Here is a 46342-nt window from a genome sequence, read left to right as displayed (position 1 = left end):
CGCGGGGCACGCCCCGATAGCGGCAACAACCGCGAAAGCAGCCGCAAACAAATATTTCCTCATCATCCTCACCCCCCGCAATCTGTTATCTCGTCAGCCAAACTTCTTTTCGCCCGCCACCCACGTCTCGCTGACCTTGATGGCGGAGATCTTGGAGGGATCGACCGTCAGCGGGTTGTCCTCGAGAATCGTGAAGTCGGCGTCTTTGCCACTTTCTAGCGAACCGAGGCGATCTGCAAGCCCAAGTTGTCGCGCCGCGTCGATGGTGATCGCCTCGAGCGCGCGTTGCGCGGTGACCGTCTGGTCGGCGCCGATCACCGAATTGTCGATCTCGCAGATGCGCGTCACCGCCGTCTGCATGAGGCGCAGCGAGCCCACGGGCGAGCAGGGCGAGTCGGAATGCAGCGTGAAGCGCAGGTCCGCCTTGGCGCAGGCCCCTGCCGGGTCCATGAAATTCGCACGCTCGGGTCCGAACAGCTGGTCGCGGTAGGCCGCGCCATAGAGGGTCACGTGGTTCATCAGGAAGCTCGGCTCCACGTTGAGCTTCTTCATGCGCTCGATCTGGTTCTGCCGCAGCATCGTCGCGTGCTCGATGCGGTTGATGCCGAATTCGCTCGAGCTGCCATAGCCCGCCTCGATCGCGTCGAGGGCAATGTCGATGGTGCGGTCACCGTTGCAGTGGATGAGAACCGGAAGGCCCGCGGCCTTCACGTCGGCCACCATCTCCTTCATCTGCGCGGCATCGAAGTTCGTAGTGCCGGAGAAGGTTTCGTTGAGATAGGGCTGGGTCTGGGCACCGGTGCGCGTCTGGTTCGAGCCGTCGCCCACGATCTTCACGCCATAGAGCATGAATAGCGTGTCGGGCAGCTGAGCCGCGCGCGCGCCCAGCCCCAGCTTGCGATAGGGCTCGAAGCCCTTGATGTCCTCATACATCAGGCTGGCGCTGGTGCGCACCGGCGCCTGCGCCGCGATCTTTGTGAAGGGCTCGATCCATTCGGACTTCAGTGTTCCGGGCTCATGCACCAGCGTGTTGCCGCTCGCCGCCACCGACTGCAGGAAGGTGTTGATGGCCTTGGTGGCAAGCTGCGGCGTGATCTTCGGCATGCCCGCCGAGATCACCTTGAGCATGCCGCTCTCCTCATAGACGAGGCCGTTCAGCTTGCCGTCCGGCCCGCGGCCGAAATGGCTGCCGCCCGGCAACTCGCCGATGTCTTCCGGGATCTTGGCCAGCTGCAGTGCCAGGCTGTTCACGCAGGCATCATGGCCATTGGTGTACCACACGAAGATGGCATGCTTCGTCGAGATGCTGTCCAGCACCTCGCGGGAGAGGTCGCCGCCCTGCAGCAGGTTGTCGAAGTTGGACACCAGCACCCACTGGCCTTCCGGCGCGTTGGCGACGAGCTGGCGCAGGTTGTTGAGCACGTCCTCGCGGGTCTTGTTCTTCAGGTAACCGATGTCGGTCAGGAGTTCGAGGTAGAGTGCCGAGAGCACCGTGTGGTTATGCGGGTCGATGAGGCCAGGAAGCAGGCTGCGACCCTGCAGGTCGATGATCTTGGTATTGGCGGTGGCCAGCGCCATGATGTCGGAGGCCGCACCCAGCTTGACGATCTTGCCGCCGCTCACGGCGATGGCCTCCGCCGCGGGGGCCCCGGCCACGGGGACGATGGTGCCACCCTTGAAGATCGTGTCCACCGTGCCGTCGCTCGCGGCACGGGCGCGTGTCGCGCCGATCAGCGGCAGGCTCGCCCCCAGCAGCCCGGCGGTCGACAGCGCCATGAAGCCCCGGCGTGTCGGTGCGATGGGCTGCAGGCCGGCAAAACCCAGCGGCTGGTCGAAGAGCGAGGGATGGGCGATGAGCGGACTGACGCAGGCGCGGCACATGGGCAGGCTCCCTTGAAAGACGATGCAATGACACTGCGCCAGTTACTTGGAGGGTGCATGCCGAGTCAATTGACAACAAGTTCAATATAATGAGGTGCGCACAACTGTAGCCTGTCCAAAACGACAGGAGTATTAAGTCGGACGTGAAGCAGCGGCGACCGCCTCAATTCATGGGCGCGCCGCCCTCGGCCTTGCGCCGGGCGATGAAGCGGTCGATTTCTTCCAGCACTCCCGGGTCGATCGGCGGCTGCTCATAGTCGCGCAGCAGCTGCTTCCAGATGCCGTTGGCCCGCGTGCGCGTATCGACTGAACCGCGCTGCAGCCAGGCGGGATGGTTATCCCAGTTGGAGAGCAGCGGCGAATAGAACGCCGTCTGGTAGCGCTCCATGGTGTGCGGCGTGCCGAAGAAGTGCCCGCCCGGCCCCACGTCGCGGATCGCCTCCAGCGCCAGGCTCTCGGTATCGACGACCACCGGGTCGCAATAGGCGGCCATCATCTGCAGGAGCTCGGCATCGAGGATCAGCTTCTCGAAGCTCGCCGTCAGGCCGCCATGCATCCAGCCCGCCGCATGCTCGATCAGGTGCGCGCCCCCCATCACCGAGCCCCACAGCGACATCTGGCTTTCATAGGCCGCCTGCGCATCGACCTCGTTTGCCGCACTCACGTTGGAGGAGCGGAACGGAACCCCGATGTGGCGCGCCAGCTGGCCCGAGGCCTGCGCCGCCTTGGCATATTCGGGCGTGCCGAAGGCGGGTGCGCCTGAGCGCATGTCGACGTTCGAGGTGAAGCCGCCATACATCACGGGAACGCCTGGCCGCACGATCTGCGTCAGAACGATTCCGAGCATCGCCTCTGCATGCTGCTGAACGAGCGCGCCCGCCAGCGTCACCGGGCTCATGGCACCGGCCAGCGTGAAGGGCGTGATGACGTTCACCTGCCCGTGCTCTGCCATAGTGATCAGCCCTTCGCCCATGGGAATGTCCAGTTGCAGCGGCGAATTGGTGTTGATGATGCCGAGCAGGGCGGGCGTGTCCCGGAGTTCGTCCATCGACAGGCCCAGCGACAGCGCCCCGAGGATCAGCCCGTCCATGGTGCGCGCCCGGCCCAGCGTCTGCGTCTGCCAGCTCTTGTCCAGAACGGTGATCTGCGCGCGGTAGAGGTCGAGGTGGCGGGTGTTGGCGGGAAGGTCCATCGGTTCGAAAGGTCCGCCGCCCTCCTGGTGCAGGATGTCGAGCGACTGGATCACCTTCAGGTAGTCGCACATCTCGGCATGGGTGCCGTCGCGCCGCCCGCGGTCATTGTCCATCACATAGGCCGGGCCGCCCACCGAGGCGAAGACCACGTCGTCCCCGCCGATGTGCAGCGAGCGCGCGCGGTTGCGCGCCACAAGCGTGAAGCTCTGCGGCACGGTCCGGAGGTGCTCGGCCACCATGGCGGGGTCGAGGCGCACATTGTCGCCGTCGATCACCGCACCCGCCCTGCGGAAGCGGTCGCGCGCATCATCTTCCAGCACGCGCATGCCAATGTCGCGAAGCACCTTCAGGGCCGTCTCGTGGAGAGCTGCTACGTTGTCAGCGCTCAGCACCTCAATGGGCTTGTAGGGCCGGATCACCCGCCCGAAGGGCCGCTGGTGCAGCTCGCCGCTGATGCGCGCGTTGCGCGCGGGCCTGCGGCGCTGGCGGGCATCGGTGGTTTCGGTGTTGCTCATGCGAAATCCTTCACAGGCGGGCGTTCACGGCGCGGCACGGCAACGGCCTCTTCCCCGAATTCACGGGCGAAGCGGTGGGCGGAATAGATCGCATCGGCGATCGAAGAGGGCTGCATGCAATCACCCACGCGGTGCAGCGTGAAGGCGCGCGGCACGGCAGCAAGCTCATGGTGGAGGCGATCATCCGGCACCCGCCCCGTCGCAACGATCAGCGTGTCACAGGCCAGCTCGCTCTCCTTGCCTGACGCGGTGCAGGCAAGCCTCACCCGCCCCTTGCCGTGCTCCAGCAGCAGGCGGCCCGTCTGCATGCCAAGCCCCAGCTCATGCAGCCGCGCATGCAGGAAGCCGATCTCGTCGGTCATCGCCGTCCAGCTCGATACGGATGCATTGGGCGTCACCAGCGTCACGTTGTGTCCCGCGCGGGCCAGCTTCTCCGCCAGGGCACCACCCATGAAGTAGTGCTCGTCGTCATAGATCACGACGGCGCCCGAAATCGCGGCCCCGGCAAACACGTCATCGGGCGTCAGCGCCCTGGCAAGGTCCAGCACGTCCATGCCGTTCACGCCGATGCAATCGCGCCGCCACTTTGCACCCGTGGCCAGCACCACGTGCTCGGCGCCGAAACCTGCGATGTCATCTGCCGTCATCTCGCTGCCGGGAAACACCGCGACATTGTTGAGCTTCGCGATCATGTGCTGCCGCCAGTCGCGCACGCGAATCCATGTCGAAAGGCCGGGCAGGGTGCTCTCGTTCAGGATCCGCCCGCCCAGCTTCCCGTTGCGGTCGGCCAGCGTCACGTCGAGGCCGCGCCGGCCGAGGCTCAGCGCTGCCTCCAGCCCTGCCGGGCCGGCTCCGACAACCAGCACCTTATCGCGCTTGGGATAGGTGGCGATCTTCTCCGGATGCCAGCCGCGCCGCCATTCCTCGGCGATGGTCGGGTTCTGTGTGCAGCGCAGGTGAACGCCTTCATTGTTCGCCGCGCGGCAGATGTTGCAGCCGATGCACTCGCGGATTTCGTCCTCGCGCCCTTCGCGGATCTTGGTGGGCAGGAAGGGGTCGGCGATCGAGGGACGCGCCGCGCCGATGAAATCCTGGATGCCGCGCCTGATCTGGCTCACCATCACGTCAGGCGAGGTGAAGCGCCCGACCGAGACGACGGGCTTGGTCGTCAGCGTCTTCACGAAGGCCACCTGCGGTTCCTGGTAGCCTTCAGCACTGAAGCGCGCCGACTTCGAGTCATTGCCCAGCGAGCCCGCCACGTTCACGTCCCACAGGTCGGGGAGTTCGGCGAGCATCGCCACGATCTCGCGGCCCTCGCCTTCCGAGGTGATGCCGGCGGGCCCGTGCAGTTCATCCACCGCAAGCCGCACCGCCACGGCGCAGCTGTCACCCACCGCATCCTTCGTGTCCTCGATCATCTCGCGTAGCAGCCGCACGCGGTTCTCGAGGCTGCCGCCATACTGGTCGGCGCGACGGTTGTGGCGTGGCGACAGGAACTGGAAGGGCAGGTAGTCGTGGCCGGCATAGACATAGACGATGTCGAAGCCTGCACGCTTTGCCCTGATTGCAGCATCACGCTGCCAGCCGCGGAAGGCGCGAATGTCAGTGAGGTCCATGCCGCGCGCCGTGGTCGGCAGGTGATACATGGCGGGAATGACGGAGGGCGCGATTCCCGGCACGCGCGACCAGCGGTTCGAGGCATGCGAGCCGCCATGCCAGAGTTCGATGCCTGCGAGGCTGCCATGGGCGTGGATGGCGTCCGCCGTCTGGGCGAGTGCAGCCACGTCGTCCTCGTCCCACAGCGTCAGGAAGCCATAGGGAGAATCATCAGACGTCGGATGAATGGAGCAGTATTCGGTGCAGACCACACCCCATCCGCCCTCGGCCTTCACGCCGCGAAGTGCTGCGCCAGCCTGCGGTCGCTGCCAGCCGAGCCCGATGGCATGCGGCGTCTGGTAGAAGCGGTTCGGCGCGGTGACGGGGCCGATCTTCACGGGCTCGAAAAGGATGTCGTAGCGTGGGTCGCGTGCCATGGAGCCTCACTGTTGAACGATTGTATAGTAAAACGAGCTCTCCAGCCGGGTCAAGACCAGGGGCCTCGCGCCATGAGGGCAGAGGCCGCCGGTTCCTCACCGCGGGCACCAATTTCGATACTTTTCTGGAGAATACGCCTTTCTAGCACATCGAGCGCGCGCTGTCAAGGAGTTTTTTCCTTTTAGAGGATTTTCATTGCGAACATAGCTGTTGACCGCCCGGAAGCAGCTTTTATACATACGTACAACAACAGAGGTCTGCATGGTGGCTGAGCGCACCGAGTTTCCCTTTGCCGTGAGGGTGGTGGAGAACTTCTTCATCCCGCTTCCCGATGGCACAAGGCTTGCCGCCCGCGGCTGGTTCCCCGAAGGCGCCGGGCCGGTGCCCGCCATTCTCGAATATCTGCCCTATCGCAAGCGTGACGGCACCCGCCCGCGCGATCAGGCCATGCACCATTACCTTGCCGGCCACGGCTATGCCTCGATCCGCCTCGACATTCGCGGCACGGGCGACAGCGAAGGCCTGATCGACGACGAGTATAGCGTTCGCGAGCAGCTGGACGGCTGCGACGCCATCGCCTGGATCGCCGCGCAGGAGTGGTGCGATGGCCAGGTCGCCATGATCGGCATCTCATGGGGTGGCTTCAACGGTCTGCAGATTGCGGCGCGCCAGCCACCCGCCCTCAAGACCATCATCACGGTCGGCTCCACCGATGATCGCTACGCCACGGACATCCACTGGGTCGGCGGCTGCCTGTCGAAGGATAATTTCGACTGGTCTGCCACCATGTTCGCCCACAATGACCTGCCGCCTGACCCGGAGATCGTGGGCGAGGCCTGGCGCGACATGTGGCGCCAGCGCATGGCCCACAACGAGCCGTGGATCCTCAACTGGCTCAACCACCAGCGCCGCGACGATTACTGGAAACAGGGCTCGGTCTGCGAGGATTTTTCGAAGATCAAGGTTCCGGTCTATGCCGTCTCCGGCTGGGCCGACAATTATTCCGAGGCCGTGCCGCGCCTGCTCGCGGGCCTGAGCGTACCGCGCCTCGGCCTCATCGGCCCCTGGGCTCATTCCTATCCGCATGACGTGGCGGTCGAGCCCGCCATCGGCTGGCTGCAGGAGGTGCTGCGCTGGTGCGATCATTGGATGAAGGGCCGTGACACCGGCATCATGAACGAGCCGATGCTGCGCGCCTGGGTGCAGGAAAGCGTGCCGCCCCAGACCTGCTATGACGAACGCCCCGGCCGCTGGGTGGGCGAGGCGCAGTGGCCGAGCCCGCGCATCCATACCGAGGCTTTGTTCCTTAACCAAGGTGGCAGTCTCGCAAAATCATCTGTCCAAGGATCATCGTCCGTCTGCTCGCCGCTGTGGGTCGGCGTCGCAGCGGGCGAGGTGGGCCGCTATGGTGGCGATGCCGAATGGCCGCCCGACCAGCGCGAGGATGACGGCGGCTCACTCGTCTTCATCTCGGAGCCGCTCACCGAGCGTGTGGAAATCCTCGGCGCGCCCACCATCACGCTGTCCTTCTCATCCGACAAGCCGCAGGCCCTGGTCTGTGCCCGCCTCAACGACGTCGCCCCCGATGGCCGCTCGACGCGCGTCACCTATGGGCTGCTGAACCTCACCCACCGCGACAGCCATGAGCACCCGGAACCGCTGGTGCCGGGCCAGCGCGCCCAGGCGGTGGTCGAGATGGACGATATTGCGCATGCCTTCCCGCCGGGCCACCGCATCGCGGTGTCGATCTCCACCACCTACTGGCCGGTGGCCTGGCCTTCGCCGGAACTCGCCACCGTCAACGTGTTCTGCGGCGAGACCGCACTCAACCTGCCCGTCCGCCCCCCGAGCCCCGATGATGCGAAGCTCCGCGTCTTCGATCCGCCGGAAATGGCCCCGCTGCCGCCCGTCACCCGCCATGAGGTGGAGCAGACGCACCCGCGCCGCGTGGTGCGCGACCTCCTGTCAGGCCGCATGGTGGTGGACTTCCCGCGCTGGACCTATTCCAAGGAAATGCACGACATCGGCCAGGTGCAGCGGTCAAACGCGTTTGCACGCTACGAGATCATCGACGGTGACCCGCTGTCGGCAACGCTCATCACCGAATATGACGTGGAAATGGTCCGGCCCGATGCCACCATCACCCACCGCAGCAAGGGCAGGCTCACCTGCGATGCCACCCACTTCATCATCCAGATGGAACTCACCATCGGCGAGAATGGCGAAACGGTCTTTGAACGGCACTGGCATGAGAAACGCATCGCGCGCGACATGGTCTGAACAAGGCCGAAGTCCGAAGCAGGGAGGCTGAGGGGAAGCCGTGCTGAGCTATGCCATCAAGCGCATCGGCCTTGCTGTCCTGATCATCTTCGTGGTCATGCTGGCGATGTATGCGATGGTCTTCCTGGTGCCGGGCGACCCGGCCTCGCTGGCCTTAGGCCCCCGCGCCACACCGGAACTGAAGCACGAACTCATGGTGCGCATGGGCCTCGACCAGCCGATCTACGTGCAGGTCTGGAACTTCTTCAGGAACGCGCTGACGGGCGATCTCGGTTATGACGTGTGGTCCAAGCGCCCGGTGACCGACATGATCGCCGAGGTCTTCCCCAACACCTTGTTCCTCGGTGCGGTGGCCATGTCGATCGCACTCATCGCGGGCATTGGCTTGGGCTGCCTCGCCGTCGTCTGGCAGGGCCGCACCATTGATCGGGTGCTCGCGGTGCTCTCAGTCAGCATGATCTCGATCCCGTCCTTCGTGGTGGCGATTTACCTGCTCCTTGTCTTTGCGGTGTGGCTTGGCTGGTTCCCGGCCATCGGCGCTGGCGAGGCGGGTGACTGGGGCAGCCAATTTCGCGCCGTGGTGCTGCCCGCCGCCGCCATCGCCATCACCTGGGTGGGCTATCTCGCGCGGCTCGTGCGCGCCTCGATGCTGGAGGTGATGGCGGCCAACCACGTACGCACGGCGCGCGCCTTCGGCCTCACGCAAGCGAAGATCGTGCTGCGCTATGCGCTCCGCGTTGCCATCGTGCCGGTCGTCGCCATCGTGGCGGTGGGCTTCGGGTCCATCCTGTCGAGTGCGGTCTTCGTCGAAACGGTGTTCTCGCGGCCGGGCATCGGCACGCTCATCACCTCCGCCGTGCAGAAGCGCGATTTCCCCGTGGTTATGGGCTGTGTGCTGTTCATGACGGCCTTCTACCTCACCGTGGTGACGCTCGCTGACTTGCTGATGGCCAAGCTCGATCCGCGCGTCCGGGACACGCTCCGTGGCTAGCGGCAAGCGCAATGTCTGGCGCGCGCTCCTGGCCGAGCCTTTGGGCGTCATGGGTGGCGCCATCGTGCTCACATTCGTCATCATGGCGCTCTTCGCGCCATGGCTCGCGCCCTACGATCCGCTCAAGATCGACGTGATGCATAAGTTCTCGAACCCAAGCCTCGCCCATTGGGCAGGCACGGACCAGCTCGGACGCGATCTCCTGTCACGCATCATCTATGGTGCGCGCACCGCGCTGGGCGTCGCCATCACCGCCACTGGCATCGCGGGGCTCGCCGGAATCCTGCTGGGCCTCGTTGCCGGCTATGGCCCGCGCTGGCTCGACTCGCTCCTCATCCTCTGTTTTGACTCGATGACATCGCTGCCGATGATCATGTTCGCACTTGCCGTGATCACGGTGCTGGGGCCTTCCACCGCGACGCTGATCCTCGTCATCATCCTCGTTTCCATTCCCGGCTATGCGCGCTTCATCCGCGCCCAGACGCTCAGCCTCACGCGCAGCGACTTCATCATGGCCGAGCAGGCGATGAACGCCTCCAACGCCCGCATCATCCTGCGCCACCTGCTGCCCAATGTGGTCGGGCAATTGCTGGTCGTGCTCTCGATGGATATTCCGGTCGTCATCATGCTGGAGGCCGGGCTCAGCTACCTCAGTCTCGGCGTCAAGCCGCCCACCCCCTCCTGGGGCAACATCCTCTATGATGGCTATGTCTCGCTCCGCCAGTCGCCGGGCATGGTGATCGTGGCGGGCATTCCGCTGATCCTGGCGACGCTCGGCTTCACCTTCCTCGGCGAGGCGCTGCGCGATGCGCTGGATCCGCGCCTGCAATTGCGGACGCTCACATGAGTGCCCCACTGATCAAGGTCGATGATCTCTCCATCGCCTATGCCAGCGAGGAAGGCCCGTTGCAGGCGCTGCGCCATGCTACACTCGAGGCGCGGGCGGGCGAGGCGATCGGCATCGTCGGCGAGTCCGGCTGCGGCAAGTCCACCCTCGCCTCCGCGCTCATCAATCTGCTGGCCCGCAATGCGAAGGTGACGTCGGGTGGGGTGATGTTCGACGGCAGGGATATCCTGTCGGTGAGCGATGAGGAAAAGCGCCGCCTGCGCGGCCGGCACATCGCCATGATCTTCCAGGACCCCATGACCTCGTTCAATCCGGTGCTGACCATCGGCGAGCAGCTGGTCGATTTCCAGGACCAGCGCGAGGGACTTTCCAAATCCGAGAAGCGCCAGCAGGCGGCCGCCATGCTGAAGCGGGTGGGGATTTCCGATCCCGTCCGCTGCCTCGACCGCTATGTGCATGAGCTGTCCGGCGGCATGCGCCAGCGTGCCGCCATTGCAGCGGCGCTGCTGATGGCGCCGCAGGTGCTGGTGGCGGACGAGCCGACGACGGCACTTGACGTCACCATGGAAGCCCAGATCATCCATCTGCTGCGCGAACTCCGGCGGGACTACAATGGCGCCATCGTGATCGTCACCCACCATCTGGGCGTGGTCGGTGAACTCTGCGACCGCGTCTATGTGATGTATGCGGGCGAGGTGGTGGAGGAAGGCTCGACGGATGACGTCTATCACCAGCCGCGCCACCCCTATACCCAGGCGCTGATTGCCTGCGATCCGGCCAACCTGCATGAGCAGACACCGGTTCTGCCCACCATTCCCGGCCGCCTGCCCGATCTCGTGAACCCGCCCATGGGCTGCAGCTTCGCCGCCCGCTGCGCGCGCGCCCACGAGCGCTGCCGCAACGAGGCACCGGACTATGTCGAAGTAGGCCCGCGCCACTGGGCACGCTGCCATGAGGCGCTGTCATGAGCGCACTCTATGACGTGAACAATGTGTCGCTTGACCTCGTCGGTCCCGCCTCAGGCCTACAACGCCTGTTGCCAGGGTCAGCCCCGCGCATGACAATCCTGAGCTCCCTGTCGCTCAGCATCGGCCACGGCGAGATGCTGGGCCTCGTGGGCGAGTCGGGGTCCGGCAAGAGTACGCTGGCTCGTGCCATGATGGGCCTTGTCGATATCACCGATGGCAGCCTCAGCTTCGAAGGCCGGCCAGTGAAGAGCCGCACCGACTTCATGAAGGTGCGGCAGCAAACGGCCCTGATGTTCCAGGATGCGGTGGCCTCGCTCAGCCCGCGCCGCAAGGTCGCGGCACAGCTCATCGAGCCATTCGAGATCAATGGTGTGCCGCGGCCTGATGGCGACAGGACGGCCGAGATCATGCTGGAGCGCGTTGGTCTCGCCCCGTCGATCGCCCAGCGCTATCCGCATGAATTGTCGGGAGGCCAGGCACGACGCGTTTCGGTCGCGCGCGCGCTGGCCTTGAAGCCGAAGCTGGTGATCGCCGACGAGCCAACGGCTGGGCTTGATGTTTCAGTGCAGGCCGAGATCCTCAACCTGATGACGGGCCTTCGCCGCGACATGGGGCTGAGCTTTCTCATCATCACCCACAACCTTGCCGTGGTCCGCCACGTGACGGATCGCGTGGCGGTGCTCTATCTCGGCCGCATGGCGGAGTGGGGCCCGACGCGCGAGGTTTTCGCGATGCCCTATCACCCCTATACCCGCAGTCTCATCGCAGCGGAGCCGCAGGCTGATCCGCGGAAGCGCCGCGCCGACCTTGCGCTGAAGGGCGAAATCCCGAGCGTTCTCGCAAGGCCCTCGGGCTGCGAATTCCATGCCCGTTGCCCGCTCGCCCGCCCGCGCTGCGCGGTGGAGGAGCCCCAGCCCAACATGATCACACCGGACCGCATGGTGCGATGCCATTTTGCCGAAGAAACCAGAACATAAACTCAAGGAGGAAACCATGGGACTTCACTGGAGCACTGACCGCCGCAAATTCCTGACGATGGGCGGCGCCCTGTTCGCGGGCATCGCCGCGAGGCCGCACTTCGCCTGGGCTGCCGACGGCGACACGCTGCGGCTGCGCGCCACCGCGGACCTGCAGGTGCTGGACCCCAAGGGCATCATTGGCGAGCTTGACGACATCATCCCGCGCTGCACGCAGGTGACACTGGTCCGCCTGGGCGACATGCGCGACGGCAACAAGATCACGCCCTATGCCGCCAAGACCTTCGAGTGGAAGGACCCGAAGACCATCGCCTTCACGCTCCATGATTATCTGACGTGGAACAACGGCTTCGGCCCGGTGACGGCGGAGGACGTGAAATTCTCCTTCGAGCGCATCAAGGGGTCCGACTCGGCATGGGCCTACCAGTTCGAGAAGCTCGACAATGTCGAAGTGCTCGACCAGCACTCCGGCCTCATCCACCTGAAGGAGCCGTTCAAGCCCTTCGTCTACATCTCGCTGCCCTATTATGGCGGCCACATCGTGTGCAAGGCGGCCGTCGAGAAGGCGGGCGGCAGCTACACCACCGAGATCCCAGCGCAGTGCGGCCCTTACCTGCTCGACAAGTGGGAGCAGAACCAGAAGGTGACGCTGGTCGCCAACCCGGACTGGAAGGGCGAGAAGCCGGCCTTCAGCAAGGTCGAGTACTTCATCGTCACCGATGACCAGACAGCGCTGCTGGCCTACGAGGCGGATTCCTTCGACTATACGCGCGTGGCACTGAGTGCGGCCAAGGCGCTCAAGGCCAACATGCCCAAGGATTCGAAGCTGATCGAGGCGCAGTCGACGCGCTATGTCTGGCTCACCATCAACATGAATGCCGAAAAGCTGAAGGACCCGCGCGTCCGCCAGGCGATCCAATATGCCTATGATGGCAATGCGGTGCTGCAGGGCTCCTATGATGGTCTTACGGGTCGTTCGGCCGGTGTCGTGCAGCCCGGCACGCAATTCGCCCGCGAGAAGAACAAGATTGCCACGCGCGATATCGAGAAGGCCAAGGCGTTGCTGGCGGAGGCGGGTGTTTCGACCCTCGAACTCAACCTTTACTGCCTCACCGACTCGGTCTCGCAGTCCACCGCGCAGATCATCCAGTCGAGCCTTGGCGAGGCAGGAATCACCGTCAACATCCAGCCGACGGAAGATGCCGCCTATTGGGCGCTTGGCGACAAGACGCAGGGCGACGGCTACAAGAACATCGAAATGGTACTGATGAACTTCGCCGGCGGCATTGACCCCACCGAGAACCTGGTGTGGTTCCGCCCGGACCAGATCGGCGTCTACAACTGGTCGTTCTTCGACTCGAAGGAGTTTGAGGACCTCTACCAGAAGGGCCTCGTCGAGCAGGACGATGCCAAGCGCAAGGAAATCTTCAACCACATGGAGGACCTGATGGAAGACTCAGGCGGCTTCATCTTCGTCTGCTTCGAACCCTTCCTCGCGATCTACCGCTCGAACATCAATCCTGTGATCCTGGCAGACGGTCACCCGGACCCGACGCAGTTCACGAAGGCCTGAGGCAACATGGGGGCGTGAGTTTTCTCACGCCCCTGTTCCCCGGATAGCAATGGCCAAGAAAGCAACGACACCGAAATTCGAACGCATCGCCCCGGACGAACGCCGGGCGCGGCTCATTGAGGCGTCCATCGCCTGCCTCGCCAAGGGCGGCATCCAGGGCTTCACGGTGGACAATATCTGCCATGAAGCAGGCACGTCACGCGGGTTGATCACGCATCACTTCGGCTCGAAGAACGCGCTGCTCGCCGCCCTCTATGCGTCGATCTACGTCAAGGTGCTGGAGAACCTCGACCGCGCGGAAGCCACGCCGCAGAGCATCGACGAGCTGGTCGACATGATGTTCGCCGACACCTTCCTCAGCCGCGATTATCTCAATGTCTGGCTCGCGTTGTGGGGCGAGATCGCGGTGAACCCGACCCTGCAGGTCGAGCACCGCAAGAACTATGCGCTCTACCGTGAGCGCATCGCCCGCGCGATCTCCGCCTTCGCGCGTGGAAAGGGTGTCAAGGTCGATAGCTATGACATCGCCACCATCCTCATCTCGCTCGTCGACGGGCTGTGGCTCGAGCAATGCATCGACCAGAGCCTGCTGTCACTCGAGCGCGCCAAGGACCTGTGCCGTCGTACCCTCGCAGCCGTGCTCACGGCGACAAATTAAGTGGAGACACGCATGACGCATTCGGTTCAGGGCCGTTCGGTGGTGATCACCGGTGGTTCCAAGGGCATCGGCAAGGGAATCGCGCGGGTGTTTGCGCAGGCTGGGGCGAAGGTTGCCATTTTTTCCCGCCATGGCGAAGAGGCGGAACTGGCCGCGAAGGAAGTCGGGCATGGCGCCTTCGGGCTGCCGGCAGATGTCACTTCACCAGGTGCGCTCGAGCGGGCCATGGAGGAAGTGGCGCGGCGCCATGGCGGCATTGATGTTCTGTGCGCCAACGCCGGTATCTTTCCGGCTGCCAAGCTTGAGCAGATGAGCTCCGCCGATTGGGACTACGTCATGGATACCAACCTCAAGGGCACGTTCAACACAGTGAAGGCTGCGCTGCCATATCTGAAGACATCAAACCAGGGTCGCATCGTGCTGACGTCGTCGATTACCGGACCGGTTACCGGTTATCCGGGCTGGGCGCATTACGGCGCGTCGAAGGCGGGCCAACTCGGCTTCATGCGCACAGCGGCCATCGAACTCGCAAGCCATGGCATCACCGTGAATGCGGTGATGCCGGGCAACATCGTGACGGAGGGCCTGGCAGAGGCCGGGCCGGACTACGAGCGCAACATGACAGCGTCCGTTACGCTGCGCCGTCTCGGTTCTGTCGAGGATATCGGCCATGCGGTGCTCTACTTCGCCTCGAAGGAGGCAGGTTACGTCACAGGCCAGACACTGATTGTCGACGGCGGGCAGGTTCTTCCCGAAAGCCTCATGGCGCTGTCTTAGGAGAATCGCCGCAGATAGTCCTCGCACAGGGCGAGGCTGCCGTCGGTGTAGCCCGCTCCGAGCGACTTCGGGAATTCAGCCTCGATGTGTGAGGCGACCCAGGCGACGAGCAGGATGCGGCGGAGCATGACGAAGGTTGGTATTTCCGCCTCGTCCTCCTTCGCGAGCGGCAACACCTTGCGGTATCCGGTCTTCCAGTTCTCGATGAGTTCCGGCACTTGAGGCTCATGCTCGTAGAAGGACACGGGTGACGCGGCATCATACATGTACCAGCTGAAGCCGCAGTCATCGAAGTCGATCACCTTCACCGTTTGGCCATCGACCAGCAGGTTGGCCAGCCGCAAGTCCGAATGGATGAGGCCAAAGCGCTCACGTCCCATGCCATATGCAGTCAATCGTCGGCCGATCAGATCGACGGTGCGTTGGAACACCTGCTCCTTCTCGCGATCCATGCCTACGCCCTCGCGCCAGCGGCCCCAGTGAGGCCGATTTTCACCAAGAGCCGAGTCGAAGTCCCAGCTATGGCGGGTGAACCATGAAGGCCTCGGCCATTGCCGCGCATGAACATGCATGCGCGCGGCGATCTCGCCCAGTGCTTCCATGGATCCTGCGAGATCATCGGTGATGGCAGGTTCCTTGCCATTCTCCCAGTCGAAGAGCACGGCGTTGCGCGGACCCATCAGCTGCGGGTGCGCGATATGTTGTATCAGGTTTCCGTCCCTGCCCGGTAGCGGATTGGGTGTTGTCACGACCCCTGAGCGGCGCAGGTCCACGGCCCATGCGAGCTCCGAGGCGATAGCCTGCCGTGACTGATAGCCTTCGCGGTGAATGCGCAGCGCCCAGCGCCGTCCATCGGGTGCTTCAATGCGGTAGGTGGCGTTTTCCGAGAGGTTGTGAAGCGTTGCCTTGCTTGCCTCCGGCACATCGTAGAGCGCCACCGCGCGGTTGGCGGCATCGAGCAGGATCTCCAATCGGTCCTCATGTGCGCGCGACTGGGTCATCCCGACGTCCTGCCAGGCGCCACACGGCGTTCACAAGTACAGCAAATCAAAGACATCATTCTTTGAACAGAAGTCTTCTGATGAGCGACACGAAGAAGCGGATGAATGCTACGTGATCAGCGATGCACATGACCAGAACGAGGAGACACAGGGCGAGGAGGGCGAGGCCGAGTGCAGGCATGTTCATGGTGCCGAGCGCGTCGGGAAGGTCGGTCCACTGCAACCCCAGCCGGCCTCGCTGGAAAACCGAATAGGTGATGATGGCCAGTGCAGCGAGTGTCAGATGGCCGGACAAAGCCGTTGCAAACCAATAGCGCGTCCGCCAGGCGAGTAGCGGGATGGCGATCCCTGCCAGCAGGACGAGGAGCAGTTTGTCAGGCGTGCCGAACAGCCTGTCGATCTGGCGTAGCAGTGGCATGACGGTGCGGTTGGCAAGTGTGGAGAACCACCACAGCGCGCCGGAATTCGGGTAGGTATAGAGAAGACGGCGGTTGAGTTCGGCGGCGAGCAGGGTGGCGAACAATGCTGCTGCCATGCCGTTCTGCAGGCCAATGAAAATGCCGGGTCGGATTTGTGGTCGCATCATGGTTATGCCGCCCGCGGATCATCGCGCAATTATCACGTGCCGTCACGCTGCAACTGAGTTGATCCACATGGACGCCATATCTCACTGGCGGGACCCTTCAGCTTACTGGGTGCCAGTTGGAAGCAGAGTTTTCCGAAAGCGCGCAGCTGTCGTAATTCGTCACTCAAACACGACACGCGGGAAATAAAAGGAGACGACCCAGTTCGGCATGTCCACGATTTCGCTGATGCGCAGGTCGCCGCAGACCGAACACAGCATGTAGGCGTCGACGGCGTTCATGTTGTAGCGCTTCGAAAGCAGGTCGATCATGCCGGAGACGGCGGCCTTGGCGCCGTCCATGAGATCGGGACCGATGCCGGTGGTCACTTCGTAGCCCTTGACGTCGAGGTGGCGCGACACAGGGCCCGGCGTGGTGAAGCGCGGGAAGGGAAGATTGGCGCCCTTCACCAGTTCGAACCTGGCCTGCAGCGAGCAGGGGCTCTCAATGGCCGTGCCGCAGACTTCGCCGTCGCCCTGGCAGGCATGTGTGTCCCCGACGCTGAACAGGCCGCCCGCCACTTCGACCGGGAGGTAGAGTTCGGTTCCAGCGGCCATGTCGCGGATATCCATGTTGCCGCCCATGCGGCGCGGCGGCACGACGGAGTGCAGGCCCGCTTCGGCGGGCGCCAGCCCGATCGTGCCGCAGAAGGGCTTCAGCGGCACGCGTCCACCGGGCCCGAACATGGCGGGCGCCATGGTCGTGGCGTCATACTTCCAGATGTGAAGGGCGGGGTCCTTGAACTGGTCCGCCAGCAGGCCGAAGCCGGGGATGTTGGCCGTCCAGCCCCAGCCCGAGGGCGCAAAATCGAGCAGGGTTACCTTGATGGCATCGCCGGGCGCGGCACCCTCGATGAAGACGGGGCCCGCGACAGGGTTCACCTTGCCGAAGTCGAGCGCTTTGAGGTCTGCCAGTGTTGACTTGGCGTTGAGTTGGCCGCCGGAAGAATCAACCGGATTGAACTCCACCGTTTCGCCCGGCGCAATGCGGACGACGGGCGGATTGTCACGGTTCCAGCCGAAGTGGCACTGGTGGTCGTGGATGGTATGGTTGCAGACGTGCTTCTTCATGGTGCCCTCAATGACGAAGCTCCCGCCCTGCTTGGGAAGGGAGCATCTTCCGGTTCGATCAGCCGACAGCGCGTCCTTGGCGCATATCACTTCGAAGGATTTATCGTTTAAAAGCCAATGTGTTGCAAGGTTGGCAGGGAAGGTCAGGCCTTGAAGATCTGGGGGATCATTATGAGGGCCGCGATCCCGATGGGAAAGCCATAAGGGAGCTGGTTGTCTTCGATCTTGGCAAACAGCCTCTTCACGAAGGCGGGGAGCCTGCCCGCATGCACCAGGAAGCCCCAGCGCGATGACAGTTTCAAAATGAGGGCCATGACGAGGGCCAGTGCCGACAGGATGACCATGTATTGAACGACGCCAATCGGGCCCATCCAGAGCGATGTGGCCGCCAGATACTTGGCATAGCCACCCCCGATATATCCGCGCTGCCAGAAGATGATCGAGACGATCAGCACGACCAGTGCAATTCCCAGGCTGATCGCGACATCGATCCAGTAGGGAGGAATGTGGAATGACAGGCTTGGCAGGAATGGCGTGTTCAGCCACCCCAGTATCGATCGCAGTGCGAAGAGAACAACGAGCCCATAGGGTACCGCATTGGGGATTCTGAAACTCGACAGGTCGCTGAGCGCCCCCAGGATGATCAGGAATGCGAATGGAAAGGGAATGATCGACAGGGCAAGCGCAAGCATGACGACGGGACCAGAAAGTTGACAGTTATCCGGTGGTAGCGAGTTTCTCGGTTGTTCGCCAGATGCTCCGGATCTTTGAACGACCGGCGAGCCACGATCTGCCCCCAGAGGGTCAACAGCCTCCCGTTCACGGCTTTGCCGAAAGCCGCACCAGGCACCAGGCGGGGATGAAGAAGGACTGCTTCAGGCCATACTTGCGGTAGGTGTCGAGGATGCGCGGCACGGCGACGGTCGGCCCGTAGCGGCCCATGGAGATGGGGTAGAGCCGGTCGTGGCCATCTTTCGGACGTGAAATGTGGATGAGCGAATCCGCGTCCATGTCGAAGGTGATGGCGCAGGCGCAGCGCGCGCCATTGGGCCAGGGGATGGGATTGCGGATCATGTTGCGTCAACCCTTCAGGATATGGGCGTGGGATGGATCGAAGGAGAGGAAGAGCTGCTGGCCCGGCTCGCGCGGGATGCCTTCGAGGGAGCGCTCCTGCACCTGGACCTTGATTTCGGTGTCGCCCGGCGCCTCGAAGAACAGGGTGACCATGGAGCCCACGAACTCCTCCGAGATGAGCTGCGCGGTGAAGACGTTCGGTGCGGCGGGCTTCGATGTGGCGAGGGAGACGACATCGGCGGCGACGACGAAGCTGACCTTCTCGCCGGGCCTGGCCTTGCCGTCCAGCGTGAAGGTGCCGGCCGCCGTCTCGACATTGCCGGCGGAATTGACGGTGCCGGCGAAGATGTTGTTGCGGCCGACGAACTCGGCGACGAAGCGCGAGGCAGGGGTGCGGTAGATGTCGCGCGCCGAGCCGATCTGGGCGATCTCGCCCTTGGACATGATGACCACGCGGTCGGCCATGGCGAAGGCCTCGGACTGCGAGTGCGTGACGTAGACGAAGGTGATGCCGAGCTCGCGCTGGAGCTTGGTGAGAACGCCCTGCATGCGGATGACGAGATGGGCATCAAGTGCGGAGAGCGGCTCGTCGAGCAGCAGGATCTTCGGCTCGGTGACGAGCGCGCGGGCGAGTGCCACGCGCTGGCGCTGGCCACCCGACAGCGAGTTGACGTCACGCTCGGCGAATTCGCCGATGCCGAGACGCTCCAGCCAGTCGAGCGCCTTCTTGCGGCGCGCGGGCTTATCCATACCGCGCATCTTGAGGCCGAACTCGACATTCTCGCGGGCATTGAGAAAGGGGAAGAGGGCGAGCGACTGCCAGACCATGGGCGTGTCACGCTCATGCGGCTTGACGTCGACGAGGGACTTGCCTGCAAGGCGAATGTCGCCCTCGGTCGGCTGCTCGAGGCCCGCCAGCATGCGGAGCGTCGTCGTCTTGCCGCAGCCCGAAGGACCCATGAAGGCCAGGAACTCGCCCTCGCGGATCTCGAAGTTCATGCGCTTCACCGCTTCGAAGGTGCCGAAGCGCTTCACGACATTTTCGAAGACGACGAGGGGCTCGGCCATCAGGCTGCTTCCGGTTTCTTCGCAGGCCTGAGGACGAGGACCTGCGCAATGACAACGAGGGTGATCGAGACGAGGAAGACGGCGGTGCCGATGGCATTGACCTGCGGGTCGATGTTGCCAGTGAGGATTTCGAGGATGACCACGGGCACCGTCTTGTTGAGGCCGGAGACGAACCAGGCCACTGCGAACTCGTCGAAGGAAACCGCCGCCGTGAGGCACAGGCTGGCGATGATGGAGGGGAGCGTGAAGGGGATGACGACGGACTTCATGGTCACCCATTCCGACGCGCCGAGGTTCCATGCCGCGGGCTCGAGGTTGGGGTCCATCTGGTTCAGGCGCAACCGGATGACCGCCATGGCGAAGGGCGCGCAGAGAACGGTGTGGGCGATGATGATGGAGATGGTCATGCCGGAGGCATTGAACATCGACAGCCAACCCAGCATGGCGAGTGCGAGGATGATGAGCGGGATGGTGGGCGGCAGAAGCGAGAGAATGAGGAAGGCCTTCTTGCCAACGAAGTCGTAGCGATAATCCGTATAGGCTGCCGAGAAACCGATGGCGGTGGCGATGACGGCGGTGACGGAGGAGACGATGAGGCTCCTCAATGCGGCGTCCCAGACCTCCGGGTTGCTGAAGGCCTTGACGTACCAGTCGGTGGTGAAGGAACCGAGCGGGATCGTCGGGAAGCGATCCGAGTTGAAGGAGAAGACGAGGCTGGCCGCGATGGGCGCGAAGACGAAGAGGAAGACCAGCGCCGTATAAAACGTCAGAACCCAGCGGAGGAGTTTGTCGTCCTTCATTTGCCACGCTTCCTGTAAGCGAAGCCGATGGCGGAGAAGGCCACGACGAGAAGGGTGAGGATCATGGTGATGGCGACCACCGCAGCGCGCGGCCATTGCTGGCCGGACTTGGACGTGTCGACGATCATGATCGACAGCGTGGGTGGCTTGGAGCCGCCGAGATAATAGGGCGCCACGAAGTCGCCGAAGGACAGGATGAAGCAGAACACAGCGGCGACCACGAGGCCTGTCTTGGCCAAGGGGATCACCACGGTGAAGACGGTGCGCAGGCGCCCGCAGCCCAGATTATGCGCGGCCTCGACGAGGCGCTTGTCGATGTTGGCGAGCGAGAATGTCTGCAGGATCACGGCCAGGGGCAGGCAGAGGACGAGATAGCCGACCATGGTGCCGAACTGCGTGTTCAGCATCTGCCACGGCCCGAGGCCGAGATAGGAAAGCCCTGCATTGATGACGCCGCTTTGCGCGAGGATGACCTGCCAGGCGAAGATGCGCACCAGATAGCTGGTGAAGAACGGAATGATGAGGAAGAAGATGGCCCAGCGCCTGAGCCTTTCGCTGGCCTTGAAGGCGAGGAAGTAGCTGGCGGGGAAGGCGACCAAGCTGGTGATGATGGTGGCGAGCAGGGCCAGCCACAGCGTGAAGAAATAGGCGTCCCAGAAGAAATCCTTGGACAGCATGCGCTGCCAGTTGGAGAACTGGAAGGCCACTTCCATGCGGTAGTTCTTCACCAGGAAGAACGACATGGCCACCATGAAGAGCAGCGGCCCGACGAAGAACAGCCCCTGCCAGATGATCAGCGGCAACCGCCAGGCGATCGCGTAGGTGTCGGGCTTGGTGGTGGGCCTGGTGGTCATGGTGGTGTGTTTTTCTTCGCCCAACTCTTGCCGTCACCCCGGCGAAAGCCGGGGCCCAGCTATATTTCAGTACGTGAGGAAAGCTGGGTCCCGGCTTTCGCCGGGATGACGGTTTAGAGGAGACGTGAACAGGTTACGACGCGTTCTTGTATTCCTGCCAGAACTCGTTCCAGTCCTCGAGGCTCTGCTGCTGCGGGATGTTGCGATAGTGGATGCGGCCATCCTTGATCAGCGTGATCGGGTCGTTCGGCATGCCGTCCACCTGGCCGGTGCGCTGGGCTTCCTTCGGATCGACCTCGTTGAGCTTGGCGCGGCCGCCCTTGGTGACGCAGAAGGCCGGATAGGCCAGCATGCGGGCGGAGTGCACCTGGCCGTCAGGCGACATCATGTACTGGATGAACTTCTTGGCCATGTCGGCCTTCTGCGTGCCCTTGCCGATGGACCAGGACTCGGTGAACTGGATGCCGCCTTCATTCGGCACGACCGACTTGACTGGCGCGCCATCGCGCTCCAGCACGCCGGTGATCCAATCGCCGATGCCGGCCATGGCCATCATCTCGTTGTTCTTCAGTCCGTTGAAGGTGCCGCCGTAGTCGAAGAAACCGCCGACCTGCGGGCGCAGCGACATGGTGGTTTCCTGGATCTTCTTCCAGCCGGCCTCGTCCTGGTCCCAAAGCTTTGCGCCGTTGCCGTTGGTGAGGCTCATTTGCCCAAGGTTCGGCAGGTGCCAGTCGAAGTGGCCGAGCTTGCCCTTGATCTCCGGCTTCCAGAAGGCCTTGTAGCTCATGGCCTCGGCCTCGGACATGGCGGTGGTGTTGTAGGAGACACCAAGGTGGCCGAAGCGCACCATCATGGAATAGAGCTTGCCGTCCTTCCAGTGGCCGGGGAACTGCTTGAAGTCGGCATAGAGCATGTCGTCGAAGGGATAGTCCGCCGGGTTCATCTCCTCGATGTAGTCCGCCGCATTGAGCTGCTGCACGAACTCGGCGTCCGACAGGATGACGTCATAGGTGCCGGGGGGCGACTGCGAGATCAGCGCCATCATGTTGTCGCCGCCGGCATAGTACTTGGGCTTGAACTTCACGTTGTTGGCGGCTTCGAACTCGCCCACCACGTCCGGTTCGCCGTGGCCGTACCAGGCGAGCATGTTGATCTCCACGGTGTCGGCCCAGGCACGGCTTACGTAAGGCGTGCAGAGTGCGGTTGTGGCGGCGGCCGCGCCGTATTTCAGAACATCGCGGCGTGTCGGCTTGAGGACTTTCGGCATGCGTTTCGTCTCCCTTGGGGCCGGAGGATTGCCGGCGGTTGTTTCCTACTCCTGAGCGCGCATGCCATCATGTCTTGCTGCCGAGGTCCAGCGCGTCGTTGCAAAACGTATCCCTCCCCGAGACATTCGGGAAATTTATGCTGCTAATGCATGCATGACGCCCGCTTATCGAGCGGCAGATGCCTTGGTCGGGGCAGGCTCGGCGGCCTCGTCCATGCGGGCGATGAGCGAATCGACCAGCATCAGGCCCGCACCCGACAGGCGCTGGTGCTTGTAGAAGAGGCCGATGTGGATGGGCTCCATGGCCGGAAAACCCTCGCGGGACGCGAGAATCCGCATGTCCGGCAGCACCGTCTTGCGGGTGAGCGCGGTGACGCCCATGCCGGCACTCACCGCGCGCTGCAAGCCGCCGATGTCGGGTGTTGTATAGGCCACGCGCCAGTCCCGCCCCTCGGCGCGCAGCGCCGCCGTCATGCGGCGGCGGTATTCGCAGCCCTCGGGGTGGGTTACGAGCGGGACGGCCACGGACTTGTTCACAGGAAAATCCTTGGCCACGGCCCAGATCGGGCGTTCGTCCCAGCTTCTCACCAGATACGGGTTCTTGTCGCGCGCAAGTAGCGCAATCACGATGTCGAGATCGTCGGCATGCAGCAGGTCGAGCAGCTTACGGGAGAGGTCGCAGGTGATCGACAGCGTGACCTTTGCCTGTTCACCCGCGAAATCGATGATCGAGTCCTGCAGGAAGGCGACCGAGAAATCGGTGGGAAGGCCGACGCGCAGCTGGCCCTTGGCGGCGCGGCCCTTGAGCTTGGCCACCGCCTCGTCATTCAGCCGCAGGAGCTGGCGGGCATAGACGGCGAGCGCTTCGCCCTCCTCGGTGAGCTTCAGCTCACGGCCCTCGTGCGCCAGAAGCTTGGCATCCAGCAGCTCTTCCAATCGCTTCATCTGGAGGGAAATGGCAGGCTGGGTGCGGCCCAGCGCATCCGCCGCGCGGGTGTAGCCCCCGAGGTCTATGACGCTGACGAAGGCCCGCAGGAGATCGGTCGGAAGGTTGATGGCGCGCATTGCCACTCCTTATGCTTGCATCATCATTATAAATTTCCGTAATTCGCACAAGGCCGTAGTTTTGGGCCATGAAACGCCAAGACTTCAGGAAGCTGTTCAAGTGCGTGGGGCCGGCGGTGCTGCCGGTGATCCACGTGACGGACAACGAACAGGCGGTGCGCAATGTCCGCGTGCTGGTGGAGGAGGGGGCGCCTGGCTGCTTCCTCATCAATCATGACTTTGGCGTGGAGCGCTTCCTGCCCATCATCGCACATGTGCGGGCGATGTTCCCAGCGCTGTGGATGGGCGTAAACTTCCTGGCGGTGACGGGAAAGGACGCGTTCCCCGTGCTGGGCCAGCTGAAGCGCGATGGCGTTGCGGTTGACGGCTACTGGGCGGATGACGCGCGCATCGACGAGCGGCGCGCGGCGGATGACCAAGTGGAAGCCAGGGACATTGCCGCAGCGCTCGCGACCTCCGGCTGGAGCGGGCTCTACACCGGCGGCACCTGTTTCAAGAAGCAGCGCGAAGTGGCGCCGGAGCACTACGAATATTCTGCACGCCTTGCGACGGGTTTCATGGATGCGGTGTGCACTTCGGGTGTTGCCACCGGCAAGGCCGTCGACAGAGCCAAGATCACCACATTCCGCCGCGCCATCGGGGATCAGGCGCTGACGCTGGCATCGGGCATCACGCCCGACAATGCGCATCTCTACATGGCTGACGTCGACGGCTTCATGGTGGCCACCGGCATCAACCGTGACGGCGACTTCTACAACATCGAGCCTGCAAAGCTCGCCCGCCTTCTGAAACTCACCCGTGAACATGGAGCCAAGTCATGAGCCGCAGCTCGGAACGCAATCAGGGTCCGCGCGACGACCGCTGGTATCTCAACCTCATGGCGCCCAATACCAAGGGCCCGAAATTCGCATGGCTGGACCCGACCTCGATCTACATCAACGGCGAGGCCTTCCATGACCTGCTGGATGATCTCGTGGCCGATCTCAAGGGGCTGACCATCGACGTGGTCGGCGGGCTCGATGCCATGGGCTTCGTGCTGGGCTCGGCGCTGGCCACCAGGCTGGGCGTGGGCTTCCTGCCGATCCGCAAGGCGGGCAAGCTGTGCGTCGACACCGACAAGGTGAGCTTCTCCAATTACTCCGGCCGCACCCAGGACATGGAAATGCGCCAGCCCGCCTTCGGCCCCGGTACCAAGGTGCTGCTCGCCGACCAGTGGGTTGAAACCGGCGGCACCATGGATGGCGCGATCCGCCTGGTCGAACGGCAGGGCGGCACGGTGGTCGGCCTCGCGGCAGTCGCCATCGAAGAGAATGCGGCAACCGACGCCTACCGCGCCAAGTACCGTTGCGTGTCGGGCGTCGTTCAGGGCAGCCGCTGGCAGACAGAGTGCAACGCGCAGAAGCTCGAGAGCTTCAAGAGCTACAAGCCGGAACTGGTATTCCCCACCGTGCGCTGACGGTTGCGGCGGGAGAGCACTTCCAACGCTGGCGGCTTCGGGTAGTATCGCACCATTCCAATGTGGCGAAGCTATCCGGAGGTGAGTTGTGACGTCCTATCCGCGTGACATGAAGGGTTATGGCCGGGCCATTCCCGACCCGCAGTGGCCGGGCGGCGCCAATGTCGCCGTGCAGTTCGTGCTCAACTACGAGGAGGGCGGCGAGAACAACATCCTCCATGGCGATGCCGCCTCCGAGGCCTTTCTCTCCGAAATCGTTGGCGCGCAGGCCTGGGTGGGCCAGCGCCACTGGAACATGGAATCGATCTATGAATATGGCGCGCGTGCCGGCTTCTGGCGGCTGTGGCGCATGTTCACGGAGCGGAAGGTGCCGCTCACCATCTATGGCGTCGCCACCGCCATGGCGCGCGCGCCGGACCAGGTTCAGGCGATGCAGGAAGCGGGCTGGGAGATCGCCAGCCACGGCCTCAAATGGGTCGAGCACAAGGATATGCCGGAGGACGAGGAGCGCCGCCAGATCGCCGAGGCGATCCGGCTGCACCAGCAAGTCACGGGTGAGCGGCCGCTGGGCTGGTATACCGGGCGCTGCTCGATGAACACCACGAAGCTCGTGATGGAGGAGGGTGGCTTCCTCTATTCATCGGATGATTATTCGGATGACCTTCCATACTTCCTGAAGAAGGCGGACGGGGGAAGGCACCTCATCATCCCCTACACGCTCGATGCCAATGACATGCGCTTTGCGACGCCGCAGGGTTTCAATACCGGCGAGCACTTCTTCCAGTACCTGAAGGACAGCTTCGACTGCCTCTACGAGGAAGGCCGCCGCGGCAGCCCGAAGATGATGTCAGTCGGGCTGCACTGTCGCCTTGCCGGGCGGCCCGGCCGGGCGGTGGGGCTTGCGAAGTTCATCGACTACGTGCGCGCGCACGACAAGGTGTGGATCCCGCGCCGCATCGACATTGCGCGGCACTGGCACAAGACATTCGGCTGAGGCGATGCCTCAGCCCTTGTTCTTGTAATAGACGTCGAGGAACACCGCGAGCATCAGCACCGCGCCCTTGATCACCTGCTGCCAGTCGATGCCGATGCCCATGATCGACATGCCGTTGTTCATGACGCCCATGATGAAGGCGCCGATGACGGCACCCACCACCTTGCCGACGCCACCCGTTGTCGCCGCACCGCCGATGAAGCAGGCGGCGATGACGTCAAGCTCGAAGCCCAGGCCCGCCTTGGGTGTCGCCACGTTGAGGCGCGCTGCGAAGATGAGGCCTGCGAGTGCGGCGAGTGCCCCCATGATCACGAAGATCAGGAAGGTGAGCCTCTCGGTGTTGATGCCCGAAAGCTTCGCCGCCTTCTCGTTGCCGCCCATGGCATAGACGCGGCGGCCGAAGGTGGTGCGCGTCGTCAGGAACACGAAGAGCGCGATCAGCGCGAACATGACGATCAGCACGTTGGGCAGGCCCTTGTAGCTGGCCATGAGCCAGGAGAAGCCGATGAGCGCCACGGCGATCAGGATGTTGCGGCCGTAGAAGATCACGTCCGGCTCCTCGGCCAGCCCGTGCTTCTGCTGGTTCTGGCGGGTGCGGTAGTTGAAGAAGATGATGAGCCCCGTCACCACGATGCCGATGACGAGCGCCAGAAGGTTGAAGGGCTGGCCGTTCAGCGTGAAGTTGAAGATATCGGGCACGTAGCCCGAGCTCAGCAGCTGGAACACCTTGGGGAAGGGCCCGACGGAGGCGCCGCCCAGCACGGTCAAGGCAAGGCCCTTGAACACCAGCATGCCGGCGAGCGTCACGATGAAGGCCGGTATCTTGTAATAGGCGACGAAATAGCCCTGCGCGCCGCCGATGACGGCGCCGAGTGCCAGACAGGCGATGCCTGCGAGGAACGGGTCCACCTTCCAGTTCACCATCATCACCGCCGCCACGGCGCCGATGAAGCCCGCGACCGAGCCGACCGACAGGTCGATGTGGCCCGCCACGATGATCAGCAGCATGCCCAGCGCCATGATGACGATGTAGCTGTTCTGCAGGATCAGGTTGGTCATGTTGACGGGCTTGAACAGCGTGCCGTCGGTGGTGATTTGGAAGAAGATCATGATGGCGAGCAGCGAAATCAGCAGCGCGTAGTCGCGCACATGGGCCTTGAGGAAGCGCGAGAGGCTCGGCGTCTGGGCGGCCTGGGTGGTCACGTCGGTCATGTCAGTCTTCCCATGATTTCATGATGGCCCGCATGATCTTCTCCTGCGAGGCTTCCTTTGCCGGCATTTCGGCCACGAACCGGCCGTCGTTCATCACATAGATGCGGTCGGAGATGCCGAGCAGCTCCGGCATTTCGGAGGAAATGACGATCACCGCCTTGCCGGCTTCCGCCAGCTCATTGATGATGCCGTAGATCTCGTATTTGGCGCCGACGTCGATGCCGCGCGTCGGCTCGTCGAGAATCAGCACCTCGGGGCCGGAGAACAGCCACTTCGCCAGCACCACCTTCTGCTGGTTGCCGCCGGAGAGGTTGACGGTGGTCTGGAACACGCTGGAGCAGCGGATCGCCAGGTCCTTGCGGTACTTGTTGGCAACGCTCAGCTCCTCGAGGTCATCAACCACGCCCTTCGCCGCCACGCCCTCGAGATTGGCGAGCGTCACGTTGTGCTTGATGTGGTCGATGAGCACCAGGCCATAGGTCTTGCGGTCTTCCGTGGCATAGGCAAGCCCAGCATCCATGGCCTTGGGGATCGTGCTGACGTCGGCAGGCTTGCCGTGCAGCAACACCTCGCCGGAAATCTTCTGGCCATAGGCACGACCGAAGATCGACATGGCGAGTTCGGTGCGACCGGCACCCATGAGCCCCGCAATGCCAACAACCTCGCCCTTGCAGACGTGGAAGTTCACGTCCTTGATCATCTGCCGGTCGGCATGGAGCGGGTGGAAGACGTTCCAGTTCTTCACTTCGAAGATCGGATCCAGCACGGTGCTGATGCTGCATTTGCTGCGCCTGGTGCGGGCGGCGGCGGGCGGCCCGAAGCAGGACCTGCTGTCACCCGCCGCGTGGATCGCCGCAGCAATTGCAGCAACACTGCTGCAGTGGAGCCTTTTTGCAGCTGTAACGGGGGTTTCCGCCACCTATGCGCTGACGCCCGGGGTGCTTTTCGAACTTGCATGGCCCATCGCAGCGGGCGCTGTTGTTGCGTGGGGACTCGCTGCGGCGGGAACGCAGCTGCCCCGGTTCTCGCCGGGAGACACTGGAGCGCAGTTCATCGCTGTCATCGAGCGGCAGGCGCCGCGCCTCGCAATACTCGTGACACGCTTCGAGACGCAAGCCCATCAATGGCAAGTGTCGACGCTCACCATGGCAGCTGCACTCATCCTGTTCGTCGCGCTGCAGGCTTTGCTCGGCCCGCGCTGAAGCAGCAGGGGATCAAAAACCTAACGCCCGTGTGTCACCACAGGCACTTGCATAACATGTCAATCCAAAGTTAAAGATTTGCAGAAAATGGCGGGACAAACCTGCCCTGCGGGTCGCCACCCGCGCAAAGGGAGAAAACGACGTGAGTCAATCGCCGCAAGCCGGAAAAATGTCTCTCGTGGCCCTCACCGGCATGGTGGTGGGCTCGATGGTGGGTGCTGGAATCTTCAATCTGCCGGGGCGCTTTGGCGCCGCGACAGGGCCCTTCGGTGCAATGATCGCCTGGACCATCGCCGGAACCGGCATGTACATGCTGGCGCGCGTCTTCCAGGCGCTGGCCGAACGAAAGCCCGACATCGATGCCGGCGTGTTCGCCTATGCCAAGGCGGGCTTCGGCGACTACATGGGCTTCCTCTCGGCCTTCGGCTACTGGCTGGGCTCCTGCCTCGGCAATGTGTTCTACTGGGTGCTGATCGGCTCGACGCTGGGCGCCTTCTTCCCGGTGTTCGGCGGCGGCAGCACGGTGACCGCCATCGTCGTGTCGCTGATCGGCATCTGGACCTTCCACTTCATGATCCTGAAGGGCGTGGAGCAGGCGGCCTTCATCAACTCGGTCGTGACAGTCGCCAAGATCGTTCCGATCATCGTGACCATCATCGCGCTGATCTTCGTGTTCAACTATGCGCAGTTCGCCGACAATTTCTTCGGCGGTGCCGACATGCCGGTGAAGCCATTGTTTCAGCAGGTGCGCGACACCATGTTGATCACCGTCTTCGTGTTCCTCGGCATCGAGGGTGCGAGCGTCTATTCGCGCTTTGCCAAGACACGCGCCGACGTGGGCCGCGCCACGATCCTCGGCTTCGTCGGGGTCACCGGCCTGATGGTTGCCATCACGCTTCTGCCCTACGCCTCGATGATGCAGTCAGAGGTCGCGGGGCTTCGCCAGCCGTCACTCGCCGGCGTGCTCGAATCGGTCGTCGGCCACTGGGGCGCCATCTTCATCTCGGTGGGCGTTCTCATCTCGGTGCTCGGCGCCTATCTCGCCTGGTCGCTGATCTGCGCTGAGGTAATGTTCGCAGCGTCGAAATCCAAGGACATGCCGAAGATCTTCGGCAACCAGAACGCCAACCGGGTTCCAGCCAATGCGCTGTGGCTGACCAATGCGGTCGTCTCGCTTTTCGTGATTTCGACCTACTGGTCGCGCGACGCCTTCAACTTCATGCTCGACATGACGAGCGTCACCACGCTGCTGCCCTATCTGCTCGTTGCCGGCTATGGCGTGCTGCTGGCGCGCAGCGGCGAGGGTTATGAGGGTGTCGAGCACCAGCGCGGGCGCGACCAGATCTTCTCGTGGATCGCGGTCATCTACGTGCTCTTCATGTTCCTCGCGGCGGGTCTTAAATACGTGCTGTTGGTTGCCGTTCTTTACGTGCCCGGCACCATTCTCTACGTCTGGGCGCGCAAGGACTGGAAGTTGCCGCTGTTCTCCCCGCGCGATCTTATCATCTTCGCCGTTACCGCAGCTGCGGGCCTCATCGGGGCCTGGGGGCTGCTGTCCGGCGCCATCACTCCCTAATCGAAAGGTGCATTGAACATGTCCAGCGATACGAAGTTTGGCGTCCATTCCGAAGTCGGCCAGCTGCGGAAAGTGATGGTCTGCGCGCCCGGGCGCGCCCACCAGCGCCTGACCCCCAGCAACTGCGACCGGCTGCTGTTCGATGACGTGCTGTGGGTCGAGACCGCCAAGCGCGACCACTTCGACTTCGTGCAGAAGATGCGCGACCGCGGCGTCGATGTCGTCGAGATGCACAATCTTCTCGCCGAGACCATGGCCATCCCCGAAGCCCGCAAGTGGATCTTCGACAACCAGATCGTTCCGGACCAGGTGGGCCTTGGCCTCATCGACGAGATCCGCAGCTATCTCGACAGCCTGTCCGACCGCGATCTCGCCGAGACGCTAATCGGGGGGCTTTCGACCGAGGAATTCCCGGAGAAGATCGGCGGCGAGGCGTTGAAGGTCATCCGGGAGGCTGCGGGCGAAACCGAGTATCTTCTGCCGCCGTTGCCTAACACGCTCTACACGCGAGACACCACCTGCTGGATCTATGGCGGCTGCACGCTGAACCCGCTCTACTGGCCGGCCCGCCACGAGGAGCCGATCCTCACCACCGCCATCTACAAGTTCCACCCGGACTTCGCCGGCAAGGTGAATTTCTGGTGGGGTGACCCAACCAAGGATCACGGGCTTGCCACGCTGGAAGGCGGCGACGTGATGCCCATCGGCAAGGGCAATGTGCTGATCGGCATGAGCGAGCGCACCTCCAGGCAGGCCATCAGCCAGCTTGCCGCGTCGCTGTTCAGGCAGGGTGCGGCAGAGCGCGTGATCGTGGCGGCCATGCCCAAGCTGCGCGCCGCCATGCACCTCGACACGGTCTTTACCTTCGCCGACCGCGACTGCGTGCTGCTCTACCCGGACATCGTCAACCACATCTCGGCCTTCTCCTATCGTCCGAGCAGCCATCCCTCGGGCGTGGAGCTGCGCAAGGACGAGGGCACCTTCGTGGAGACCGTGGCGGGCGCGCTGGGCATCAAGAAGATGCGCGTCGTCGAGACCGGCGGCACCGCCTACATGCGCGAGCGCACCCAGTGGGACAGCGGCGCCAACCTGGTCTGCGCCTCGCCCGGCGTGGTCTATGCCTATGACCGCAACACCTACACCAACACGCTGCTGCGGAAGGAAGGCATCGAGGTCATCACCATTTCCGGCTCCGAGCTTGGCCGCGGCCGCGGCGGCGGCCACTGCATGACCTGCCCGATCATCCGCGACGCGGTCGACTTCTAAGCCGACGCAGGGATGAGCGAGAAAGACGAGGTTCAGCCGCAGCCGCTTGGCCTGATCGAGGCCATCATTCCGGTGGCGAGCCTCGTCATTCTCGTTGGCCTGTCCTATTTCCTTTTCGGCGATGGCGGGGCCTCGGGGCCGAGCCAGGTGGCGCTTACCGTGGCCACCATGATCGCCGTGCTCGTGGCGTGGCGGCGCGGCCATTCGCTGGCGGCCCTCAACAAGGCAGCGGTGGACAGCGTCAGCTCCGGGATCGGTGCGGTCTTCATCCTGCTGGCGGTGGGTGCGCTGATCGGCACCTGGGCGATGAGCGGCACGCTGGTCGCCATGGTCTATTATGGTATCCAGATCCTCAGCCCAAATTATTTCTACCTGACGACGGCGGTCGTCTGCGCGGTCATCTCATCCTCGATCGGCAGCTCATGGACCACGGCGGGCACCATCGGCGTGGGCTTCATGGGCATTGCCGCCAACATGGGGCTGGACCCCGCCATCACCGCTGCCGCCATCATCTCAGGCGCCTATTTCGGCGACACCACATCACCGCTGTCGGACTCGACGAACCTCGCCTCGGGCACGGTGGGCGTCGGGCTTTACGAGCATATCCGCGAGACGGCGCTCAGCTCGTCCATCGCGCTCCTGTTGTCGCTGGTGCTGTTCTGGTGGCTGGGCAAGCCCGGTGACTTCGATGCCACCGACAAGATCGTCGCCATCCGCGAATTCTTCCCCACCTCGCCCCTGCTGTTCATTCCGCTGGTGCTGGTGGCCGCGCTGGCATTGCTGAAGGTGCCCCCATTCACGGCGATCTTCATCGGCGCGCTGGCAGGCGGGGTGGTGGCGGTGGTGGGTTCGCCCGAGCGGGTCATCGCCTATGCCAATGCGCAGGACCTGCCGCATGTGCTCGGCCTCATCAAGGGTGTGTGGCTGGCACTCGCCAATGGCTACAAGACGGAAACCGGCAATGCCGCCATCGACCAGCTGGTGTCGCGCGGCGGCATGGACAGCATGCTCAACACCATCTGGCTGGTCATCACCGCGCTGGCCTTCGGCGGCGTGGTGGAGAAGGCCGGCGTGCTCGACCGGCTGATCCAGCCCATCGTCGACCGCGCAAAGTCGACGGGTGCGCTGATGACCGCCACGGTCGGCTCGGTGGTCGCGGCCAATGTGGTGACGGCGGACCAGTACATCGCCATCGTGCTGCCGGCCCGCATGTTCAAGCCGGCCTTCGCCAAGCTGGGGTTTGCGCCTGTCGTGCTGTCACGCGCCGTGGGGGCCACGGCCACGCCCACATCGGCCATCGTGCCGTGGAACAGCTGCGGTGCCTACATGGCGGCGACGCTGGGCGTGGGGACGTGGCACTATGCGCCCTATGCGCTGTTCAGCTTCATGAGCCCGCTCGTTGTGATCGCGCTGGCCTTCCTCAATATCCGCATGCCGCGGACGGCCGTCGGTCAGGGATAGACGGACGGTCCCAGCAGCGGCCCGAAGACGCTGAAGAAGGTCTGCACCGCAAGGGCTGCCAGCACCAGGCCCATGATGCGGCTCATCACATTGGTGCCGGTATCGCCAATCGCCTTCTGGATCGTCTCGGCAGAGCGCAACACGGCATAGATCACCGCCATCACCACCAGCATCACCACGGCCGTGACGGCCTGCTCGGCGATCGTCTTTACCGTGTGGTCGGTCATCGCCACGATGGCGGCGATGGAACCTCCGCCCGCCAGCATCGGCATGGCCAGCGGGAACACCGCGACGTCGCCTGCCGGCGCGTCGCTCTCCGGGCTGCCACCCGGCACCTCGCCGAACACCATGCGGAGCCCAAGAATGAGGAGAACCAGCGCGCCCGCGATGCGGAGCGCGGGCAGGGTGACGCCGATCTTCTCGAGGAACAGTTGCCCGAGCGCCAGCAGGAAAAGCAGGATCACGCTGGCGATGAGGCAGGCCCTGAGTGCGGTCCGGTTGCGTTCGGCCGGCGTCATCTTCGCGGTGACCGACAGGAACACCGGAACCGACGCAAAGGGATTGATGGTCACCAGCAGCAGTACGAATTCATTCGAGATGTAATTCACGGCATTCCCCGTCCCTCGGTGTGAACACGATAGTGCATCGGGCGTGCAAATGCCAATGATCGCAGGATGGCGCACGCCGCTTGCCAAATCGTGTCATGTATCCTCAAATTGGCCTGAGCCCACCGACCCACAAGCGAGGAGCCTCACGCGTGAATGGAAAGTCCCCCGGCCGCGGCGCAGACACCGGGCTTACCGCCATCGGCGGCCTGCTTCTTGTCAGCACCACGATCCTGCTGCTCGGTGCCTTGTCATGGGGGGAGATGGTCTTCGCGCCGGCGGCCTTCGCAATCTTCATCGTGATGGTCGTCTGGCCGCTGCAGGCCTGGCTGCAGGCGCGCATGCCCAAGTCGCTGGCGATCCTCATCACCATCCTGGTGACGGTGGTTTCCATCGTGGCGCTGCTGCTGCTGTTCGTCTGGGGCATGAGCGTTGTGGGCCAGTGGCTGATCCGCAACAGCAGCCAGTTCCAGACTCTGTACAAGACCGCCAGCGACTGGCTGGAAGGGCACGGCGTGCCGATCGCTGACCAGATGGCGAACATGTTCAGCATGTCTTGGATCGTCGGCATGGTTCAGACCACGCTGTCGCGGCTCAACGGGCTTGCGGGCTTCGCCATGCTGGTCTTTGCCTTCGCGGTGCTCGGCCTTCTCGAGGTGGAGGACCTTGCCCGGCGCATCGTGGCCTCGGGCCGCCGCTTCGGCGGCGTCGACCTCATCGAGGTGGGGCGCGAGACGGCTGGCCAGTTTGGCAAGTACATGCTGGTGCGCAGCATCGCCAGCATCGTCACCGGCGCCATCGTCTGGCTTGTCGCCGGGCTGGTGGGCCTTGAACATCCCTCGGCCTGGGCGGCCATCGCCTTCACGCTCAACTACATTCCCTTCATCGGACCGCTGGTGGCGACGCTGTTGCCGACGCTGTTCGCACTGGCGCAGTTCCAGTCATTCCAGATCGCACTTGTCGTTCTGGTCTGCCTCACCGTCGTGCAGTTCATCATCGGCAGCTACCTGGAGCCGGTGCTGACTGGTTCGACCCTGTCGATGTCGCCCTTCGCGGTGATGTTCATGGTGTTCCTGTGGAGCCTGCTCTGGGGCCTGACCGGCGCCTTCATCGGCGTGCCGATCCTGGTCGCGGTGCTTACCGTGTGCCGCCGCCTGCCATCGATGCGCTGGCTCACCGTCATGCTGTCGGCGGACAAGGGCTGAGGCCATCTCGCCAAGTATCCTGACGCGTTGTTTCGGGCCGCGGCAGCGACGCAGCGTCAACTGACGTCATCATCCACCGTGGCGTTCCGAGCGGGCACTTCTCCGGAAACCTGCGATTGACACATCGCCTCGCATGGGACGAGATTGTTCTCCAAGGCCGTCGGAAACAGAGCGGCCAGCAACAGGAGAGGGAACGAATGAGCAGGAAAAATAACTGGAAATCAGGCGTTTTGGCCGTTGCTGCGCTTGCAGCAATGGCGTTGGCGCCAGCACCGGCCAAGGCGGTGGAATCCAACGATCCCATCAAGATCGCGCTGTTCGACTGGACCAGCGTGAACCTCAATGCCCGAATTTTGGGCGATATTCTGGAAAAGCTCGGCTACACCGTCGAGTATCCGACAGGCGACTACCTGTCGTCGCTGACGACCAGCCTGACGAACGGCGACGTGACTGTGGGCATGGAATACTGGGACACCACGGCGGGCGAGGCCATGAAGGCTTCCGACGCCACCGGCCAGACCGAGCGCCTCGGCATGCTGGGCCCCAAGGCGAAGGAAGAGTGGTGGTATCCCCTCTACATGAAGGAAAAGTGCCCCGGCCTTCCCAACTGGGAAGCGCTGAAGGATCCGAAATGCGCGGAGGCTTTCTCCACCGCCGAGACGGCTCCCAAGGGCCGCTACCTTGGTGGACCGGTGACGTGGGAAGGCTTCGACGACGAGCGTGTCGTGGCGCTCGACCTGCCCTTCACCGTCATTCACGCCGGCACCGATGCCGCGATGTTCGCGGAACTCGATTCCGCCTACCAGCGCAAGGCGCCAATCATGCTGTGGATCTATTCGCCGCACTGGGCGCCAGCCAAGTATGAAGGCGAATGGGTGCAGTTCCCTGAGTATTCGCCCGAGTGCTACAGCGACCCCAAGGCGGGCTTGAATCCGGACAAGGCCTATGACTGCGGCAAGCCGCATGGCGAAATCTGGAAATACTCATGGGGCGGCATGAAGGACAAGTGGCCCGTCGCCTACAAGGTGTCAAAGGCCTACCAGATCGACACGAATGAGTTGAATGCCATGTCAGGCCAGGTCGATCTCGATGGCAAGTCCATCGAGGAGGTTGCCGCCGCCTGGGTTGATGCCAACGAGGCCAAGTGGAGGGCCTGGGCGCAGTAATGCGCGCCCTGGTATCTTGAATGAACAAGACGGACCCGGGCGCGGCATTGCCGCGCCCAGTCAAGCTGTCCTGCCACAATCTGTGGAAGGTGTTTGGCCCGAATGCAGCACAGTTCCTTGCCTCCCATGAAGGCAAGGTCACCACTGCCGATCTTGAAAGAGCCCATCTTGTAGGGGCCGTCCGCAACGTATCGATCGAGGTACGCGAGGGCGAGACCTTCATCATCATGGGGCTTTCAGGTTCCGGCAAGTCGACGCTCGTGCGCTGCCTGTCGCGCCTCATCGAGCCGACGGCGGGGGAACTCACCGTCGACGGGCAGAACCTGCTGAAGATGACGGAAGCCGAGTTGATCGACATCCGCCGTCACAAGATGGGCATGGTGTTCCAGCACTTCGCGCTGCTTCCGCATCTCAACGTTCTCGACAACGTGGCCTTCCCGCTGCTGATCCAGGGCGTTGACCGCAAGACGCGCGAGGAGCGCGCCATGCAGATGATCGATCTCGTCAGCCTCAGGGGCCGCGAGCGCCGCTTCCCGGCTGAACTCTCCGGTGGCCAGCAGCAGCGCGTGGGCATCGCACGATCGCTTGCCGTCGAGCCTGAGATCTGGTTCCTCGACGAACCCTTCTCGGCACTCGACCCGCTGATCCGCCGCGAGATGCAGGCCGAGCTGATCCGCCTGCAGGGCGTGCTGAAGAAAACCATCGTTTTCATCACCCATGATTTCGACGAGGCAATCAGGCTCGCCGATCGCATCGCCATCATGAAGGATGGCGAGATCATCCAGATCGGCAAGCCGGAGGAGGTGGTGAGCAACCCCGCCACGGACTACGTCGCCAAGTTCACCCAGGACGTCAACCGCGCCAGGGTGCTGTCGGCGGGCGGCATCATGCTGCCGGCCTCGCCTGTGGCGTCGTCCCTGCGACGTGTGAAGGCCGCCGCAAAAATCGAGAGCTTCGCTGTCGAGATCGTTGAATCCGCCAAGCCCTTCGCAGTCGAGGATGTGGCAGGCGTGATCATCGGCGAGGTGACGCCGCGCGCCGTGATCGACGTGCTGACCGGCAAGGGACGGGGGGCGGGCGCGTGACCGACGTAACGGCCAGTCCTGCACCCGGCATCCGGAAGGCGGAAAATCCCGGCCAGTATATCGTCCTCATTGCCGTCGCGGCGGCGGTGCTCGTTTTCCTGCTGCGTGAGAAGCTTCCGTCACTGACCACCTATCCCGATGCCGCCGTCATCCCGTTCAAGGACTGGATCGGTGCCGTCATGACGTGGATGAAGGTGAACCTCACCTGGTTCACCCGTTCGCTTGCCGCCATCATGGATGTTCCCTTGCGCTTTGCCTTCAATCTGCTGGCCAAGGGCTTCAAGCTGGGCAGCGGACCGGAGGCGACCGTGCTGCCCCGCCTGTCGTGGCTGGGCGTGGTGGGCGTCATGGGCTGGCTCGGATACATCAACGGCGGGTGGCGACTGGCGCTGCTGTGCGGCGGCGGCTTCTTCGCACTCGCGCTATTCGGCGTGTGGAACAACGCCATGCTGACGCTGGCGCTGATCGTCATCTGCGTGCCCTTCTGCGTCATTACCGGACTGCTAGTCGGGATCTGGAGCTATCGCTCGCCGCGCTTCGACGGCTGGCTCATCACGCCAGCGCTTGACCTGATGCAGACCATTCCGACTTTCGCCTATCTCATTCCCATGCTGCTGCTCTATGGCGCGAGCCCGGTGTCGGCGCTGCTGGCCACCGGCCTTTTCGCGACGCCGCCCATGGTGCGCGCCACGCTGCTGGGGTTGAACAAGGTGCCCTCCGAAATCAAGGATTTCGCCGACATGGCGGGGTGCACGAGGCGCCAGAAGCTCTGGCGCGTACTCATTCCCTCCGCCAAGCCATCGCTGATGATCGGCGTCAACCAGGTCATCATGCTGGCCCTCAACATGGTGATCATCTCTTCCATGATCGGCGCGGGTGGCCTGGGTTATGACGTTCTGCTGGCGCTGCGGGCCCTGAAGATCGGCCAGGCGATGGAGGCGGGCCTCGCCATTGTCATCATCGCCATCGTGCTAGACCGGTTGAGCCAGGCGATCGCCCACCGGCAGCCGGCCATCGCGATAGCGGAAGGCACATGGGCGCGACATGGTAACCTCATCATCGCGGTGGGTTTGCTGGCGGTCACCACCATCTTAGCGCTCGTCATTCCGGCGCTCGCCACCTTCCCCAAGTCGCTTACACTGACCACGGCGCCGTGGTGGAAAGCGGGTGTCGACTGGCTCACCCTGCACATGTTTGACACCATCGAGGCGGTGCGTGTCTTCGTGCTGCTCAACTTCCTGAACCCGATGCGCGCCGGGTTTGAGTCGCTGCCGTGGCTGGGCGTGCTGCTGGTGATCGTGGCATTGGGCTGGCGGCTTGGTGGCTGGCGGCTGGCGCTGTTGGTTGGCTTTCTCGGTTTCTTCGCTGCCGCCTCGGGCCTGTGGGTTCCCGCCATGCAGACGCTCTACCTTGCCGGTGCTGCCACGCTGGTCGCCTGCATCATCGGCATTCCGCTGGGCATCTGGGCTTCGCGCAGCGACCGTGTTCAATCCTTTGTGCTGCCAATCATCGACACGCTGCAGACCATTCCGATGTTCTGCATCATCATTCCCGTGGTCATGCTGTTTCGGGTCGGCGATGTGACGGCGCTGATCGCTACCGTGGCCTTCGCCATCGTGCCCGCCGTGCGCTACACCAACCACGGGCTCAGGCAAGTGCCCTCCCAACTTGTCGAGGCAGGGCAGGTGGCCGGCTGCACGCGATGGCAGCTGTTCCGCCACGTGCAGCTTCCCGTCGCCATGCCGGAGATCATGCTGGGCATCAACCAGACCATACTGCTGGCGCTGTCGATGATCATTATCTGCGCCATGGTGGGCACGCGTGACCTGGGGCAGGAAATCTTCAAGGCGCTGGCCAAGGCGGATTCAGGCCGCGGCATCGTGGCCGGCCTGGTGATCGCCTTCATCGGCATCATCGCCGACCGGCTGATCACCGCCTGGGTGAACAAGCGAAAGATGCGGGGCGGTCTCGCATGAGCGCCGTCGTTTACCCAAGGGCGGGTTTCGCTTCTCAAGAAACCGCATCGGTGCCTACATATTCTTCGGCTATGACAGCATCGGCATTTCCGATTGGAGCGCATGCCGCGGGCAGTTGCAGGTCACCTAGACTTGGCAACCTGGAGTCCATCCTTCGGACCCGTTTCATTTAGGAATGGCGGTTATCTTCCGCAGACAAGCTGTGCCGCACTGTCAACATTCTGGCACCTGGTCGAACCATGAATGAGCCCGGACTTGTGCTTCAGTTTGTTGCGAGCACCACAGACGACACTGCGACGATCCTGTTCGAATTCGCTTTTGCTCGGCAGATCTGGTGCACCATGTGGGACGTGAACCCCGATAGACGTGGTGATGACGATAGACAGGATTGGGTTCTATCGATTGAATGACGTGAAGACGTCAACGTGAGTTTGTTGGCATCACAAAGTCCAAACATCTGGGATCATTGGCGGGTCGGACGAAATGACGATGAGTATTGTAGCGCTCATCTCAGTCGTTGAACATGCGCAGAGCCGCGGCGTGGTGGATGGATTCGATCACCGTGACAAAGACCGACAGTATTCTTTCAAATTTGAGTCCGGTGGCAGAGCCGGGATGAGCCCGCCAGTCGGTGAACTGTGTCGCAGAAACAAAACACGCGCCCCGTATCCGGAGCGCGTGTTCTGATTTGGTTCGGCCGCAGGCGCGGCTGGATCAAGTATCAGCAGCGATCAGAGCGCGCGCAACTGATCGGCGGATTCCTTACCGGAACGACGGTCGGCCACGATTTCGTAAGAGACAGCCTGGTTCTCGGCGAGCGAACGCAAACCTGCGCGCTCAACAGCACTGATGTGGACGAACACATCCTTGCCGCCGCCGTCCGGCGCGATGAAGCCATAACCCTTGGTCTCGTTGAACCACTTAACCTTACCTGTAGCCACAGTCTAATCTCTCTTCTTGTGTGAGTGTCGTTATTGCTGTCCTGAGCAGCAGCTCCAGCAAAGCAGCGAAAACCGAACAAAGTCAACTAATCCGTCTGCAGAAATTGTCCGCTTGGTCAAAGATCGTGTGAGTTGAGCAAGCAGTAGGCCATGGTCGCCGTCCGAACCAGAAGCGCTGCAGATGAGTGCCTTGCCCCCATTCAGTCGATGCCAGCTCCAACACCGAGTGTCTTGATCAACAGATTGCGCACCATGCAGAATGGAGTTGCGAACATCTATCTTGCTGAAATGTAACCATAATAGTTGTATTCTACCTGATCCGGCCGTTCGGTTCCTTGTGTTGCGCTCAAGTCAGGAGGCATGAGCGCGGTTGTCAGGGGCGCAACTGCGGACCGTATTGACGTCAGTTTCCGGGTTCATCGCTTTCGCGTGGAGGACATCGGTGCTGGATGAGCTGTCGCATCAGTTCCATCCCAACGCGGACTGTGCACCTGCTGCTTGAGGTCTGCTGGAGACGGTTTTTTGAGAGGAGGCTCTGCGAGCGGATGCTCGGCAACTGCAGCGACCGGTCAGTTTGCTGCCGTGACCTGCCTGTGCGCCTGCGGGCGGTGTCCTTCGAAAGGGGCACGCTATGCCATCAGAACGTCCGGGTAAGAAGCCTTTCGAAATGCATGATGCCGGCGTTGCGGCGGAAGCGGTTGCAACGCATTTGCCGTCGTCAATCCAGCAGCCAGACTTCCAGTCAGTATCGCATGCACGATCTGAGGCACGAGTCGTGTCATGCGCAGCCCGTGGCTGACGCAGGAGGGGTGGATGTTTCAGTTTTGCGATTTCCTTGATGGTGGCCAAGCTTATGGTTCCCAGCAAGTTGCACCATCAGCCGCCACGCGCGAGGGCAATCAGGCGTGAGCTCTTGATCCAATCCTCAACCGTCTTTGCAATGAAGGCGACGCCGGTCCACATCCTTTCCTCCATAGACCGATGGATATCCAAGGACGGAGAGCAGCTCACCTGCCGAACATATCGTCGAGGACAGATTTGCATCTGGACATTGCATCTGGATATTGAGCTGTGCAGTCTGTCATCAGCTTGATAAGAGGGAGGTTACCATGCTCGATATAACGGCGACCGGGAAAGTCGCGGCGTTTCTGGAGACTTTCGGCGCAGCACTGGCTGCAGGTGACGTCGACGCCGTCACCAACATGTTCGAAGATGATTGCTATTGGCGCGATCTCGTTACCTTCACATGGAACATCAAAACCATGGAAGGCAAGGCGGAGATTGCCGACATGCTGCGCCACCAGCTTGCGGCCTGCAAGCCGTCAAACTGGCAGATCGCCGAGGGCGAGAGCGCAAGTGAAGAGGGCGGGGTGATCACTGCCTGGATCAGCTTCGAAACGGCCGTTGCGCGGGGCCATGGCCTCATCCGCCTGCGCGGCGGAAAGATATGGACACTGCTGACCACGATGGTTGAGCTGAAGGGCCATGAGGAGTCTTTGGGCTTTGATCGTCCGCTGGGCGCCAAGCACGGCGCCGCGAAGCACCGGCCCACGTGGCTGGAAGAGCGCGAGGCGGAAGCGCGTGAACTGGGCTACAGCATGCAGCCCTATGTGGTGATACTGGGTGGCGGCCAGGGCGGCATCGCGCTCGGCGCCAGGCTGCGCCAGCTGGGCGTGCCGACAATCATCATCGAGAAGAACGCGCGCGCCGGCGACAGCTGGCGCAACAGGTACAAGTCCCTCTGCCTGCATGATCCCGTCTGGTACGATCACCTTCCCTATCTGCCGTTTCCGCCCAACTGGCCCGTGTTCGCGCCCAAGGACAAGATCGGCGACTGGCTGGAAATGTATACCAAGATCATGGAGCTGAACTATTGGTCCAAGACCACGGCAAAGTCTGCCCGATTTGACGAGGCCACAAAGGAATGGACTGTCGTCGTCGACCGTGACGGCGAGGAGGTGGTGCTGAGGCCCAAGCAACTGGTTCTCGCAACCGGCATGTCTGGCAAGGCCAATCTGCCGAAATATCCCGGCATGGAAAAGTTCGAGGGCGACCAGCACCATTCTTCCAAGCATCCGGGGCCCGATGCCTACAAGGGCAAGCGCGCGGTCGTGATCGGTTCCAACAACTCCGCCCATGATATCTGCGCGGCGCTGTGGGAGAATGATGTGGACGTGACGATGGTCCAGCGCAGCTCGACCCACATCGTGAAGTCCGATACCTTGATGGATGTCGGGCTTAGCGGACTCTATTCCGAAAAGGCCGTGCGCAGCGGCATGACGACGAACGAGGCCGACCTGATATTCGCCAGCCTTCCCTATCGCATCCTGCATGAATTCCAGATCCCCCTCTACGATCAGATGCGAGAAAGGGATGCTGAGTTCTATGCCGGGCTCGAGAAGGCCGGCTTCAAGCTCGATTGGGGTGACGACGGCTCGGGTCTGTTCATGAAATATCTCCGGCGCGGGTCGGGCTACTACATCGATGTCGGCGCGAGCCAACTGATCATCGATGGCAAGATCAAGCTTGCACATGGCCAGGTGAAGGAGATCACCGAGACCGGCGTCATGCTCGAGGATGGCACCCACCTGCCGGCTGACGTCATCGTCTACGCCACGGGCTATGGTTCGATGAATGGCTGGGCGGCTGACCTGATCGGCAAGGATGTTGCCGACAAGGTTGGCAAGTGCTGGGGTCTCGGCTCCAGTACCACCAAGGATCCTGGACCATGGGTCGGCGAGCAGCGCAACATGTGGAAACCCACCCAGCAAGATGCGCTGTGGTTCCACGGGGGCAACCTGCACCAGTCACGTCATTACTCGCAGTTCCTGGCGCTGCAGCTGAAGGCACGGCAGGAGGCGATTGCAACGCCTGTCCATGGCATCCCGCCGACCCATCATCTGGGTTAAGCAAGACTGGCACTCCAGTGGCTCGGTCATGGGCTAATGGAGTGTCCATCCCGCTCCGTGCTGGACGATCAGGGTACACCATGCGGAGTGAAGAAGATAGCTTCTATCTTATTGAAATTAAACAATAAGTTATTCCATCAATTTGTGCTCTTACCGAGCCCGCCGTGACGTTCCTCGGCAAGGCTGCCGCTGGAGAGATGCTATTAACACAACCCACCGGGCACGTGATGTGCCCGGCGGTCGAGTGTCATGTGTCAGTTGTCAATTCAGGCGGGAGTCAATGAAGACTTCAACGCGCTGCTCCGCATCTTTCGTTGCTGCCTCGTCATGAGCTAGATGGTGGCCATCGACGTCGAAGGGCTTCTCGAATGGCTCGGTGAAGCCATGCGTCGCACCGGGATAGACGACCAGGTCGAAATTGACCTTGCCCTTGACGGCCTGGCAGGCTGCCGCGGGAGTCCAGTCGTCCTTTTCGCCGATGAGAACGAGCGTGGGTACCGACGGGCTGACATTGTCATAGCAGTAGGGATAGTAGGCAATGAGCCCGGCGATCGTGGTGTCGTGATCTCCCGGCGTATTGGTGTCGGTCGCGTAGAGCGATGCGATTGCGCCGTAGGAGTAGCCCTGCAGGAAAATCTTGGCGGGATTGATGTCTGGCATTGATTTCAGGACCTTCACCGCCGCGACGGCGTCGTTGCCACCCCGGGTGAACCCCGGCACGTCGAGCTTGTCGCAGGCGCCATCCTTCTCACCGCGTGCTGTGAAGGGGTCGACGATCAGCGTGGCGATTCCCTTGGACAGGTTGTTGTCGATCACCCGCTTTTCCTGCTGGATCTCCGGCGGGAAATTGAGCCCGTTGCAACCGCTCATGTAGACGACCGCCGGGAAGGGTCCGGCGCCCTCGGGTTTGAACAGGGCCCCGGCGATCTCCTTGACGGCGGGATCACTGACGGGGATGGCGATGGCATTGGTGTAGCCTCCGCCGATGGCCGGCGCGCTTGCGGCTTCGGCACTGGACGTGGTGTACAGCTCGCCCACCGCCAGTGCGGCCGCAGCGGCGGGCAGGATGCGGGTTTGCAGTGAGCGTTGTGCCGCAGCGAGCAGGCAGGCGGCAATGGCGTTGAGATGCATTGGTATCCTCCAGTTGGTTGAGACAGTTGATCGAGGGTGCAGGACTTCCTGCGTCCGGCGCTGACGCCGGGCGTTGGAGAAGCGTGAATTGTCGATTGAGTCCCGCAGTCGTAGAGACCGCGTTGGCGATTGTCAGCTCATCTGAATTGAGAGATATTTATGTGATCTGCCGTGCCTCCAAACGTGCGTTTCCCCAAACCAGAAGCTAGCAGGCCGCCATAAAATGCCGCCTCCGAGTGCCGCAAAAGAAGCGTAAAAAATGATCCTGCCAGGAAATTCGGGGAACGAATCTCAACACGAAGCGCCCGCAGAGCATCCGGACGTTGTCGAAACCGGATGTTTTTCGCTCAGGCTTCTCGGGCCGTTCCAGTTGATCGATCCTCAGGGCCAGCAGGTTGAGATCGGCAGCAAGAAGAATCGGCTGCTGCTGGCGATGCTGGCCTCCGCACCCGGTCGCAACATGAGCCGCGAGGCGCTGGCAGGCCAACTCTGGGCTGAACATGGCGAGGAGCAGGCGCGCAGCAGCCTGCGCCAGGCGCTCGCCGTCCTGCGCAAGGAGCTTGGCGGTCAGGACGCGCGCTTCTTCGCCGCGACCGATGCGACCATCGCCCTACATCCAACGCAGGTGAAGCTTGATACCGAAGCCTTCCTCAACGAGGTGCGCGGCGCCACACGCCCTTCGCTCGAGGCGGCGCTCGCCTTGTGGCGGGGGCCATTCCTGGCTGATGTCCGCGCGAGCGAACCGGAACTCGAGGACTGGCTTCACCATCGCCGCGAGGACTATCAGGGCAAGTATGTCGCGGCCATGGACCGGCTTGCGCCAATGCTCTCGGGCCAGCCGCGCATCGAGATCGCGCAGCGCCTGGTGCAGGCCGACCCGCTGCGCGAAGCTTCACACCGCCAACTGATGGAGGCCTATCAGGCGGAGGCCGAGAGGCCGCTGGCGCTCAAGCATTACGACAAGCTGCGCAAGCTCTTGCACGATGAACTCGGCGTCGAACCGTCGCCTGAGACACAGGCGCTGCGCGACCGCATCGCCGCGACCGGCAGGATCATTCTGCCCACCCCCGCACCAGTTCCCGCCTCAGTCGTGTCGGCGACGTCCGTATCTCCGGCTGTGATGGATGCGACGAAGCCTCCATCCCTGCGCGCGGCGCACGGTCGTCGCCGCGCCGTAGCAGCCGTTGTGCTGCTGCTCGCCGTCCTGGCCGCCGCGACAACCATCTGGACCTTCACCCGGCCGCCAGCCGCACTGGCGGGGCCGCCCGCAGTTGCCGTGCTGCCCTTCGAGAGCCTGTCTTCCGATGCCGCGGACCTGCGTCTCGCCGAAGGCCTCACCCTCGATACGATCGCAGACCTCTCGCGCTATTCCGACTTCCGCGTGATGGCGAATGACACCACCGAGGCCTACAAGGGCAAGCCCGTGGACATCCGCGCGCTGGGCCAGGACCTGAAGGTCAGCCACGTGCTCAAGGGCACCTTCCAGCGCGACATGGACCACATCCGCATCACGGCGCAACTCATCGATGCCGAGACCGGTCAGACGTTGTGGTCGGACCGCTATGACCGGATGATCGGCGAGATCTTCGCGGTGCAAGGCGACGTTGCCGATCACATCGCCAACAGCCTTGCCGGCCGCGAAGGCAAGGTCAGCAAGAGCCTCGCCGTCGGTGCGCGGCGCAAGCCGCCGTCTGATCTCGGTGCCTACGACCTCTATCTCCTCGCCCAAGAGACGATGTATTCCGACCTCTCGCCGGAGCACATGCGGGAGGCGCAGAACATTCTCGACCAGGCCATCGCCAAGGATCCGAACTTCGCCCGCGCCTATGTGCGATACGCAAATACCTTTGCCTGGTTGGCGACGACAGAGACGGGTGCTGCCGAGTTGTTCCAGCAGATGCTGCGCTATGCCCGCAAGGCCGTGTCGCTCGACCCGATGGATGCCGATGCCCATGCGGCTCTCGGCTATGCGCTGACGATGACGGGGGATTACGAGCAAGGCCAGACCCAGCTGGAGGAGGCTTTGCGCCTCACGCCCAATGCCTTCGACATCCTCATCTTCCAGTCCTGTCTCGCGCCGACGCCGGAGAAGGAGATGGCGGCGGCTGACCGCGCCATCGCCCTGAACCCGGACTTCCCCAAGTGGGCGGTGCCCTGCCTCCGGCTGGCCTATGTCCTGTCCGGTCGATATGCCGACGCGATCCAGGTGCAGTCGCGCCAGCCCGAGGAAGAATGGAACACCGATGGCTTCGTCGTCGTCGCCGGAAGCCTTGCGACCCTTGGCCGCAAGGACGAGGCGGCGGCCGTGGTGAAGCGCGGTGTCGCGAAATTTCCTGGCCTTATGTCGATCGAGCGTTTCGCGCTGAACCGCGGCTGGCCGCCCGATGCCATCAAGACGGTGGAAGACCTGATGCGCCGCGCCGGCTTTCCCGCCTGTGCCACGAGCCAGGAGCTTTCGGACACACCGGATCCCGTTCGCCTGCCGGAATGCACGGGCTGAGACATAGCGCTTTCAAGCCGGGTCTGGACACTAACGTGCCAGATTGCAGAAGACGCCTGACCGGGTATGGCTATTATTCGGCATGGTGGGAATTTGGCGGCCCCGACAGGATTCGAACCTGCGACCCTCAGTTTAGGAAAC

The 46342-nt window shown here is 63.0% G+C and carries 37 protein-coding genes and 2 pseudogenes; 21 read left to right on the top strand and 18 right to left on the bottom strand.

From position 1 onward, the window contains the following. Nucleotides 1–93: 93 nt before the first annotated feature. The 3 genes from WCJ41_RS08395 to WCJ41_RS08385 all read right to left on the bottom strand — a co-directional run bounded on the left by WCJ41_RS08395 (nt 94) and on the right by WCJ41_RS08385 (nt 5622). Nucleotides 94–1881, bottom strand: coding sequence for an amidohydrolase (locus tag WCJ41_RS08395; protein ID WP_336905398.1), 1788 nt, complete (start codon nt 1879–1881; stop codon nt 94–96). Nucleotides 1882–2044: 163 nt separating this feature from the next. Further along, on the bottom strand, nt 2045–3589 hold the full coding sequence (locus tag WCJ41_RS08390; RefSeq protein ID WP_336905397.1) for a trimethylamine methyltransferase family protein: 1545 nt from the start codon (nt 3587–3589) through the stop codon (nt 2045–2047). Next, nucleotides 3586–5622: an FAD-dependent oxidoreductase gene (locus tag WCJ41_RS08385; RefSeq protein WP_336905396.1), complete on the bottom strand. Its 2037-nt coding sequence runs from the start codon at nt 5620–5622 to the stop codon at nt 3586–3588. The genes WCJ41_RS08390 and WCJ41_RS08385 overlap by 4 nt, the downstream gene beginning before the upstream one ends. 262 nt (nt 5623–5884) lie before the next feature. On the opposite strand from WCJ41_RS08385, the gene WCJ41_RS08380 reads away from it, so the two are divergent. The 8 genes from WCJ41_RS08380 to fabG are packed head-to-tail and all read left to right on the top strand — an operon-like array spanning nt 5885 to nt 14694. Beyond that, complete coding sequence (locus tag WCJ41_RS08380; protein WP_336905395.1) at nt 5885–7903, top strand: CocE/NonD family hydrolase; 2019 nt, start codon at nt 5885–5887, stop codon at nt 7901–7903. A 40-nt stretch (nt 7904–7943) separates the two neighbouring features. Further along, nucleotides 7944–8894 (top strand): ABC transporter permease, encoded by a 951-nt coding sequence (locus WCJ41_RS08375; RefSeq protein ID WP_336905394.1) that lies wholly within the window; start codon nt 7944–7946, stop codon nt 8892–8894. Then, nucleotides 8887–9741, top strand: a complete 855-nt coding sequence (locus WCJ41_RS08370) for an ABC transporter permease (protein ID WP_336905393.1) — start codon at nt 8887–8889, stop codon at nt 9739–9741. Before WCJ41_RS08375 ends, WCJ41_RS08370 begins: the two co-directional genes overlap by 8 nt. Beyond that, complete coding sequence (locus WCJ41_RS08365) at nt 9738–10709, top strand: ABC transporter ATP-binding protein (RefSeq protein WP_336905392.1); 972 nt, start codon at nt 9738–9740, stop codon at nt 10707–10709. Before WCJ41_RS08370 ends, WCJ41_RS08365 begins: the two co-directional genes overlap by 4 nt. Continuing rightward, nucleotides 10706–11686, top strand: coding sequence for an ABC transporter ATP-binding protein (locus WCJ41_RS08360; RefSeq protein ID WP_336905391.1), 981 nt, complete (start codon nt 10706–10708; stop codon nt 11684–11686). Before WCJ41_RS08365 ends, WCJ41_RS08360 begins: the two co-directional genes overlap by 4 nt. A 16-nt stretch (nt 11687–11702) precedes the next feature. After that, nucleotides 11703–13259, top strand: a complete 1557-nt coding sequence (locus WCJ41_RS08355) for an ABC transporter substrate-binding protein (protein WP_336905390.1) — start codon at nt 11703–11705, stop codon at nt 13257–13259. A 49-nt stretch (nt 13260–13308) separates the two neighbouring features. Further along, nucleotides 13309–13917: a TetR/AcrR family transcriptional regulator gene (locus tag WCJ41_RS08350; protein WP_336905389.1), complete on the top strand. Its 609-nt coding sequence runs from the start codon at nt 13309–13311 to the stop codon at nt 13915–13917. A 12-nt stretch (nt 13918–13929) separates the two neighbouring features. Beyond that, nucleotides 13930–14694, top strand: coding sequence for a 3-oxoacyl-ACP reductase FabG (gene fabG / locus WCJ41_RS08345; RefSeq protein ID WP_336905388.1), 765 nt, complete (start codon nt 13930–13932; stop codon nt 14692–14694). Here fabG and WCJ41_RS08340 read toward each other — a convergent pair. From WCJ41_RS08340 to WCJ41_RS08295, 10 genes are all read right to left on the bottom strand, one after another. Then, nucleotides 14691–15695, bottom strand: coding sequence for a phosphotransferase (locus WCJ41_RS08340; RefSeq protein ID WP_336905387.1), 1005 nt, complete (start codon nt 15693–15695; stop codon nt 14691–14693). The genes fabG and WCJ41_RS08340 overlap by 4 nt on opposite strands. 55 nt (nt 15696–15750) lie before the next feature. Next, nucleotides 15751–16281 (bottom strand): hypothetical protein, encoded by a 531-nt coding sequence (locus WCJ41_RS08335; RefSeq protein WP_336905386.1) that lies wholly within the window; start codon nt 16279–16281, stop codon nt 15751–15753. 159 nt (nt 16282–16440) lie between these two features. Further along, on the bottom strand, nt 16441–17388 hold the full coding sequence (locus tag WCJ41_RS08330; protein ID WP_336905385.1) for an acetamidase/formamidase family protein: 948 nt from the start codon (nt 17386–17388) through the stop codon (nt 16441–16443). A gap of 143 nt (nt 17389–17531) precedes the next feature. Continuing rightward, nucleotides 17532–18080, bottom strand: a complete 549-nt coding sequence (locus WCJ41_RS08325; protein ID WP_336905384.1) for a prepilin peptidase — start codon at nt 18078–18080, stop codon at nt 17532–17534. A 127-nt stretch (nt 18081–18207) separates the two neighbouring features. Next, nucleotides 18208–18462 carry a hypothetical protein gene (locus tag WCJ41_RS08320; RefSeq protein WP_336905383.1) on the bottom strand — a complete coding sequence of 85 codons (255 nt, stop codon included), beginning with the start codon at nt 18460–18462 and terminating at the stop codon, nt 18208–18210. A 6-nt stretch (nt 18463–18468) separates the two neighbouring features. Next, entirely contained in the window at nt 18469–19530 is a 1062-nt protein-coding gene (locus tag WCJ41_RS08315) for an ABC transporter ATP-binding protein (RefSeq protein ID WP_336905382.1), read from the bottom strand. Then, complete coding sequence (locus WCJ41_RS08310) at nt 19530–20330, bottom strand: ABC transporter permease (RefSeq protein WP_336905381.1); 801 nt, start codon at nt 20328–20330, stop codon at nt 19530–19532. Before WCJ41_RS08310 ends, WCJ41_RS08315 begins: the two co-directional genes overlap by 1 nt. Beyond that, the gene (locus WCJ41_RS08305) at nt 20327–21184 is read right to left on the bottom strand and encodes an ABC transporter permease (RefSeq protein WP_336905380.1); all 858 of its coding nucleotides are present in this window, start codon (nt 21182–21184) and stop codon (nt 20327–20329) included. Before WCJ41_RS08305 ends, WCJ41_RS08310 begins: the two co-directional genes overlap by 4 nt. A gap of 133 nt (nt 21185–21317) precedes the next feature. Next, complete coding sequence (locus WCJ41_RS08300; protein WP_336905379.1) at nt 21318–22451, bottom strand: spermidine/putrescine ABC transporter substrate-binding protein; 1134 nt, start codon at nt 22449–22451, stop codon at nt 21318–21320. A 165-nt stretch (nt 22452–22616) separates the two neighbouring features. Next, nucleotides 22617–23516, bottom strand: coding sequence for a LysR substrate-binding domain-containing protein (locus tag WCJ41_RS08295; RefSeq protein ID WP_336905378.1), 900 nt, complete (start codon nt 23514–23516; stop codon nt 22617–22619). A gap of 68 nt (nt 23517–23584) precedes the next feature. Here WCJ41_RS08295 and WCJ41_RS08290 point away from each other — a divergent pair, with 68 nt between their 5' ends. The 3 genes and pseudogenes from WCJ41_RS08290 to puuE form a co-directional block, all read left to right on the top strand. After that, on the top strand, nt 23585–24337 hold the full coding sequence (locus WCJ41_RS08290; RefSeq protein ID WP_336905377.1) for a BtpA/SgcQ family protein: 753 nt from the start codon (nt 23585–23587) through the stop codon (nt 24335–24337). Further along, on the top strand, nt 24334–24972 hold the full coding sequence (locus WCJ41_RS08285) for a phosphoribosyltransferase family protein (RefSeq protein WP_336905376.1): 639 nt from the start codon (nt 24334–24336) through the stop codon (nt 24970–24972). The genes WCJ41_RS08290 and WCJ41_RS08285 overlap by 4 nt, the downstream gene beginning before the upstream one ends. A gap of 109 nt (nt 24973–25081) precedes the next feature. Further along, nucleotides 25082–25954, top strand: a pseudogene (gene puuE / locus WCJ41_RS08280) (allantoinase PuuE); the annotation flags it as partial. A 21-nt stretch (nt 25955–25975) separates the two neighbouring features. On the opposite strand, the gene mmsB reads toward puuE, so the two are convergent. After that, nucleotides 25976–27178, bottom strand: coding sequence for a multiple monosaccharide ABC transporter permease (gene mmsB, locus WCJ41_RS08275; RefSeq protein ID WP_336905375.1), 1203 nt, complete (start codon nt 27176–27178; stop codon nt 25976–25978). Nucleotide 27179: 1 nt separating this feature from the next. Then, nucleotides 27180–27938: pseudogene (locus WCJ41_RS08270) on the bottom strand (ATP-binding cassette domain-containing protein); the annotation flags it as partial. Nucleotides 27939–27951: 13 nt separating this feature from the next. On the opposite strand from WCJ41_RS08270, the gene WCJ41_RS08265 reads away from it, so the two are divergent. The 4 genes from WCJ41_RS08265 to WCJ41_RS08250 all read left to right on the top strand — a co-directional run bounded on the left by WCJ41_RS08265 (nt 27952) and on the right by WCJ41_RS08250 (nt 32683). Next, on the top strand, nt 27952–28380 hold the full coding sequence (locus WCJ41_RS08265; RefSeq protein WP_336905374.1) for a hypothetical protein: 429 nt from the start codon (nt 27952–27954) through the stop codon (nt 28378–28380). Nucleotides 28381–28549: 169 nt separating this feature from the next. Further along, nucleotides 28550–29956 carry a basic amino acid/polyamine antiporter gene (locus WCJ41_RS08260; protein ID WP_336905373.1) on the top strand — a complete coding sequence of 469 codons (1407 nt, stop codon included), beginning with the start codon at nt 28550–28552 and terminating at the stop codon, nt 29954–29956. 18 nt (nt 29957–29974) lie between these two features. After that, nucleotides 29975–31222 (top strand): arginine deiminase, encoded by a 1248-nt coding sequence (gene arcA / locus WCJ41_RS08255; RefSeq protein WP_336905372.1) that lies wholly within the window; start codon nt 29975–29977, stop codon nt 31220–31222. A 12-nt stretch (nt 31223–31234) separates the two neighbouring features. After that, entirely contained in the window at nt 31235–32683 is a 1449-nt protein-coding gene (locus WCJ41_RS08250; protein WP_336905371.1) for a Na+/H+ antiporter NhaC family protein, read from the top strand. On the opposite strand, the gene WCJ41_RS08245 is transcribed toward WCJ41_RS08250, so the two are convergent. Continuing rightward, nucleotides 32674–33291 (bottom strand): MarC family protein, encoded by a 618-nt coding sequence (locus WCJ41_RS08245; RefSeq protein WP_336905370.1) that lies wholly within the window; start codon nt 33289–33291, stop codon nt 32674–32676. The two genes, WCJ41_RS08250 and WCJ41_RS08245, sit on opposite strands and share 10 nt — an antisense overlap. Before the next feature lie 149 nt (nt 33292–33440). On the opposite strand from WCJ41_RS08245, the gene WCJ41_RS08240 reads away from it, so the two are divergent. The 4 genes from WCJ41_RS08240 to WCJ41_RS08225 all read left to right on the top strand — a co-directional run bounded on the left by WCJ41_RS08240 (nt 33441) and on the right by WCJ41_RS08225 (nt 38720). Next, a complete protein-coding gene (locus WCJ41_RS08240) occupies nt 33441–34493 on the top strand; it encodes an AI-2E family transporter (RefSeq protein WP_336905369.1) in 1053 nt (350 codons plus the stop codon). 254 nt (nt 34494–34747) lie between these two features. Continuing rightward, complete coding sequence (locus WCJ41_RS08235) at nt 34748–35659, top strand: ABC transporter substrate-binding protein (protein WP_336905399.1); 912 nt, start codon at nt 34748–34750, stop codon at nt 35657–35659. 20 nt (nt 35660–35679) lie between these two features. Further along, nucleotides 35680–36744 carry a betaine/proline/choline family ABC transporter ATP-binding protein gene (locus WCJ41_RS08230; RefSeq protein WP_336905368.1) on the top strand — a complete coding sequence of 355 codons (1065 nt, stop codon included), beginning with the start codon at nt 35680–35682 and terminating at the stop codon, nt 36742–36744. Next, nucleotides 36741–38720 carry an ABC transporter permease subunit gene (locus WCJ41_RS08225; RefSeq protein ID WP_336905367.1) on the top strand — a complete coding sequence of 660 codons (1980 nt, stop codon included), beginning with the start codon at nt 36741–36743 and terminating at the stop codon, nt 38718–38720. The genes WCJ41_RS08230 and WCJ41_RS08225 overlap by 4 nt, the downstream gene beginning before the upstream one ends. Before the next feature lie 731 nt (nt 38721–39451). Here the strand turns inward: WCJ41_RS08225 and WCJ41_RS08220 are convergent. Further along, nucleotides 39452–39661 carry a cold-shock protein gene (locus WCJ41_RS08220; RefSeq protein WP_336905366.1) on the bottom strand — a complete coding sequence of 70 codons (210 nt, stop codon included), beginning with the start codon at nt 39659–39661 and terminating at the stop codon, nt 39452–39454. Between the two features lie 1109 nt (nt 39662–40770). Between WCJ41_RS08220 and WCJ41_RS08215 the strand changes: the two genes are divergently transcribed. Continuing rightward, complete coding sequence (locus tag WCJ41_RS08215; RefSeq protein ID WP_336905365.1) at nt 40771–42570, top strand: NAD(P)/FAD-dependent oxidoreductase; 1800 nt, start codon at nt 40771–40773, stop codon at nt 42568–42570. A gap of 261 nt (nt 42571–42831) precedes the next feature. Here WCJ41_RS08215 and WCJ41_RS08210 read toward each other — a convergent pair whose 3' ends face one another. Beyond that, nucleotides 42832–43701, bottom strand: coding sequence for a dienelactone hydrolase family protein (locus WCJ41_RS08210; protein WP_336905364.1), 870 nt, complete (start codon nt 43699–43701; stop codon nt 42832–42834). A gap of 370 nt (nt 43702–44071) precedes the next feature. Here WCJ41_RS08210 and WCJ41_RS08205 point away from each other — a divergent pair, with 370 nt between their 5' ends. Continuing rightward, nucleotides 44072–46201, top strand: a complete 2130-nt coding sequence (locus WCJ41_RS08205) for a BTAD domain-containing putative transcriptional regulator (protein ID WP_336905363.1) — start codon at nt 44072–44074, stop codon at nt 46199–46201. Nucleotides 46202–46342: the final 141 nt, after the last annotated feature.

It is taken from the genome of Aestuariivirga sp. (assembly GCF_037139295.1).
Classification (GTDB): Bacteria; Pseudomonadota; Alphaproteobacteria; order Rhizobiales; family Aestuariivirgaceae; genus Aestuariivirga.
The sequence above is the reverse complement of the archived record's forward strand: the minus strand, read 5'-3'. Positions and strand labels throughout refer to the sequence as shown.

What these genes read in the sequence shown, in the direction of transcription:
- WCJ41_RS08320 (WP_336905383.1), bottom strand. Translation starts at nt 18,462, where the DNA reads ATGATCCGCAATCCCATCCCCTGGCCCAATGGCGCGCGCTGCGCCTGC.
- fabG (WP_336905388.1), top strand. Translation starts at nt 13,930, where the DNA reads ATGACGCATTCGGTTCAGGGCCGTTCGGTGGTGATCACCGGTGGTTCC.
- WCJ41_RS08385 (WP_336905396.1), bottom strand. Translation starts at nt 5,622, where the DNA reads ATGGCACGCGACCCACGCTACGACATCCTTTTCGAGCCCGTGAAGATC.
- WCJ41_RS08260 (WP_336905373.1), top strand. Translation starts at nt 28,550, where the DNA reads ATGTCTCTCGTGGCCCTCACCGGCATGGTGGTGGGCTCGATGGTGGGT.
- WCJ41_RS08305 (WP_336905380.1), bottom strand. Translation starts at nt 21,184, where the DNA reads ATGACCACCAGGCCCACCACCAAGCCCGACACCTACGCGATCGCCTGG.
- WCJ41_RS08265 (WP_336905374.1), top strand. Translation starts at nt 27,952, where the DNA reads ATGCTGCATTTGCTGCGCCTGGTGCGGGCGGCGGCGGGCGGCCCGAAG.
- WCJ41_RS08235 (WP_336905399.1), top strand. Translation starts at nt 34,748, where the DNA reads ATGGCGTTGGCGCCAGCACCGGCCAAGGCGGTGGAATCCAACGATCCC.
- WCJ41_RS08290 (WP_336905377.1), top strand. Translation starts at nt 23,585, where the DNA reads ATGAAACGCCAAGACTTCAGGAAGCTGTTCAAGTGCGTGGGGCCGGCG.
- WCJ41_RS08310 (WP_336905381.1), bottom strand. Translation starts at nt 20,330, where the DNA reads ATGAAGGACGACAAACTCCTCCGCTGGGTTCTGACGTTTTATACGGCG.
- WCJ41_RS08285 (WP_336905376.1), top strand. Translation starts at nt 24,334, where the DNA reads ATGAGCCGCAGCTCGGAACGCAATCAGGGTCCGCGCGACGACCGCTGG.
- WCJ41_RS08355 (WP_336905390.1), top strand. Translation starts at nt 11,703, where the DNA reads ATGGGACTTCACTGGAGCACTGACCGCCGCAAATTCCTGACGATGGGC.
- WCJ41_RS08315 (WP_336905382.1), bottom strand. Translation starts at nt 19,530, where the DNA reads ATGGCCGAGCCCCTCGTCGTCTTCGAAAATGTCGTGAAGCGCTTCGGC.
- WCJ41_RS08295 (WP_336905378.1), bottom strand. Translation starts at nt 23,516, where the DNA reads ATGCGCGCCATCAACCTTCCGACCGATCTCCTGCGGGCCTTCGTCAGC.
- WCJ41_RS08395 (WP_336905398.1), bottom strand. Translation starts at nt 1,881, where the DNA reads ATGTGCCGCGCCTGCGTCAGTCCGCTCATCGCCCATCCCTCGCTCTTC.
- WCJ41_RS08340 (WP_336905387.1), bottom strand. Translation starts at nt 15,695, where the DNA reads ATGACCCAGTCGCGCGCACATGAGGACCGATTGGAGATCCTGCTCGAT.
- WCJ41_RS08360 (WP_336905391.1), top strand. Translation starts at nt 10,706, where the DNA reads ATGAGCGCACTCTATGACGTGAACAATGTGTCGCTTGACCTCGTCGGT.
- WCJ41_RS08230 (WP_336905368.1), top strand. Translation starts at nt 35,680, where the DNA reads ATGAACAAGACGGACCCGGGCGCGGCATTGCCGCGCCCAGTCAAGCTG.
- WCJ41_RS08350 (WP_336905389.1), top strand. Translation starts at nt 13,309, where the DNA reads ATGGCCAAGAAAGCAACGACACCGAAATTCGAACGCATCGCCCCGGAC.
- WCJ41_RS08380 (WP_336905395.1), top strand. Translation starts at nt 5,885, where the DNA reads ATGGTGGCTGAGCGCACCGAGTTTCCCTTTGCCGTGAGGGTGGTGGAG.
- WCJ41_RS08365 (WP_336905392.1), top strand. Translation starts at nt 9,738, where the DNA reads ATGAGTGCCCCACTGATCAAGGTCGATGATCTCTCCATCGCCTATGCC.
- WCJ41_RS08210 (WP_336905364.1), bottom strand. Translation starts at nt 43,701, where the DNA reads ATGCATCTCAACGCCATTGCCGCCTGCCTGCTCGCTGCGGCACAACGC.
- WCJ41_RS08390 (WP_336905397.1), bottom strand. Translation starts at nt 3,589, where the DNA reads ATGAGCAACACCGAAACCACCGATGCCCGCCAGCGCCGCAGGCCCGCG.
- WCJ41_RS08335 (WP_336905386.1), bottom strand. Translation starts at nt 16,281, where the DNA reads ATGATGCGACCACAAATCCGACCCGGCATTTTCATTGGCCTGCAGAAC.
- WCJ41_RS08250 (WP_336905371.1), top strand. Translation starts at nt 31,235, where the DNA reads ATGAGCGAGAAAGACGAGGTTCAGCCGCAGCCGCTTGGCCTGATCGAG.
- arcA (WP_336905372.1), top strand. Translation starts at nt 29,975, where the DNA reads ATGTCCAGCGATACGAAGTTTGGCGTCCATTCCGAAGTCGGCCAGCTG.
- mmsB (WP_336905375.1), bottom strand. Translation starts at nt 27,178, where the DNA reads ATGACCGACGTGACCACCCAGGCCGCCCAGACGCCGAGCCTCTCGCGC.
- WCJ41_RS08325 (WP_336905384.1), bottom strand. Translation starts at nt 18,080, where the DNA reads ATGCTTGCGCTTGCCCTGTCGATCATTCCCTTTCCATTCGCATTCCTG.
- WCJ41_RS08300 (WP_336905379.1), bottom strand. Translation starts at nt 22,451, where the DNA reads ATGCCGAAAGTCCTCAAGCCGACACGCCGCGATGTTCTGAAATACGGC.
- WCJ41_RS08215 (WP_336905365.1), top strand. Translation starts at nt 40,771, where the DNA reads ATGCTCGATATAACGGCGACCGGGAAAGTCGCGGCGTTTCTGGAGACT.
- WCJ41_RS08330 (WP_336905385.1), bottom strand. Translation starts at nt 17,388, where the DNA reads ATGAAGAAGCACGTCTGCAACCATACCATCCACGACCACCAGTGCCAC.